This is a genomic window from Streptomyces sp. NPDC048353, from assembly GCF_055587165.1.
In genome coordinates this window covers 54,792-109,946 of sequence record NZ_JBVJGU010000004.1, presented here as the reverse complement: position 1 = coordinate 109,946, position 55,155 = coordinate 54,792, and the positions used below count along the sequence as shown (strand labels likewise).

Sequence of the window (55,155 nt, the reverse complement as noted above, 5' to 3'; positions counted from 1 at the left end):
GGCGCGGAAGTTCCCCCGCCGAGGACGCTGAGGGCGGATCCGCGCACGGCGAAAGACGCTGGGACGGCGGTCGTTCCCGCCGTAGCGTCGCCGCCATGACGACGAAGAACGCGTTGGTGGTCGGAGCGACGGGACAGGTGGGACGAGCGGCCGTGCGGGCGCTCGTCGCGGACGGCTGGGAGGTGACGGCGGCCTCGCGCGGCGGCGGCCGGGACGAGAGGTGGCCGGCGGAGGTCCGGTCGGTGGCGTTCGACCGGGACGAGGAGGGGGCGCTCGCCTCGGCGCTCGGCGACGGCGTGGACGTGCTGGTGGACGTCGTCGCCTACGACCGCGGCCACGGGCGGCAGTTGCGGGGGCTCGCCGGCCGGATCGGCTCGGCGGTGGTGATCTCCAGCGGCGCCGTCTACGAGGACGAGGAGGGGCGCAGTTTCGACACCCAGGACGAGCCGGGCGGTTTCCCCGTCTATCCGCTGCCGATTCCCGAGAGCTGTGCGACGGTCGCGCCGGCCGACCACTCGTACAGCTCGCGGAAGGTGGCGCTGGAGCGGGAGTTGCTCGCGGCGGGCGGGGAGCTGCCGACGACGCTGCTGCGGGCGGGCGCCGTCCACGGGATGTACTGCCCGGGGCCGCGGGAGCTGTGGTTCGTGAAGCGGGCGGCGGACGGGCGGCCGGTGCGGATCCTGTCGTACGACGGCTCCTCGCGGTTCCATCCGGTGCACGTGGACAATCTCGCCGAGCTGATCCGGCTGGCGGCGGCGCGGCCGGGCAGCCGGGTGCTCAACGCCGCGGATCCGCAGGCCCCGACGGTGGCGGAGATCGGTGCCGCGATCGATGCGGTGATGGGGGCCGAGAGCGAGACGGTGTGCTTCGACGGGCCGCCGGAGGGCACGGTCGGGCTCACGCCGTGGACCGGGGGCGGGCAGCCGATCGTGTTCGACATGACGGCGGCGGAGCGGGAGTTGGGGTACCGCCCGGTGGTGTCGTACGCGGATTCGCTGCCGGCGACGGTCGGGTGGCTGGCCGACCGGGTGGCGGGCCGGGACTGGCGGGAGACGTTCCCTGGTCTGGCGAAGTACCAGGTGGACTGGTTCGACTACGCGGCGGAGGACGCCTGGCTCGCCGCCCGGGCATGAGCGAGGGGCGGCCGCGCCGGCGGCCGCCCCTCCCCCGTCACGGAGCGGCCGAAGCCACTCCTCAGGGCTGGGGCGTGGCGTGCGGGGCGCAGGTCACGTCCGCCCGGTCCAGCGCTCCGGTCAGCAGATAGGCCTCGACCCGGGTGTTGAGGCAGGGGTTGACCAGGTTGGTGATGCCGTGGGAGCCGGCGTCCTTCTCGGTGATCAGCCGGGAGCCCTTGAACCGCTTGTGCAGCGAGACCGCCCCGGCGTACGGGGTGGCGGCGTCGCGCTCGGCCTGCGTGATGAGGACCGGCGGCAGACCCTTGCCGGTACGGACCTCGGTGGGGCGCTGGCGGGGGCCGGACCAGGTGGCGCAGGGCAGGTTCATCCAGGCGTTGGACCAGGTCATGAACGGGTACTTCGCGTGCAGGCGGGTGTTGTCGCGGTCCCAGGTCCGCCAGCTGGTCGGCCAGGGGGCGTCGGCGCACTCGACGGCGGTGTAGACGGCGTTGCCGTTCTCGGCGGCGATGTTGCCGGCCGTGTCGGTGAGGTCCGCGGCGGCCGCGTCGATCAGCGGCTGCGGGTCTCCGGCGGCGTAGGCGCTCCACGCCTCGGCGACCGGGGCCCACATGGAGTCGTAGTAGGGCGCGTTCTGGAAGAAGCCGATGAGTTCGGCCGGGCCGACCTTCCCGCCGAGGGGGTTCTTCTTGGCGGCGGCGCGCAGGGTGTTCCACTGCCCGCGGACCTCGGTATAGGTGTCCCCGAGGTGGTAGGTGGCGTCGTGGCGGGCGACCCAGGTCATCCAGTCGACGAGCCGGCCTTCGAAGGCGACGTCCTGGTCGAGGTTGACCTGGTACCAGATCTTCCGGGTGGAGGGGTCGACGACGCTGTCGAGGACCATGCGGCGGACGTGGGTCGGGAAGAGGGTGCCGTAGACCGCGCCCAGGTAAGTGCCGTAGGAGACGCCGACGAAGTTCAGCTTCCGCTCGCCGAGCGCGGCGCGGATGACGTCGAGGTCGCGGGCGGTGTTGCGGGTGTGGAGGTGGGGCAGCAGGTCGCCGCTCCTCTCCGCGCAGCCGGCGGCGTACTCCGCGGCGAGCTTGCGCTGTGCCCGCTTGTCGGCCTCGCTGTCCGGGACCGGGTCGGGCTTGGGTCCCTTGACGAACTCGGTCGGGTCGACGCAGGAGATGGGGGCGGAGCGGCCGACGCCACGGGGGTCGAAGCCGACGAAGTCGTACGCCTTGGCCGCGCCCGCCCAGATGGCGCTCTTGGTGGTGACGCGGCGCGGGAAGCGCAGACCGGAGCCGCCGGGGCCGCCGGGGTTGTAGAGGAGCGCGCCCTGGCGCTCGGCGGCGGTGCCGGTGGCGCCGATGCGGTCGACGGCGAGCTTGATCTGCTTGCCGTACGGCTTGGCGTAGTCGACCGGGACGGCGACCCAGCCGCAGGTGATGGGCTTCTCCAAGCCCCAGTCTGCGGGGCAGTCCTGCCAGTCGATGCCCCGTTTCGCGGCCCGGTCGGCGGCGACGGCGACGCCGTGGGCCTCCGGGGACGGCCGGTGCGCGGCGGGGCGGCCGGTGTCGGCGGCGGCCGCCGGGGCGGCGAGCGCGCCCGCCATGAGCGTGCCGGCTATGAGCGTGCCGGCGGAGACGAGCGCGGTGGCGCTTCTCACGTGGTCTCTCCCCCTGTGGGTGGTGGTCTGTCCGGAGATCCTTTCGTCAGGGGGGCGCGCGACGAAAGGGCGTACTGCGGATTCTTTGCCGAACGCATAACCGGTGGCCGGGTTCCGCCGGGCGGTGCCGGCGGGTCCCTGTCGGTCAGAGCGGGGCGAGGGCGCGGAGGACGTCGTCCAGGGTGCGGCGCAGCCGGAGCGCGTCGGGGGCGACGGCGGTGACCAGGGCGGCGGGGCCGGCGAGCGGGGCGAGGACCGCGTGGTCGGCGAGCAGGCGCGTACGGACCGGGTCGTCCGCGAACGCGGGGTCGACGACGAGGAGTTGTCCGGTGGCCCGGTGGCCGGCGAGGACCGCTCCCCCGTCCCATCCGCCGGGGGCGCCGGGGCCGTACGCCAGCTCCTGGTCCAGCAGGGGGCGCCCGGCGATCCGGACGGCGAGGCGGGTGGTGAGCGTGCCGGGCTCCTCTCCGTGGCGGCCGAGGATCTGCTCCTCGCGGAGCACCAGGCGTGCGGTGGCGGCGAGTTCGACGGTCGTGCGCATCGTCAGGTCGGAGCCGGCGGCGGAGATCAGCTGCTCGGGGAGCCAGTGCAGCACGGCCCCTTCCCCGACGCTGATCCGCACGTCGTACGAGGCGGGTTCGGCGGTCCGGCCGGGGAGCGCCACGGTCGCGGCGGCCGAGTCGACCAGGAGCCGGGCACCGTCGCGGACGTCGACCTCGATCGCCAGCCGGTCGCCGCCGAGCGGGGCGCTCATCGCGCCGACGACGGTGACCCTGGCGTGGGTGCCGGCGGCGCGGGTGCGGCGCAGGGCGAAGGGGCCGTGGCTCTCCAGGAGCGGCAGACGGCCCCCCGCCTCGGCGACGATCCGGGCGGTGGAGCGCAGGCTCATGCGGCCCGCGCTGTCCACGCGTCGAGCCGCTCGCGCACCCAGTCGGCCACCGGGGCGACGCCCTCGGGGCCGGTGAGCGAGGTGAAGGCGACGGGCAGGTCGCCACGCTGCTCCTTGGCGTCGCGGGCCATACGGGCCAGGTCGGAGCCGACGTAGGGGGCGAGGTCGGTCTTGTTGACGACGAGCAGGTCGGCGGTGGTGACACCGGGTCCGCCCTTGCGCGGGATGTCGTCGCCGCCCGCCACGTCGATCACGAAGATCTGGGCGTCGACGAGGCCCTTGGAGAAGGTGGCGGTGAGGTTGTCGCCGCCGGATTCGACGAGGATGAGGTCGAGGGGGCCGACGGTGTCCTCCAGCTCCTCGACGGCTTCGAGGTTGGCGGAGATGTCGTCGCGGATGGCGGTGTGCGGGCAGGCGCCGGTCTCGACGGCCTGGATGCGCTCCGGGGGCAGGACCGCGTGGCGCAGCAGGAACTCGGCGTCCTCGCGGGTGTAGATGTCGTTGGTGACGACGGCGATGGAGAGCCGGTCGCGCAGGGCGCGGCAGAGCGCGGCGACGGTGGCGGTCTTGCCGGAGCCGACGGGGCCGCCGAGTCCGACGCGCAGGGCGCGCCGGGTCCCGTCGGGGCGGCGGGCGTCGGCGGAGACGGCGGAGGGGCCGGCGTGCGAGTGGTCGAGGTGCATGGTTCTCCCGGTGTGAGGAAGCGGTCGTCAGGAGGCGAAGAGGCGGACGGGCCAGGCGGCGTGCTGTTCGGCGGTGATGTCGAGCAGCGGCGCGGAGGCGGCGGGCAGGGCGTCGGGGCCTTCGTGGGCGGCGGCCACGGCCCGCTCGGCGACCCGGTCCAGGTCGGGGGCGAGGCGGGCGAGGACGGCGGTGGCCTGGAAGGGGTCGAGGCCGAGGAGGCGTACGACGGCGGTGGCGGGGCCGCTGACCGTCTCGTACGCGACGCAGTGCGCGGCGTCCTCGGGGCCGAGGCCGGCGGCGCGGGCGGTGGTGCCGAGGACGACGGGCTGGTGGGCGCCGCGTGGGAACGCGGCGGCCAGCGCGTCGAGTTCGGCGCAGGGCCAGGTGGCGCGTGCCGCCCGCATCATCTGCCGGCCGAGCTTGCGGGCGGCGGCCCGGAGCGCGGGCGAGGGGGTGCGGGCGTCGGCGGCGGCGTCGAGGGCGTGCGGGTCGTGTCCGAGCGCGGCCGCGGCGGCGAGGGCCGCCGCGGTGAGGCCGGTGGTGTGCAGCCGGCCTCGGCAGAACGCGGCGAGGCCGGCGGCGTCGGTGATCCGGCCGGCCTTGACGGCGGCCTCGGCGCCGCCGGAGTGGGCGTGCCCGCCGGCGGGGAAGCGCCCGTCGGCGAGCACGAGGAGTGCGGAGCGGTTCATCGGTTCTCGTGACTCGTCAGAAGAGGAAGTAGCGCTGGGCCATGGGGAGTTCGGCGGTGGACGCGGGTTCGACCGGCTCTCCGTCGATGGTGACCGTGAAGGTGTCGGCGTCGACCTCGACGCGGGGCAGGGCGTCGTTCTCCCGCATGTCGGCCTTGGTGACCCGGCGGGTGCTGCCGATGGGGACGAACTCCTTGTGGACGCCGAGCCGTCGGGGCAGGTCGTCCTCGAGGGCGGCGGGTGCGGCGAAGTTGACCGATCCGGCGGCGGCCGCCTTGCCGAGCGCGCCGAACATCGGGCGGGGCAGGATCGGCTGGGGGGTGGGGATGGAGGCGTTGGCGTCGCCCATCTGCGCGTACGCGATCTGGCCGCCCTTGAGGACCGTCTGGGGCTTCACGCCGAAGAACGCGGGGTCCCAGAGGACGAGGTCGGCGAGTTTGCCGGTCTCGACCGAGCCGATGAGGTGGTCCATGCCCTGGGCGACGGCGGGATTGATCGTGTACTTGGCGACATAGCGACGGACCCGGTGGTTGTCGGCGCGGCCGTCGCCGGGCAGGGCGCCGCGACGCTTCTTCATCACGTGCGCGGTCTGCCAGGTGCGCAGGACGACCTCTCCGATGCGGCCCATGGCCTGGGAGTCGGAGGAGATGATCGAGATGGCGCCGAGGTCGTGCAGCACGTCCTCGGCGGCGATGGTGGAGGGCCGGATGCGGGACTCGGCGAAGGCGAGGTCCTCGGGGACGGCGGGGTTGAGGTGGTGGCAGACCATCAGCATGTCGAGGTGTTCCTCGACGGTGTTGAGGGTGTGGGGCCGGGTGGGGTTGGTGGAACTGGGCAGGACGTACGGCTCGGAGACGACGCTGATGATGTCGGGCGCGTGGCCGCCGCCCGCGCCCTCGGTGTGGTACGCGTGGATGGTGCGGCCCGCGATGGCGGCGAGCGTGTCGCCGACGAAGCCGGCTTCGTTCAGGGTGTCGGTGTGGATGGCGAGCTGGGCGCCGGTCTCGTCGCAGACGCTCAGACAGGCATCGATGACGGCCGGGGTCGCCCCCCAGTCCTCGTGGATCTTGAACCCGAGCGCTCCGCCGCGGAGTTGGGAGTGCATGGCCTCCCGCGACATGGTGTTGCCCTTGCCGAGCAGTCCGATGTTGACCGGGAAGGTGTCGAGCGCCTCGAACATCCGGGCGAGGTGCCAGGGGCCGGGGGTGATGGTGGTGGCCTTGGTCCCCTCGGCCGGGCCCGTGCCGCCGCCGACGAGGGTCGTGATGCCGGAGGAGAGCGCCTGGTCGACGAGGGTGGGCGAGATGAAGTGGACGTGGGCGTCGACGGCGCCGGCCGTGAGGATCTTCCCGTTGCCGGCGATGATCTCGGTCTCGGGGCCGATGACGAGATCGGGGTGGACCCCGTCCATGGTGTCGGGGTTGCCGGCCTTGCCGATGCCGGTGATCCGGCCGTCGCGGATGCCGATGTCGGCCTTGACCACGCCCCAGTGGTCGATGACGACCGCGCCGGTGATGACGGTGTCGGGCGCGCCTTCGGCGCGGGTGGTCCGGGCCTGCCCCATCGACTCGCGGATGACCTTGCCGCCGCCGAACACGGCTTCGTCGCCCGCGCGGCCCGGGCCTCCGGAGCGGTCCTCCTCGATCTCGACCAGCAGGTCGGTGTCGGCGAGCCGGATCCGGTCGCCGGTGGTGGGGCCGAACAGGTCGGCGTAGACGGCGCGGTGGAGCTCAGGCATGGTCGGCGCCCTTCGGGTCGAGCGGGCCGGCCGTCTCGCCGCGCAGCCCGGGGACGACCCGGCGGCCCGCGAGCGGGACGAGTTCGACCTCGACGGGGATGCCGGGCTCGAAGCGCACGGCGGTGCCGGCGGCGATGTGGAGCCGCTGTCCGCGCGCGGCGGCGCGGTCGAAGTCGAGGCCGGGGTTGGCCTCGGCGAAGTGGTAGTGGGAACCGACCTGGACGGGCCGGTCGGCGGCGTTGAGGACGGTGAGGCGGGTGACGGGGCGCCCTGCGTTGAGGACGACTGCCCCCTCCGCGTACAGGATCTCTCCGGGGGTCATCGGCGGCGCTCCCCGGTCACACGATCGGGTCGTGGACGGTGACGAGTTTGGTGCCGTCCGGGAAGGTGGCCTCGACCTGGACGTCGTGGATCATCTCCGGGATGCCGGCCATCACGTCGTCGCGGGTGAGCACCTTCCGTCCGGAAGCCATGAGTTCGGCGACCGTTCGGCCGTCGCGCGCGCCTTCAAGGAGGTGCGAGGTGATCAGGGCGACCGCTTCGGGGTGGTTGAGTCTCACTCCGCGCGCTCTGCGCTTCTCGGCCACGTCCGCCGCCACATGGATGAGCAGTCGTTCCTGTTCGTGCGGGGTCAGTTGCACGCTTCCACCTCACAGTCGTCCACCGGGCGGTTCCCTCCCGGACAGCAGCGGACCTTACCGATCTTCAACACTCTGTTGAGCTGCGGTGATGCGCTGCCGGGTCAGACATTGCACGTTAGGGCGGAAGTTTTTCCGACGCGTTAACTCGGGCTTTGCGTCTCCATGGACATCAGTCCGCGCAGCCCGTCCTCCAGGACCCCGACCTCCACGTCGCCGAAGAGTGCCTGCTGGGCGATGAAGCCCTGGGCGGTGGCGATGAGGGTGCGGGCCACGTGGTCGGCGGGGACGTCCGCCGCCATGAGGCCGTTGGCGCGGTAGGCCTCGACCAGCAGCGCCCAGGCCTGGCGCATGCCGTGGTAGCCCTCGGAAAGGGTCGCGTAGAGCCGTTCGTCGCGCAGCGTCTCGGACCAGACTTGGATGATCAGCCGCGCGAAGGCCTGGCGGTCCGCTCCCGCGACGCGCTCCTCCAGGAAGATCCGCAGGACCCGGCCGAGGAGGACGTCGGGGGTGGGCGGCGGCACGGTCAGCGACGCCTCCTCGAACGCGCCGCGGATGCCGTCGAACGCCTCCGACGCGATGGCGGCGATCAGCTCCTCCTTGCCGCGGAAGTAGCGGTAGACGGCACCGGCCGAGAGGCCCACCTCACTGAGGACGTCCTGCATGGAGGTGGCGTGGAAGCCGTTGCGGGCGAAGCAGCGCGCGGCGCCGTCGAGGATCTGACGGCGGCGGGCGTCGAGGTGTTCCTGAGAGACGCGGGCCATGGTCCGAATTTAAAACGAACATTCATTCTTGACAAGCGGCCACGCCGGAGGGACAGTGGGCTCAGAGCCTAAAACGAACGATCCTTCTCTTTGAACGGAAGTCGCCATGTCTGCCACCGGCACCCGCAAGACCGTCGCGGTGATGGTGCTGATCCCGGTCGTCGCGGCCCTGGCCCTGTGGGCCTTCGCCTGGCCGGCCGCGCGCCTCGCCCCGCGCGACCTGCCGCTCGGCGTCGCCGGCCCCGCCACCGCCACCGCCCCGCTGGAACAGCGCCTCGCCGAGCACGACGGCGCCTTCGAGGTCCACCGTTACGACTCCGAGGAGGCCGCCCGTAGGGCGATCGAGGACCGGGTCGTATACGGCGCGGTGGTCGTGACCCCGCAAGGGCCCCGGCTGCTGACCGCGTCCGCCGCGAGCCCGGTCGTCGCGGGGCTCCTGCGCGAGGCGGTCACCGCGCAGCTCCCCGCCGGCGCGCCCGTCCAGGTGACCGACGTCGTCCCCACCCCGGCCGACGACCCGCGCGGCAGCGCGTTCGGCTCGAGCCTGTTCCCCCTCATCCTGGCCGGAGCGGCCTCGGGCGTCGTCACCACGGTCCTGGGCCTGCGCCGCGGGCGGGCGGTCCTGGCCCTTGCCGGCGCGGCGGCACTCGCCGGGATCGTCGGGGCCACGCTCGCCCACAGCTGGCTGGGCGCGCTCACCGGGAGCTGGTGGGCCGAGGCGGGGGTCCTCGGACTGACGGTGCTCGCCATCGGCGCGACGCTCGCCGGACTCGCGTCCCTCTTCGGCAAGCCGGGCCTGGGCCTCGGGGCGCTGCTGATGGTGCTGCTCGGCAACCCGTTCTCCGGTGCGGCCAGCGCGCCCGAACTGCTGCCGGCGCCCGCCGGGGCGCTCGGTCAGCTGCTGCCGCCGGGCGCCGGCGGATCGGCGCTGCGGTCGGTCGCCTTCTTCGACGGCGCGGGCGCGGGCTCACCGCTCCTGGTGCTCGGCGTCTGGGCAGCGCTGGGCCTCGCCGCGGTCGCCCTGGGCGGCCGCCGCACCCGGCCGGCCACCGAGCCGGAGACCACTCCGGCGCCGCAGCCGGCCCCGGTGGGCTGACGCCCCCACGAAAACGGCCGCGTGCCCCCGCTGTAGCGGACGGGGGCACGCGGCTTTCGCGTGCGCGCAGGGGCGGGCACGCGGCTCGGTTCCAAGGGGCCGGCGCGAGGGGCATCTCGCTGCAGATCGGCTCCCCCTGCGGGCGAGAGCGAGGTGCACGCCGACCCGCCGGCCTGTGCGCTGCGCGTGCTGGACGGCGAGGGGCGGGCGGAACGGGTCACCGTTCGGACGGCGAGCGGCGGGCGGAACGGGTCACTCTTCCGAGGACTCCGGCGAGTTGACATTCCCGCGTGTCGTGTCGAGGTCCACTCGGCCCACGAGGTGCGCAGAATCCCTCCCCCGTTCGGCGTAGTCGACGAATCCACATATGACCGGGGCGGGTTGCACGGCAGGTGTACACATCTGGCTGAATCAGGCGTTCCACCCCTGGTGCGGGGCCCCTTGGGCAAACCTCTGAAGATCACGAAACCTTCTTGTCCACCCGAACGGGTCAGTCGTGAGGAGCCTCACATATCGCCGTTTCAACTCGGATTTCACCCCGGATGTGGGTCAAGATCCGTGACGACGACAAGCCCCCGCCACCACGGCGGGGCGGTCCGGGCGGACGCCGAGTCCTGCCGCTGTCCCGGACGTCTGGTCGACAGAGGTGGATCGGCAGGAGTGGAGGACCCGAGCAACACGGGACGACCGGGCACGTGGGCCGTTCCTCGGGGTGAAGCCGCAGCCGCGGCCGGGCATCTTCGCCTGCCCGAACCCGACAGGTCATCCTTCACAGGCGGCTGACGAAGGGTTGCGCATGACCGCGCAGATTCATGTCCCGTCCCTGCTGTCCCGGGCCGGAGCCGTCTCGGCTCTCACCCTCGCCGCCGTCGGCGGCACGCTGCTGGCACCAGGTGCCGCACCAGAGGCCCAGGCCGCGACCTCACACGCCAACAAGGCCCTGAGCGTCGCCGCCTCCAAGAAGGGAGCGCCCTACAAGTACGGCGCGTCCGGACCCAGCCGGTTCGACTGCTCGGGGCTCACGGTCTACTCGTACAAGAAGGCGGGCAAGTCACTGCCCCGTACGGCGCAGCAGCAGTACAACAAGACCAAGCACATCTCCGCCTCCAGCAGGAAGCACGGAGACCTGGTCTTCTTCCACTCCGGGGGAAGGGTCTACCACGTGGGCATCTACGCCGGTCAGAACAGGATCTGGCACTCCCCCAAGACCGGCTCCTGGGTCAAGCTCGACAAGATCTGGTCCTCGAAGATCTACTACGGCAGGGTCCGCTGACGGGTCGTCCGACCGCGCTGCCGGAGACCGGCTGAGGGCGCCCCGCCGGCCGCGGAGCCGGGGGCCGCGGCCCGACGCCCGGTCAGGTCCCCGCGAGCGGCGCCGAGACCGGGCGCCGGAGCGCCCAGGGCAGGTCGATCCAGACCGTCTTGCCGCCCTCGTCGGTCGGAGTGACCGAGAGCCGGCCACCCGCCTCCGCCGCGAGGAAACGGATGATCACCATCCCCCGGCCGTTGTCCTGCTGGACCGCGGCCGGGAGTCTTCGCGGCCAGCGCGGGTGGCTGTCGGTGACCCCGACGTACAACCGCTCCTCGCGCTCCAGCCGGACGTCGACGGTGAAGGTGGGCGACTGCCCGAAGGTGTGCTGGACGGCGTTGGTGGCCAGCTCCGAGACGATCAGCCGGACCGTGTCGCCGGTGTCGCTGTCGTCCTCGAGCCCCCACTCCCGGAGGACGTCGTCCACGTATCTGCGGGCGGCGGACACCGAGGCGGGATCGCTCGGCAGCGTGACGGATGCTTCCTGATGGTCTGCCATGGCGACGCTGTCCTTCCCACCGGGGGCACGCCCCGGACTGCACGTCGCGTCAGCGTGCCACCGATCGTGCCGCCATAGGGGCCGATCGCCCAAGATATGCAGATATCAGTCCCCCGAAGCGGTGAACTCGGGCGTGTCGCGGGGCCGCCGGGGACGGCCCGGGCACGGCCTACACCGCGCGCGGGGCCGTCCTGACGATGGTGTCCACCGCCTGGGCGATCCGGTCGTCACCCAGATCCGCGCGCGCCGTGAGCCGCAGCCGGGAGATGCCGTCCGGCACCGACGGCGGCCGGAAACAGCCCACCGCCAGGCCCTCCTCGCGGCAGTCCGCCGCCCATCGCAGCGCCGCCTCCGGTGACGGGGCCCGCACCGAGACCACGGCCGCGTCCGGGCGTGCGGCGGTCAGGCCGGCGTCGGTGAGCAGACGGTGCAAGGTCGTGGCGACCGTCCTCGCCCGCTCCGCGAGAGCGGGATCGCCCTGGATCAGGCGCAGGCTCGCGAGGGCGGCGCCCACGGCGGCCGGGGCGAGGCCCGTGTCGAAGATGAACGTCCGGGCCGCGTTGACCAGGTGCTCGATGACCCGGGCGGGCCCGAGGACGGCACCGCCCTGGCTGCCGAGGGACTTGGACAGGGTCAGGGTGGCGACCACGTCCGGGTCACCCGCCAGTCCGGCGGCGTGGAGCGCGCCGCGGCCTCCCGCACCGAGCACGCCCAGACCGTGGGCGTCGTCGACGACGAGCGCGGCGCCGTGGGCGCGGCAGGCGGCGGCGAGTTCGGGCAGCGGCGCCCGGTCACCGTCCACCGAGAAGACCGAGTCGGTCACCACGAGGGCCCGGCGGCCGTCATGGGCCTGGAGGGTCTTGCGCACGGAGTCGGGGTCGGCGTGCGGGACCACGGCCGTCTCGGCACGGGAGAGGCGGCAGCCGTCCACGATCGAGGCGTGGTTCGCGGCGTCGGAGACGATCAGCGAGTCCCGGGCGGTGAGCGCGGTCAGCGCGGCCAGGTTGGCGGCGTAGCCGGAGGAGAAGACGAGGGCCGCCTCGAAACCGCAGAAGTCGGCGAGTGCGCGTTCGAGCGTGGTGTGCAGCCGGGTGGTCCCGGTGACCAGGCGCGAGCCGGTCGCGCCCGCGCCCCAGCGCCGTGCGGCCTCGGCGGCGGCCTCGGTGATCTCGGGGCGCCGGGTCAGGCCGAGGTAGTCGTTGCCCGCCAGGTCGAGCGGCTCCGCCTCGGCGGCGCGCGGCCGCAGCGTCCGCACGAGACCGGCCTCCGCGCGGCGGCGCGCCTCCGTGTCCGTCCAGTCGAACGGAGTCCGGCGCGGGTCCTCGTCCGGCGTGTGCGCGTCCCGGTGCATGGGCCAGATCCTTTTGTAGGCAGCGCACAGACCCTAACCGCCCGTGGCCGAGGTCAGAGTGTGGCCATCCACACACCTCAATCCGGCGCTGTTGTTCGGTTCCTCCTTGGCCGGGGGGCGTGCCGTAGGCCAGGATCAGCCCTTATGGACCTGCTGAACACGCTGGTGGACAAGGGGCTGCGGCGCGAGCTGCCGACCCGTGAAGAAGCGCTCGCCGTGCTGGCGACCTCCGACGACGAACTGCTCGATGTGGTGGCCGCGGCCGGCAAGGTGCGCCGTCAGTGGTTCGGGCGCCGGGTGAAGCTCAACTATCTGGTCAATCTGAAGTCCGGCCTCTGCCCGGAGGACTGTTCGTACTGTTCCCAGCGGCTCGGCTCGACCGCCGGGATCCTGAAGTACACCTGGCTGAAGCCCGACGAGGCCTCCCAGGCCGCCGCCGCCGGTGTGGCCGGCGGCGCGAAGCGGGTCTGCCTGGTGGCGAGCGGCCGCGGCCCGACGGACCGGGACGTGGACCGGGTCGGCAAGACCATCGAGGCGATCAAGGAGCAGAACGAGGGCGTCGAGGTCTGCGCGTGCCTCGGTCTGCTCTCCGACGGCCAGGCGGAGCGGCTGCGGGCCGCGGGCGCCGACGCGTACAACCACAACCTGAACACGTCCGAGGGGACGTACGGCGAGATCACGACCACCCACACCTACCAGGACCGCGTCGACACCGTGCGGAAGGCGCACGACGCGGGTCTGTCGGCCTGCTCGGGGCTGATCGCGGGCATGGGCGAGAGCGACGAGGACCTGGTCGACGTCGTCTACGCGCTGCGTGAGCTGGACTCGGACTCGGTCCCGGTGAACTTCCTGATCCCGTTCGAGGGCACGCCGCTCGCGAAGGAGTGGAACCTCACCCCGCAGCGCTGTCTGCGGATCCTGGCGATGGTGCGGTTCGTCTGCCCGGACGTGGAGGTCCGGATCGCGGGCGGCCGCGAGGTGCACCTGCGCTCGATGCAGCCGCTCGCGCTGAACATCGCGAACTCGATCTTCCTGGGCGACTACCTGACGAGCGAGGGCCAGGCGGGCCAGGCCGACCTCGACATGATCGCGGACGCCGGCTTCGAGGTCGAGGGCGCGGGCACGACGACGCTGCCCCGGCACCGTGCCGACGCGCTCGCCGCAGCGGCGGGCGGCTGCGGCTCGCACGCCGAGGCCGGGACCGGCGGGGGCTGCGGCTCGCACGCCGGAGCCGGCGGCGGTGGGGGTTGCGGCTCGCACGCCGAGGCCGGGGCGGACGGCGGTTGCGGTCCGTGCGGCGGCGCTTCGGCGCCGGAGGCCGACGAGGTTCCCGCGGCCGGCGCCGAGGTCGGGGCCGGGGTCGGGGCCGGTGCCGCCGAGGCGTCGAACGCGCGTACCGACCTGGTGGCGGTCCGCCGCCGGGGTGCCGGAACGGACCTCGCGCCGAATGCGTGAGAGCGACCTGCTGGCCCTGGACCGGGCGCACGTCTGGCATCCGTACGGTCCCATGCCGGGCCGTACGGACCCGCTGGTCGTCGCGTCCGCCTCCGGGGTACGGCTGCGGCTCGCCGAACCCGCGTACGGCCGGGACGAGTTGATCGACGGCATGTCCTCGTGGTGGTCGGCGATCCACGGCTACAACCATCCGGTGCTCAACGACGCGGTGCGGGGCCAGCTGGACCGGATGAGCCACGTCATGTTCGGCGGCCTCACCCACGAGCCGGCCGTCCGGCTCGCGACCCGGCTCATCGAGATCACGCCGGAGCCCCTGCGGCACGTCTTCCTCAGCGACTCGGGCTCCGTGGCCGTCGAGGTCGCCGCCAAGATGTGCCTGCAGTACTGGCGCTCGGTGGGGCGGCCCGGCAAGCAGCGGCTCCTCACCTGGCGCGGCGGCTACCACGGCGACACCTGGACCCCGATGTCGGTCTGCGATCCCGAGGGCGGGATGCACGAGCTCTGGTCCGGCGTGCTGCAGCGCCAGGTCTTCGTCGGCCCGCCGCCGGCCGCGTACGAGGAGTCGTACGCGGAGCTGCTGCGCGAGGAGATCGGGCGCCACGCGGACGAGGTCGCCGCGGTGATCGTGGAGCCGGTCGTGCAGGGCGCCGGGGGCATGCGCTTCCACGACCCGGAGTACCTGCGGGTGCTGCGCGAGGCGTGCGACGCGCACGACGTCCTGCTGATCTTCGACGAGATCGCGACCGGGTTCGGCCGGACCGGCGCGCTGTTCGCGGCGGACCACGCGGGCGTCTCCCCCGACGTGATGTGCGTGGGCAAGGCGCTGACCGGCGGCTATCTGTCCATGGCGGCGACGCTGTGCACGGCGCGGGTGGCCGAGGGGATCTCGCGCGGCGAGGTGCCGGTGCTCGCGCACGGTCCGACGTTCATGGGCAATCCGCTGGCCGCCGCGGTGGCCCGGGCCTCGATCGACCTGCTGCTGTCGCAGGACTGGTCGGTGGAGGTCAAGCGGATCGAGGCGGGGCTGAGCGAGGGCCTGGCCGGGGCCGCCGCGCTGCCGGGCGTCCGGGACGTGCGGGTGCTCGGGGCGATCGGGGTCGTCCAGCTCGACCACGAGGTCGACATGGCGGCCGCCACAGAGGCCGCGGTGCGGGCGGGCGTGTGGATACGGCCGTTCCGTGACCTGATCTACGTGATGCCGCCGTTCGTGACCGGCGACGAGGATCTGACCCGTATCTGCGACGCGGTGCGCGCGGCCGCGGCGGCGGGCTGAACCGCCGGCCGTTCGCAGGGGTCGGCGGGGCACTCGCCCGCGGCCCCGGCGGCCCGCCCGGCCGGTACTTCTGAAAGGACACCACACACCATGACCGTCATCGTCGTCAGCGGTACGGGTACGGAGATCGGCAAGACGATCGTCACCGCCGCGCTGGCCGCCGTGGCCACCGGCCAGGGGCGTTCCGTGGCCGTGCTCAAGCCCGCGCAGACGGGCCTCGCTCCGGACGAGCGCGGGGACGCGGACGAGGTCGTCCGTCTCTCCGGGGCCGAGACCTCGACCGAACTGGCCCGGTTCCCCGAGCCGTTGGCGCCGGCCACCGCCGCCCGGCGGGCGGGCATGACGCCGGTGGGCCCGCGGGAGGTCGCCGACGCGGCGGCCAAGCTGGCCGCTTCGCACGACCTGGTGCTCGTGGAGGGGGCGGGCGGGCTCCTGGTCCGCTTCGACCAGGAGGGCGGCACCCTCGCCGACGCCGCCCGTCTTCTCGGCGCGCCGGTCCTGGTGGTGGCCCCGGCCGGTCTGGGCACCCTCAACGCCACCACCCTGACCGCCGAGGCCCTGCGGGCCCGCGGCCTCAGCCAGCTGGGCGTGGTCGTCGGCAGTTGGCCCGCCTCCCCTGACCTCGCCGCGCGCTGCAACCTGGCCGACCTGCCCGAGGCGGCCGGCGCGCCGCTGCTCGGAGCCGTACCGGAGGGCGCCGGGGCGCTGGACCCCGAGCGGTTCCGCGCGGAGGCGGTCGAGTGGCTGGCGCCGTCCCTGGGCGGTGTGTGGGACGCGGAGCGTTTCGCCTCGGCGCACCGGCCGTGATCTCCGTACGCTGAACGCATGCGTGCAACCGTTCAGGAAATCGTCTTCGACTGTGCCGATCCGGCCGGTCTGGTGCGCTTCTGGGCCGCGCTCCTCGGCGGCGACCCGGTCGACCGGAGCCCCGACTGGTCCTATGTCGACCCCCCGGACTTCATCCGGGTCGCCTTCCAACGGGTTCCCGAGGGGAAGGCCGCGAAGAACCGCCTCCATCTGGACCTGGAGGCGGTCGGCGCGGCCGGCGTCGACGCGGCGGCCGACGCCGCCGTCGCCCTGGGCGCGGAGCGGGTCGCCGAGATCGTCACCGACGACCACGGGGACTTCCAGGTGATGCGGGACCCGGAGGGCAACGAGTTCTGCTTCGTGTCGGGCTGAGTGGCGCCGGACGGGGAAGAATCCCCTCGTCCGGTCCCCGTCCACAGCCACTCCCCGTCCACGTATCCGTACACGTCCGCTCCGCCGAGCGTCGGAGGAGGTCCGCGATGTCCTCGCGTTCCACCCGGGTCCCCCGGGACGCCGTGCACCACCCGCTCTTCGCGCGCTTCTACGCCCGGTTCAGCGTCTCCGCCGACACGAAGGGCGGGATCGGCCCCCTGCGTACGGAGCTGCTGACCGGGCTCTCGGGCCGGGTCATCGAGATCGGCGCGGGGAACGGACTGAACTTCGCGCACTATCCGGGGACCGTGTCGGAGGTCGTCGCCATCGAACCGGAGCGCCATCTGCGGCGGTTGGCCGCCGAGGCCGCGCTGCGGGCCGAGGTGCCGGTGGACGTGGCCCCGGGCGCGGCGGAAGCGCTGCCGGTCAAGAGCGAGGGCTTCGACGCGGCGGTGGCCTCGCTCGTGCTCTGCACCGTACGGGACGTGCCGCGCACGCTCGCCGAGCTGTACCGGGTGGTGCGCCCCGGCGGCGAACTCCGCTTCTTCGAGCACGGCTTGGCCCCCGGACGCGGGATGGCCCGCGCGCAGCGCGCCCTCGACCGTACGGTCTGGCCGTTGCTCTTCGGCGGCTGCCACACCGGGCGCGACCCGCTGGCGGCGATCGAGGCGGCCGGGTTCGAGCTGATCACGTACCGCGCCTTCACCGTTCCGGAGGAGGGGCCGCGGCTGCCGTCCTCCTTCTGTGTGCTGGGCTCGGCGCGCCGTGTCTGACGCCCCGGACGACGACCCACGATGACCGACGAGGTGAGGGATCCGACCACAGGGCGTCCGTCCGGCGCTGACCTGCCCGGATGGCGAAACGTGCTCGACGGTACGGGGCCGCCGGTGGTGGGATCGAGTCATGAGTGATCTGCGCATCCGGCCCGCCTCCGCGGCCGACATCGACACCGTGCTCGCCTTCTGGCAGGTGGCCGCCGAGGGCACCAGCATCAGCGACGACCGCGACGGGGTCGCGCGGCTGGTCGCCCGGGACCCCGAGGCGCTGCTCCTCGCGGAGCGCGGTGGCGAGCTGGCCGGGACCGTCATCGCCGGGTTCGACGGCTGGCGGTGCCATCTCTACCGGCTCGCCGTCCACCCCGGCCACCGGCGTCAGGGTGTCGGGGGCGCGCTGCTCGCGGCGGCCGAGGAGCGGTTCGTGGCCCTCGGGGGCAGGCGGGCGGACGCGATGGTCCTCGACCGGAACGAGCTCGGCCGGCACGCCTGGCGGGCGGCCGACTACGGACCGCAGGAGCAGTGGACCCGGTGGGTCAAGCCGCTGCCGGCCGACGCCGCCGGCGCGACGGCGCCTACCCTCACCTCCGGAGCCGTCGGCTCCCCCGCACAGGAGGGGTGATCGCCCACCCCGCTTTGCCCGTCCTTTACCATGAGTATTTCCTTCCCCTCCGGCCGAAAGGTGTGAGCGTCCGCCCATGGGCGAGCCTCCCAGTAGCAGTCAGCGCGAGACCCGACATCGCGCGCTCCTCCCCTCCCTGTCTGATCATGGGACGGAGGTGAACCGATGATCGAAGTGCTTCTGCTCGTGGTGGCGCTGCTGCTCTCCCTCGCGTGCGGTCTCTTCGTCGCGGCGGAGTTCTCGCTGACCACGGTCGAGCGCGGCGAGCTGGAAGCGGCCGTCGAGCGGGGCGAGCGGGGGGCCGCGAGCACGCTCAAGGCCGTCAAGTCGCTCACCTTCCAGCTCTCCGGCGCGCAGCTCGGCATCACCGTCACCAACCTGGTCGTCGGCATGCTCTCCGAGCCGTCGATCGCCAAGCTGATCCGCGGCCCGCTCCAGGACATCGGTCTCTCGTCCGCGGTCGCCTCCTCGGTGGCCCTGGTCATCGGCACCGCCCTGTCGACCGTTGTCCTGATGGTCGTGGGCGAGCTGGTCCCGAAGAACTGGGCGATCTCCTCGCCGCTGGCGATCGCCAAGCGCGTGGCCACGTTCCAGCGGATCTTCACGGCCGCCTTCAAGCCGCTGATCAGCCACCTCAACAACACCGCCAACCGGATCCTGCGCCGGATCGGGATGGAGCCGGCCGAGGAGCTGGCCTCCGCCCGTTCGCCGCAGGAGCTGGTGGCCCTGGCACGCCACTCCGCCAAGGAGGGCGCGCTGGAGGCGGACACCGCCGAACTGTTCGTACGGACCCTGAACCTCGCCGAGCTGACGGCGGAGAACGTGATGACGCCGCGCGTCCAGGTCACCGCCCTGGAGGTGCAGGCCACCGCCGAGGACGTCGCCAACGCGACCCGCGCGACCGGCCTGTCCCGCTTCCCCGTCTACCGCGGCAACCTGGACTCGGTGGTCGGCATCGCCCACATCAAGGACGTCCTGGCCATACCGGCCGACGAACGACGGCTCCGCCGGATCGGGGACATGCTGCGCGAGCCGCTGCTCGTCCCGGAGACGCTCACCGTCGACCGGCTGCTCGACCGGCTCTCGGGCAAGCAGACGATGGCCGTCGTCATCGACGAGTACGGCGGTACGGCCGGGGTCGCGACCCTGGAGGACATCGTCGAGGAGGTCGTCGGCGAGGTGCGCGACGAGCACGATCCGCACGAGACGCCCGACCTGGCACGGGTGGGCGTGGACCCGGACGGACGCGAGCTGTGGTCCGCCGACGGCGCGGCCCGTACGGACCAGCTGGAGGCCATCGGCCTGCGGATCCCGGACGGACCCTACGAGACGCTGGCGGGCGTCCTCGCCACCGAGCTGGGACGGATCCCCGCGGTCGGTGACCGCGTCGAGCTGGCCCACTGGCGGCTGGACGTCGTGGACGCCTCCGGGCGCCGGGCGGCCCGCGTGCTGATGCACGCCCCGCCGAGCGACCTGTCCGAGGAGACCGGGGAGGCCGGCCGATGACCGCGATCCAACTGCTGATCGGCCTGGCGACCCTGGTCGTGAACGGCTTCTTCGTCGGCGCGGAGTTCGCCCTGATCTCCGTACGCCGCAGCCAGATCGAACCGGCGGCGGAAGCCGGCGACCGGCGCGCCCGGAGCGTGATCTGGGGTCTGGAACACGTCTCGGCGCTGCTCGCCGCGGCCCAGCTCGGCATCACGCTGTGCACCCTGGTGCTCGGCATCGTCGCCGAACCGGCCATCGCGCGCCTGCTGGAGCCGCTCTTCGACGCGGTCGGCGTGCCGCACGGGCTGGTGCACCCGATCTCCTTCGTGATCGCGCTGTCCGTGGCGACCTATCTGCACATGCTCCTCGGCGAGATGGTGCCCAAGAACATCGCGCTGGCGGAGCCGACCCGCTCGGCGCTCCTCCTGGGCCCGCCGCTGGTGGCGATCGCCCGGGCGCTGCGTCCGGTGATCTTCACGATCAACGCCTTCGCGAACGGCATCCTGAAGCTGCTCCGGGTGGAGACGAAGGACGAGGTCTCGGCGACGTTCTCGGACGACGAGCTGGCCCGGATGGTCACCGACGCCGGTGTCGCCGGTCTCCTGGACGACCGCGCGGCCGAGCGGCTGCACGACGCCCTGGAACTGGGGCGGCGCCCGGTGCGGGACGTCGTCATGCCGGTGGAGAAGGTCCTGTACGCGGCCGTGGGCACCACGCCCGAGGAGCTGGAGGCGCTCGCCGCGGAGTCGGGCTTCTCCCGGTTCCCGGTGGTCGACTCGAGCCGCGGGATCCTCGGCTACCTGCATGTGAAGGACGCCCTGGACGCGGCCCCGCGCGACCTGCCGTTCCCGGCCTCGGCGATGCGGCCGATCGCCCGGGTGAAGGCGGCCACCCCGATGGACGACGTCCTGACGGCGATGCGCCGCAGCCGCACGCACCTGGCGGCGGTCCTCGGCGACGACGGCAAGCTGGCAGGCCTCGTCACGATGGAGGACGTGCTGCGGGAGCTGGTGGGGCGGCCGGCGGCCTAGCTTTGGTACGCCTATGAGGGGCCCGGGACGGGGGCGCGGAGGCGCTCCCGGACCGGGCTCCGGACTGCGGGGGCGGGCCGGGGTGGCTGCCCGGGGCTCGGGCTCCGGGCTCACGGCAGGCCCATACCGCACGGTATGATCGCTCCGTCATGGAATCGAATGCCACCTACACCAGCCTGGTCGCCGTCGGCGACAGTTTCACCGAGGGCATGTCGGACCGGCTGCCCGACGGGACGTACCGCGGCTGGGCCGACATCCTCGCGACCCGGCTGGCCGCCCGGACGCCCGACTTCCGGTACGCCAATCTCGCCGTACGCGGGAAGCTCATCCGCCAGATACTCGACGAGCAGGTCGACGTGGCCGCCGCCATGAAGGCGGATGTGGTGACGCTGGTCGGCGGGCTGAACGACACTCTGCGGCCCGCGTGCGACATGGGGCGGGTCCGGGGGCTCCTCACTGAGGCGGTCGAGCGGCTGACGCCGTCCTGCGGGCAGCTCGTGCTGATGCGCAGCCCCGGCCGGCAAGGGCCCGTCATGCAGCGGTTCCGGCCGCGCATGGAGGAGCTCTTCCAGCACATCGACGACCTCGCGGCCCGGCACGGCGCCCTCGTCGTCGACCTCTACGGCGCCCCCGTCCTCGGCGACCAGCGGCTCTGGGACGTGGACCGTCTGCACCTGACCGGCGAGGGACACCGGCGGGTGGCCGAGGCGGTGTGGCAGGCGCTGGGCCTCGCCCCCGAGGACGACTGGCTCGCGCCGTTGCCCACCGCCGTCCGCCCGGGCTGGATGACCCGGCGCGCCGCCGACGCCCGCTTCGCGCGGGAGCACCTCGGCCCGTGGATCGGCCGTCGTCTGACCGGCCGCTCCTCCGGCGACGGCCTCCCGGCCAAGCGGCCGGACCTGTTGCCGTACGAGATCGTTCGCGACGCCTCGTACGAGAACGCTCGCGGGACGGCCACGCAGGAGCCCCCGAGCGCATAGCCGGGCAGTCGCGCCGGCGTCGGGCCTCCCGTACGGGGGAAGGCGCGGGAGGGCCGACGTGACGCGGGTCTCGTAGCAAGCGACGAAACCGGGCGTGGCGCTGGCCTGCAGAAACCGCCAGTAGAATCTGGTCACGTGACTGCTGCTGCGAAGCCCCGCATCCCCAATGTCCTGGCCGGCCGCTACGCCTCCGCGGAGCTCGCCGTCCTCTGGTCCCCCGAGCAGAAGGTGAAGCTGGAGCGTCAGCTGTGGCTCGCCGTGCTGCGTGCCCAGAAGGACCTCGGGATCGAGGTTCCGGAGGCGGCCCTGGCCGACTACGAACGCGTCCTCGACCAGGTCGACCTCGCCTCCATCGCCGAGCGCGAGAAGGTCACCCGGCACGACGTGAAGGCCCGGATCGAGGAGTTCAACGACCTCGCCGGACACGAGCAGGTCCACAAGGGCATGACCTCCCGTGATCTCACGGAGAACGTCGAGCAGCTCCAGATCCGGCTCTCGCTGGAGCTGATGCGCGACCGTACCGTCGCCGTCCTGGCGCGCCTGGGCAAGCTCTCCGGCGAGTACGCCGAGCTGGTCATGGCCGGCCGCTCCCACAACGTCGCCGCGCAGGCGACCACCCTCGGCAAGCGTTTCGCGACCGCCGCCGACGAACTGCTCGTCGCCTACGGCCGGCTGGAGGACCTCCTCGGCCGGTACCCGCTGCGCGGCATCAAGGGCCCGGTCGGCACCGCCCAGGACATGCTCGACCTGCTCGGCGGCGACGCCGCCAAGCTCGCGGTGCTGGAACAGCGCATCGCCCACCACCTGGGCTTCTCGCACGCCTTCACCTCGGTGGGCCAGGTCTACCCCCGCTCGCTCGACTACGACGTGGTCACCGCGCTCGTGCAGCTTGCCGGCGCGCCGTCCTCGGTCGCCAAGACGATCCGCCTGATGGCCGGCCACGAGCTGGTCACCGAAGGCTTCAAGCCCGGCCAGGTCGGCTCGTCCGCGATGCCGCACAAGATGAACACCCGCTCCTGCGAGCGCGTCAACGGCCTCATGGTCATCCTGCGCGGTTACGCCTCGATGACCGGCGAGCTGGCCGGTGACCAGTGGAACGAGGGAGACGTCTCCTGCTCGGTGGTCCGCCGGGTGGCGCTGCCGGACGCGTTCTTCGCCTTCGACGGTCTCCTGGAGACCTTCCTGACGGTGCTCGACGAGTTCGGTGCCTTCCCGGCCGTCGTCGCCCGCGAGCTGGACCGCTACCTCCCCTTCCTGGCCACCACCAAGGTCCTCATGGGCGCCGTGCGCGCCGGCGTGGGCCGCGAGGTCGCCCACGAGGCGATCAAGGAGAACGCCGTCGCCTCCGCCCTCGCCATGCGCGAGCAGGGCGCCGAGCGCAACGAACTCCTCGACAAGCTGGCCGCCGACGACCGGATCCCGCTGGACCGGGACCAGCTCGACTCGTTGATGGCGGACAAGCTGTCCTTCACCGGCGCCGCCGCCGACCAGGTCGGCGGTGTGGTCTCCCGCATCGAGGAGATCGTGAAGCAGCACCCGGAGGCCGCCGGGTACACCCCCGGGTCGATCCTCTGACCGGCTTCACCCCGCAGGAGCTGCAGGCCGCTCGCGACCGCGTCGTCCCCGACGTGGCCGCGGGCGGCCTCTCCGTCCTCTTCTGCGGCATCAACCCGGGTCTGATGTCGGCGGCGACGGGCCACCACTTCGCGCGGCCGGGCAACCGCTTCTGGCCCGTGCTCCACCTGTCCGGCTTCACCCCGCGCCTGCTGAAGCCGTCGGAGCAGGAGGAGTTGCCGACGTACGGCCTCGGCATCACGAACGTGGTGGCGCGGGCGAGCGCGCGAGCCGACGAGGTGAGCGACGAGGAGTTCCGGGAGGGCGGCCGGCTGCTGACCGAGCGGGTGGAGCGGTTGCGGCCGCGCTGGCTGGCGGTCGTCGGCATCACGGCCTACCGCACGGCCTTCGGCGAGCGGAAGGCCGCCATCGGGCCGCAGGAACGGACGATCGGCGACACCCGGATCTGGGCCCTGCCCAACCCGAGCGGCCTCAACGCGCACTGGACGGCCCAGACGATGGCGGAGGAATTCGCCCGACTGCGCGAGACGGCCGGGCTGCCCGACCGAGGCGCCTAGCGCCGCCGCAGCGCGGCGCGGTGATCAGGGCGGGTGATCAGCGCCGATGGCCGGGGCCCGGGGGGTCAGGGCGGGGGCGTCTCGGTGAGGCAGGTGAGCAGACGGAGGCCGGTGCCGGCAGCGCTTCCGGGGGCGAGGCCGAGGACGAGCCACCGGTCCTCCACCTGCCAGACGCGGACCTCCGGCACCGCGGTGCAGAGCAGGTCCCACGGGCCGGCTATCGCCTCCCCCTCGGCGTACCGGTCGAGGAGCGGGGACAGCGTGATGATGCGGGGTGGCCCCCAACGGCCGGCCAGAAGCAGTGCGAGCGCGTCCCGTTCGGCCACGGCCTGTTCCTCCCGCTCCTCCCACGACTCCTCGACGGAGGGCCCGTCGGCCGGCCCGCCGACGTCTAACTCCGCGAGGTGATAGCCCTCCTGGGGCAGGGCGCGGGCGCGCAGCAGGTCGAGGGCGGCGAGGTGCTGTGCGAGCGTCATGACTCCAGTAAAGCGCCGGGGTCTGACAACTGGCCCCCCGTCAGCAGCCGCACCCGGGCCTCCGGGTCCGGGCGCGGAGGCCGTTCGGGCGGGAAGGTCGCCCTCGCGTCGTGACCTCGTGACGGAGGTGGGCCCGGGCGGCGCTCGCTGCCCTCCGGTCCATTGAGTACCATCCGGCAGACATGCGTACGAGCTGGGAGGACACACGGTGGGGCGGCTGACCGGCGGAGATCCATCGCTGTTGCGGCGGATCAACTCCGCGGTGGTACTCCATGCCCTGCGGGGCGCCGACGCGCTCACGCTGACCGATCTGACCCGGATCACCGGCCTGTCGCGCCCGACGGTCGAGGGCGTGGTCGAAGGACTCATCGTGGCGGGGCTCGTCGTCGAGGCGGCGGCCGAGGAGGGCGAGGCGAGGCGGCAGGGCCGGCCTGCCCGGAGGTTCCGGTTCCGGGCCGAGGCGGGGCATCTGCTGGGCATCGAGATCGGGCCGCACCGGGTCGCCGCGCTGATCTCCGGTCTGGACGGCCGGATCATCGGCGCCGGGGCGCGGGACGTGTCGGAGTCGGCTCCGGAGGACGAGCGCCTGGAGCGGGTCCGTACGGTCGTCGCGGACGTGCTGCGCAAGGCCGGCGTGCCCCGGTCCAACCTGCGGGCCGTCGGCGTGGGTACGCCGGGGATCGTGGAGGCGGACGGCACCGTGCGGCTCGGCACGGCGCTGCCCGGCTGGACCGGCCTCGCGCTCGGCGAACGGCTGCGGCGCTCCTTCCGCTGCCCGGTGCTCGTGGAGAACGACGCCAACGCGGCCGCGGTCGCCGAGCACTGGAAGGGCGCGGCGACCGACTCCGACGACATCGTGTTCGTCCTGGCCGGACTGAGCCCGGGCGCCGGCTCGCTGATCGGCGGACGGCTGCACCGGGGGTACGGCGGGGCGGCCGGGGAGATCGGAGCGCTGCACCTGCTCGGCCGGGGGGTCACCCCCGAGCACCTGCTGTCCACCACGGACGAGCCGCTGCACCCGCTCGACGAGCAGGCCGTCGCCCAGGTCTTCACGCTCGCCCGACAGGGTGACGCCCGAGCCCAGGCGGCCGTGGAGCGCTTCACCCAGCGGCTGGTCCACGACGTGGCGGCGCTGGTCCTGGCCCTCGACCCGGAGCTGGTGGTGATCGGCGGCTGGGCGGCGGGCCTGGACGGGGTGCTGCAGCCGCTCCGCGACGAGCTGGCGCGGTTCTGCCTGCGCCCGCCGCGGGTGGCCCTTTCCCTCCTGGGCGACTCGGCGGTCGGCACCGGCGCCCTCCGGCTGGCCCTGGACCACGTGGAGGAACAGCTCTTCGCGGTGGAGGGCACGGCCACCGGCCGCCGCTGAGCGCCCGGGGGTGTACCGGGGGGCTGCCTACGGCGCGAGCCCGTGCGGACGCCGCCGGTGCGGCGCCCTCACGGGCTCGGGATCGGATCGGGTCCGGGCGGCGTCCTGTCAGGAGGCCATGACCAGGTCGACGGAGTCGCCGAAGGTGAGGCGGCAGGTGTCGGCGCGGTAGGTGGCGACGGAGACGGCGGCGGTACGGCCGCCGGAGAGATAGCGGGTCGTCACCAGGAGGACCGGGGCGCCCGGCAGGCGGTCCAGCTCCTTGGCGTCGTCGGCGCGCGCCGAGCCCAGCTCCACGGAGCGGTCCTGGCCGTCCAGGGCGAGGCGCTGCAGTTCGCGCAGTACGGCGCGGGCGCGGGCGGGTCCGGTCGGGTCGCCGGTCTCGCCCAGCTCGGGCACCGAGCCCGTCGGTACGTACAGCAGCTCGGCGGCGACAGGCTGCCCGTGGGTCACGCGCAGGCGGCGCACGATCTGCACCGGCGCCTCGGGCTCGATGTCCAGGAGCCGCGCGACGGCGGCGGGCGCGGCGGCGAGGGTGCAGTCCATCGACTGCCAGGTCTCCTCGGCGACGCCGGGCCAGGTGTGCTGGGTGGTGGAGACGTCCACGCCCACGCGGGGCGGGGCGACGGTGGTGCCGACGCCTCGGCGGCGCTGGAGGCGGCCTTCGAGCTCCAGCTGTTCGAGCGCCTGGCGGAGCGTCGCCCGGGCGACGCCGAAGCGTGCGGCCAGCTCCCGCTCGTTGGGCAGGATCTCCCCGACCGCGAAGTCGGAGTCGAGCGCTTCGCCGATCACGGTCTTGAGGTGCCAGTACTTAGGCTCCGGCACCGATTCCAGCTGCGTGGTCCCCACCCTGATCCTCCGCAATTCGCCGTGTCCCGCGGCGGTTTTTCCGCGCCCTTGTTTATTAAAGGTTCCTGCACTAACTCTGCGACCATAAAGCGGCCCACCCCCTTGGTCAAGACCAATGCTCCGCCCGATGCCCGGGAAAGGGGCCCTTTGACGTAGATCGTTCACAGGACGTTCGCGCCCGCGTGAGGTGCGCACGCCACGAGGGCGAGGCGGGGGGCTCGCGGCTCCGGGCCGCGCGAGGCGCGGGGCGGTGGCGCGAGGGCAGACGGCGGAGGGCCGGGAGCGCCGGGCGGAGGGCGGAGGCGCGGTCGGTCAGCCGGCCGTCAGGGCGCGCAGCTTCTCGGGGTTGCGGACGATGTAGACGCACTGGATACACCCGTCCCGTACCTCCACTTGGAGGAGGGCGTCGGGCGCGCCGTCGACGAGGGTGAGCAGCGCGGGAGCGCCGTTGGCCTCCAGGAAGCGGAGCTCGTAGACGGTCTCGGCGTCCCGGGCCACGGCGAGCAGGAAACGGCCGACCTTGTCGGCGCTCTCGACGATCCGCCGCGGCGCCTTGGACTTGCCCCCGCTGTCCCCGACCAGTCGCACGTCCGGGGCGAGGAGGGCGAGGAGCCCTTCGAGGTCGCCGCCGGCCGCGGCGGTGAGGAAGCGTTCGGTGAGGTCGCGGCGCTCGGCCGGGTCGACGTCGTAGCGCGGCCTGCCCTCGTCGACATGGCGGCGGGCCCGCCCGGCGAGCTGGCGGACGGCGGCCTCGGAGCGGTCGAGGGCGGCCGCGATCTCCGCGAAGGGGAAGCCGAAGGCCTCGCGGAGCACGAAGACCGCGCGCTCCAGGGGCGAGAGGGACTCCAGGACGACGAGGACCGCGAAGGAGACGGAGTCGGCGAGCAGGGCGCGTTCGGCGGTGTCGGGGACGGTCGGCCCGAAATCGGTGACGACGGGTTCGGGCAGCCAGGGCCCGACGTAGGACTCGCGGCGAGCCTGGATCTGGCGGAGCCGGTCGAGGGCGAGCCGGGTGGTGATCCGTACGAGATAGGCGCGCGGCTCCCGGACCTCGGAGCGGTCGGCGGCCGACCAGCGCAGCCAGGCCTCCTGGACCACGTCCTCGGCGTCGGCCGCGCGGCCGAGCATGCGGTAGGCGACGCCGGTGAGCATCGGCCGGTGCTCTTCGAACACGTCTGTCGGGGTCTCGGTCGCCACTCCCCCATCCCAGCCGACCGGGGCCGGGCGTGTCCAGTTCCGTCCGCGCCCTTGAACTCGTGGCTACCGACCGGTAATTCTTGCTGACAGGACGTCTAAGAGATGTCGACGACAGGGAGCAGGCGCATGACCGCACAGATCTCGTTCACGGCCGGGTCCCCCGGGGGGCCTCGCACGGTCTCCCTGACATACGAGCGGAGGGGCGCGGGCGAGCCGCTGCTCCTGCTGCACGGCATCGGCCACCACTGGCAGGCGTGGGAGCCGGTCCTCGACGTCCTCGCCACCGAGCGCGACGTGATCGCCGTCGACCTTCCGGGCTTCGGCACCTCCCCCGCCCTGCCGGAGGGGTACGCCTACGACCTGTCGACCGTCGTGCCCGTGCTCGGCGCCTTCTGCGCGGCCCTCGGGATCGACCGGCCGCACGTCGCGGGGAACTCCCTGGGCGGGCTCCTGGCCCTCGAACTCGGCCGGGAGAAACTGGTGCGCTCGGTGACGGCGCTCTCCCCTGCCGGGTTCTGGTCGGAGCGGGAGCGGCGGTACGCCTTCGGGACCCTGCGCGCCATGCGCGTCGCGGCACTGTCGATGCCGGTCCCCGTGATCGAGCGCCTCTCCCGGAGCGCGGCCGGTCGGACCGCGCTGACCAGCACCATCTACGCGCGGCCCGGGCGCCGTTCACCCGAGGCGGTGGTCGCCGAGACGCTCGCCCTGCGCGAGGCCACCGGCTTCCACCAGACCCTGGCGGCCGGCCGGAGCGTGCTGTTCGGCGACGACGTGCCCGGGGTCCCCGTCACCGTGGCCTGGGGCACCCGCGACCGGCTCCTGCTGCGCCGCCAGGGGGTGCGCGCCAAGCACACCGTCCCGGGCGCCCGGCTCGTCCGCCTGCCCGGCTGCGGCCATGTCCCGATGAACGACGACCCGGCCCTCGTCGCCCGCGTGCTCCTGGACGGCAGCCGCTGACCGGCACGCGCGCGTGAAGCGGCGAGCGCCGGCGGGGCGGCACGCGCGCGTGAAGCAGCGGGCGTCGGCGGGGCGGCACGCGCGGGGAGCGGCGGGGGCGGCTGAGCCGTCGGACCGGGGCGGGGGTGCCGGACGGCGTGCGAGCCGGTGCCGTGGGCGGGTGGGGCGGACTCCGCGTTGTTCACGCGTGGTTCGCGTACGCGCCGCTCCGGTCCCTTAGGCAGGGGGCGGCACTTCGCACCCCACCCGGCACAGGCCCTGGAGACCTCCATGTCGCACCGCACCCCCGGCCCGCCCGCCCACCCGCTCCCCGAACCGTCCCCGAGCCCGTCCTCCCCCGCCCGCCGCAGCGTGCTGCGCGGCACGCTCGCCGCCTCCGCGGCGCTCACGCTGGGCGGCGCCGTCCCGGCCCCCGCGCTGGCCCTGTCGGGACGGCCCCGGGCCGGCTGGGGCGTGCAGACCGGAGGTGTCACGGCCTCCTCCGGCCTCGTGTGGATCCGGTCGGACCGGCCCGCCCGGATGATCGTGGAGACCGCCGCCGACGCCTCGTTCCGCCGTCGCCAGCGCCATGTCGGGCCACTGCTCGGCCCGGGCAGCGACTTCACCGGGACGACCGCCCTGCGCGGGCTGCCGGCCGGTGAGCAGATCCACTACCGCGTCACCCTCGCGGACCCGGACGACCCGCGCCGTACCGGCGAGCCCGTCGTCGGCACCTTCCGCACGGCTCCGGCGCGGCGGCGCGACGGGGTCCGCTTCCTGTGGTCGGGGGACATCGCCGGGCAGGGCTGGGGCATCAACCCGGACATCGGCGGCTGCCGCGCGTACGAGGAGATGCGCCGGCTGGACCCGGACTTCTTCCTCTGCAGCGGTGACACGATCTACGCCGACGGGCCACTCCAGCCGACGGTGACGCTGCCCGACGGACGGATATGGCGGAACGTCATCACCCCGGAGAAGTCGAAGGTCGCCGAGACCCTGGACGAGTACCGCGGCAACTTCCGCTACAACCTGCTCGATCACCATGTACGGGCGTTCAACGCGCAGGTGCCGTCGATCGTGCAGTGGGACGACCACGAGGTCCGCAACAACTGGTACCCCGGCCAGATCCTGGACGACGCGCGGTACACCGAGAAGGACGTCGACGTGCTCGCGGCCCGTGCCTCGCGCGCGTTCGGCGAGTACTTCCCGCTGCCCGGTGCCACCACGCGCGGTGGCACCGGGCAGGGCGGCGCCGAGCGACGGATGCACCGGGTGGTGCGGTACGGGCCGCTGCTCGACGTGTTCGTCCTCGACATGCGCTCGTACCGCAACGCCAACTCGCCGGGACGGCAGGCGGACGACACCACCGGCATCCTGGGCGCGGAACAGCTCGCCTGGCTCAAGCGGGAGCTGAGCCGTTCGCGGGCCGTGTGGAAGGTCCTGGCCGCGGACATGCCCCTGGGCCTGGTCGTCCCGGACGGCGCCACCGACATCGAGGCGATCGCCCAGGGCGACCCGGGCGCTCCGCTGGGCCGGGAGCTTCAGATCGCCGAGCTGCTCCGGTTCGTCAAGCACCGGCGGATCACCGGCACGCTGTGGCTGACCGCCGACGTGCACTACACCTCGGCGCAGCACTACGCGCCGGAGCGGGCGGCCTTCCAGGACTTCGCGCCCTTCTGGGAGTTCGTCTCGGGCCCGCTGGCCGCCGGCGGCTTCCCCGCCAACCGGCTGGACTCGACGTTCGGCCCCGAGCGCGTCTTCGTCCGGGCGCCCGAGCGGGCGAACGTCTCGCCGATGGAGAGCCCGCAGTACTTCGGCGAGGTCGACATCGACGGGCACAGCGGCGAACTGACGGTGCGGCTGCGGGCGGAGGGCGGAACGGTGCTGTTCGCCAAGGTGCTCCAGCCGGGGCGCGTCGGGCAGTGAGCGCCACGGCCGATTGTCAGTGGTGGGTCCTAACGTCTTTCGCATGACGCGATCCGTACAGGCGCTCGCCTACGCACGCCCGTCCGCCCTCGAGACCCTGGGGGGCGGGCGGCAGCTCGGCCTGGAGACCTCCGGGGGGCTGACGCCCGCCGGGGCCGAGGCCCACCCCCGCTTCTTCGCCGGGTTCCTGACGTCCCCGCAGATCGCGGCGCGCGGCCTGCTCGCGGTCGCGGACGTGGCGGCCGCCCGCTATTACCAGCGGATACGACCGGGGTCGCTGGACCCGGTCGTGACGGGGAACGGGGACCGGCTGCGCTTCGAGTCGTTCTCCGGCTGCGGCGGGGTGTACGCCCGGCTGGACGTGCTGAGCGAGGGACTTGACGGAGCCGAGACCGGCCACGGCACGACCAATGTGGACGTCAACAATCCGCTGCGGGAGGCCCTGTCCCGGATGACGGGGGACGATCCGCTGCATCTTCGGGTCGGCCCGCAGGAGTTGGCGGTGACCACGCTCGGAGGCGCGGTCGTGGAGAAGAAGGTGCCGCTGCCGGACCGCTGGCTGCGCGGTTTCGCCGAGGCGCAGGTGGCGTCCGCCGGGTTCGATCTGCGGGCCGAGCTGACCGGCGCCGAGGCCGTCCGGTTCCTGCGGTCGCTGCCCCGCTCGCAGGCACGGGGGCGGGGGCCCCTGTGGGTGGTCCAGTCCGGCAGGACGCTGCGGCCGACCGCCCGGCCGGTCGCGGGCGCGGTCTGCCTGCCGGGGCCTGACCGGCTGGCGGCCCTGGAGCGGGTGCTGCGGCACGCGACGGCGCTGCGGGTGTACGGACCGGTGCCGGACGGGGTCGCGACGGCGAGCGCCTGGGAACTGACGCTGCCGGGTATGCGCCTGACGCTCACCCTCTCGCCGGACGCCTCGCGGGGCTTCTCGGGGGAGGGCGGGGTCCTGGAGGCGCTCGCCACCCCCGAGGCGGAGCGGGACGCCGAGCTGGTGTCGGTCCTGCTGGCCTGGGAGCCGCGCATCGACCCGGCCGAGCTGGCCGCCGAGGCGGGGGTCACGGTGGAGCGGGTGCGTGCGGCCCTGACCCGGCTCGGGACGGCGGGGCGGGTGGGGTACGACGTCGCCGACGCGGCCTACTTCCACCGGGAGCTGCCCTACGACGCGGACCGCGCCGAGCGGCACAATCCGCGTCTCGTGGCCGCTCGCGCGCTGGTCGCCGAAGGCGCGGTCGTCCTCGACGGCGTCCTCGCGACGGTCGCCTCGGGCGAACGGCGCTATCAGGTCCGGGAGTCGGGCGGGGCGCTGAGCTGCACCTGCCAGTGGTGGGCGGACTACCGCGGCCGGCGCGGTCCGTGCAAGCACGCCCTGGCGGTGCGGATGGTCAGGCGGGGCGAGACGGTCGCCGGAGGCACGCGATGACGGACACGACGGAGAAGACGGGGACGGCGGGGATGACGGGTACGGCAGGGGCGCCGGGTACGGACCCGGCCACGGGGGCGACGGGAGAAGCCGTGGCGGCGGGGGCGACGGGCGAGGCCGTGGCGGTCGAGCGGCTGCTGGAAGCGGTGCGCCAGGGCAGGGTCGCAGAGGTGCCGGGGCTGCTGAAGCCGCTGGACGCGGCCGCGCGCAAGACCGTGCTGGGGGAGCTGAAGCTGCTGCGCACGGAGGTGCGCGGGTGGGACTGGAGCCGCTGGTCCGAGGCGGCCGGGATCCGCCGCACCCTGCGGGTCGCGGGCGCCGGATGCCACACCGGGGCCGCCGCGGCCGCGGCCTGGATCGCGGGCCGTGACCTCATGGACTGGGGCTCCCGCGACGGCTCCCTCCTCCTCACCGTCCTCGCCGACCGGGATCCGGCATGGCTCGCGGACGTGACGCAGCGGCTGGCCGAGCGGCCCGCCGTGGTGGAGAACGGCTACGCACTCGTCCACGACCTGGTCGTCCTCTCCGGCTGTCCGGTGCCGGCGACGGACGCCTATGTCACGGGCTGGACCCGGGCGGTGGCCGGCGACGGCCTCCTGGACCGGCTGCGCAGGGATCCGCAGACGCCGGTGCTGGTGCCCCGCTTCTTCGAGCTCGGCGAGACGCCGGACCCCCTCACCTGGTGGAACGACTCCGACAACTCCGGCCACTGGCCGACGGCGCTCGCCGCGCTGGCCGCGGAGGGACTGCTCGACCGCGAGACGCTGCTGGAGGGCTGCGTCGCTCGCCTCCTGCGCGGCGGACGCCCGCGTGACCTGCGCTTCCCGCTCTCCCTGCTCCAACTCCTCGGCCCCACGGGCCGGGAGCGGAGCGGCCGGGTCGCGGAGTGGACCGGGATGGCGGCCGACGCCCCGTCGCCGGTCGCGGGCTACGCCCAGCAGATCCTCGCGGAGCTCGCGCTCGAGGGCGCGCTGTCCGTCCGGGAGCTGGCCGAGATGTCCGGCCCGGTGCTCTTCCGGACCGAGAAGAAGCTGGTGCGGGCGCAGCTGACCCTCCTGACCAAAGTGCTCAGGAAGGACCCGGCTGCGGCCGCCGAGCTCCTTCCGGTCGTGGCGGACGCCTTCGGCCACGAGGACAACGGCCTTCAAGAGCGGGCCCTGAAGCTGGTGGGCCGCCACCTCGGCGCGGTGGACGAGCAGGTGCGGCTGGAACTGGCCGGCGCGGCGGCGCGGCTGGACCCCGGGCACCGGGAGGCGGCCGAGGAACTGTTCGGCGGCCTTCCGGACGAGGACGCCGACGGCGCGTACGAGGAGATCCTGCCGCCCGTGCCCGTACCGCGTCCGGTGGCGCCGCCCGCGGAGTCGGTCGCCGAGCTGGTCGAGGACCTGGTGGCGCTCTCCAAGGGCCGCACCAGGACGGCGGAGGAGTTCGAGCGGGCGCTGGACGGGCTCGTCCGGCACGCACACCGGGACCGCGCGGCGCTCACGGAAGCGGTCGCGGCGGCCTTCGCCGGCAGCTTCTGGCTGGGGCACCACCAGGCCGGCCGCCGGTCGAACTACTTCGACCACTCCACCCATGGCATCGACGTCGTGCTCGCCGCCCTCCTGGGCGCCGTGGACCAGTCGGTCGTCCAGGCCGGCCGGGCCAGGCGTCACGGCACGACCTCCTGCACCCATCTCGCCTTCGGCGGGGTGATCGACGCCCGGCTCTGGGAAGTGGCCGAGCTGATCACCACCGGCCGGCTGCCGTTCCTGCTCGCCGCACCCACGTGGCACACCGGGGCCGTCGCGCCCCGGGAGCTGGCCGACCGGCTGCGGGCCTACCAGGAGGCGGGCGTCGAACCGGCGCCCGCGGACCTCGCGCAGGCCCTGCTGCGGCTCCGCAAGGCCGACCCGGGTGCGCGGGAGGCCGCGGCGCGCGGGGCGGCGCTCGGCAGCCGGGCCGGTGAGCGGCTCGCCGACTGGCTGGAGTCGGACGCGTCCCTGGCCCCGGGGGTGCGGTTCCTGACCCGGCGCCAGGAGACGGCGACGGGACGGTGGTGGCTGGCCGACCGTCTCGTCCTGCGGATCCGGGAGCGCCGAGCCGTACGCGAGGAGTTCCCGCCCGCGTTCCAGTGGCTGGGCGGGCGGCTCTCCGAGGGCGTCCGGCGCTGCGCCCACTGGACCGACGGGCAGGCGAACTGGGCGGCGGTGCTGCCGGACGACCGGGAGACCCTGGCCGCGTGGCTGCTTCCGTCCCTCGCCGGCGGCGCGGCGTGGGCCGAGCGCGGGGTGAACCGGGGGCTGACCGCGCTGGCCGAGTCGGACGGGCCGGTCGGACCCGCGGTGCGTCTCGCCCTGGCGATCGGTCTGGGTGCCCGGCACGCGGAGGACCGGCTGACGGCCGTGGACGCGCTGCTCGTGCTGGCCGCGCGGGGCGAGCTGGACGGGCCGGGTCTCGGGGCCGAACTGGCCCGTCTCGTGAGCGAGGGCGAGGTCAAGGCCAATCGGCTCGCGGAGGCGTGCCGGACGGCCGCCGCGACCGGCGCCTACGCCACGGTGTGGAGTGTCCTGGCGGGCGTGCTGCCCGGGCTGCTCGCGGCGGAGAAGCCGGCGCGCGCCCTCGGTGAGGTGCTGGCGGTGGCGGCGGAGTGCGCCGAGCGGTGCGGCGCCACCCAGGAGATACCGGGACTCGACACGGTGGCGGCGCGACGCGGCTCCTCGCAGCTGGTCGTACAGGCGAAGCGGCTGCACCGTGCCCTCGCCGGACGGGGGTGACGGCGGGGGCCGCTTCCGCAGGGTGCGAAACCGGGCGCCGTCCGGGTGCTGTCAGGATCCGCCGCGCGGCCGATCAGTCGAGAACGCAAGTGGTTGAAAACAGTCACTAATCCCGCAGAATGGCGCTTAACCCGTCAGTCACACATCGTTCGTGATCACGCAACACCGTTGGGTCACAGTGAGGTCATGACTGATGTGACGTCCGCGAAGAGTGCCCGTCGTCCCCACCACTGGCGGCAGGACCTCATCGAGCTGGCAGCCCTGTTCACGGCCGTGGTGGTGGCGGACACGATCGCCAAGACCGTCGTCCGGGGCGCCGAAGGCCCGTTCATGCTGGTGTTCTCGGCGATCGCGCTGGTCGCCACCGCCGCCTTCCACACATGGTGGGCACGGCGTCGCGGCCATGCGCCGCCCGCCGTCGATACCGGCGGCGGGGCGGCCCCGCCGCCGGCGCGGAGCGAGGACAACGCCCCGGCCCCCGAACCCGTCGCCACCGCCCTGTGGAGGATGCGGACCACGGTCCGCGACACCCCCGGCAGCCTCGCCGCGCTGTGCACGGCGCTGGCCCGCCACCAGGTGGACATCCTCACCCTCCAGACCCATCCGCTGGCCGACGGCACGGTGGACGAGTTCCTGCTGCGCGCGCCCGGCACCCTCGAAGCCGGCCACCTCGGCCGGGAGATCGCCGCAGCCGGCGGCAGCGGCACCTGGATCGAACGGGCGGACGCCCACGACCTGGTGGACACCCCGACCCGGCTGCTCGGCCTCGCCACCCGTACCGCCCTGGACGCCGCCGAACTCCCCCTCGCCCTGCGCCAGCTCCTCGGCCGCTGCACCATCCACTCGCTGCCGGCCGTCTCCCTGAGCGGGCGGCCCACCGGCGAGACCGCCCCCGTCGAGGGCGTCCTCGAAGAGACGGTGATGCGGCTGCGCGATCCGCACGGCGGGGCGATCACCATCGAGCGGCCCTATCTGCCGTTCACGCCGAGCGAGTTCGCCCGGGCCCGGGCGCTCGTCGAACTCGACGCCCGGCTCGGCCCGCGCATGCCCCGCGGCCAGGACGTGCTGACCCTGCCCGAAGGCAGCGAGATCACCGTCCGCCGCGCCGACCAGCGGGACGCCGTCGCCGCGCGGGCCATGCACGACCGCTGCTCCGAGCGCACGCTGGGCCTCCGCTACCACGGGCCGGTGGGCGATGCCGACCGCTATCTGCACCATCTCCTCAGCCCCCGCTTCGGCCGTACGCTCACCGCGCAGACCGCCTCGGGCCGCCTCGTCGCCCTCGGCCACCTGCTCTGGGACGGCGACGAGACGGAGGTCGCCCTGATGGTCGAGGACGACTGGCAGCGCCGGGGCATCGGCTCCGAACTCCTCGGCCGACTGGTCGCGATGGCCGTCGAGGCGGGCTGCGAGAGCGTCTACGCCGTGACGCAGTCCTCCAACACCGGCATGGTCGCGGCGATGCGTGCGCTGCGCCTGCCCCTCGACTACCAGATCGAGGAGGGCACCCTGGTCATCACCGCGCGGCTCGCGGCGGCTCGGCCGGGGAACCGTCCGCCGCACGGAGAAGTCCCGAACGGGACGTCTCGGCCGGCGAAGCGCTGAGGGCCTGGGTCAGGTCCCGCCACAGGTCCTCGACGTCCTCGAGACCGACCGACATCCGCAGCAGACGGTCGCTGACGCCCGCCGAGCGCCGGTCTCCCTCGGCCACGATCCGGTGGCTGATGGAGGCCGGGTGCTGGATCAGGGTGTCGACGCTGCCGAGACTGACCGCCGGCGTGATCAGGCGTACCCCGGAGATCACGTCGTGCGGGTCTCCGTACACCTCGAAGGAGACCATCGCGCCGCCCACCCGCGGGTAGTGCACCCGCGCGATGCGCGGATCGGTGGCGAGCCGCCGGACCAGCTCGGCGGCCGTCGCCGACGCCGCCCGTACCCGTACCGGCAGCGTGGAGAGACCGCGCAGCAGCAGATATCCGGCCAGCGGGTGCAGCACGCCGCCGGTCGCGAACCGCACCTGGCGCAGCGAGCGGGCGAACTCCTCGTCGCAGGCGACGACGCCGCCCATGACGTCACCGTGCCCGCCCAGGTACTTGGTGGCGCTGTGCAGCACGATCCGCGCGCCCTCCTCGACCGGCCGCTGGAGCACCGGGGTGGCGAAGGTGTTGTCCACCAGCAGCGGCACCGAACCGCAGGCGTGGGCGACCGCCCGGATGTCGACCTCCGCCAGCGTCGGATTGGCCGGCGTCTCCACCATGACCAGACCGGTGTCCGGACGGATCGCGTCCGCTATGCCGGCGGGGTCGGTCCAGGTGACCTCCGTGCCGAGCAGCCCCGCGTTCAGCAGATGGTCGCTGCAGCCGTACAACGGCCGGACGGCGACCACGTGCCGCAGACCGAGACTCGCCCGGACCAGCAGGACCGCGGTCAGCGCCGCCATGCCACTGGCGAAGGCCACGGCCGAGTCGGTGCCCTCCAGACGGGCGAGGGCCGACTCGAAGCGCGCGGTGGTGGGGTTGTCCAGGCGCGCGTAGACGGGCGGGCCGTCCAGCCGGGCCCCGGTGGTGGCGAACTCGTCGATCCGCGCGGCCTCGGCCCGCGTGTCGTACGACGGGTAGGTGGTCGACAGATCGAGCGGCGGGGCGTGCAGGCCGAGGCCGGCGAGGTCCTCGCGGCCGGCGTGCACGGCTTCGGTGGCCAGAGCCCTGGGGGTGGAGGCGTCGTAGTCCATGGGCGGCACTGTGAACGAATACCGGAGGGTAGTGCGGATTCGCCGTGCTACGTTCGCCGCATGGCCGATTCTGTCGTACTGGACCCGGTCGATCTGCACATTCTTCGCCTCCTGCAGAACGACGCACGGACCACCTACCGGGAGCTCGCCGCCGAGGTCGGCGTCGCGCCCTCCACCTGCCTCGACCGGGTCGCCAGACTGCGTCGCAGCGGGGTGATCCTCGGGCACCAGCTACGACTGGATCCGGCCAAACTCGGCCGTGGGCTGGAAGCGCTGCTTCTCGTCCAGGTACGCCCCCACCGGCGCGAACTGATCGGTCCGTTCGTGGAGCGGATCCGGGCGATCCCGGAGTCCCGTGCGCTCTTCCATCTGACGGGACCGGACGACTACCTGGTGCACGTGGCCGTCGCCGACCCGGCCGACCTGCAGCGACTCGTTCTGGACGAGTTCACCTCGCGGCGCGAGGTGGCCCGCGTCGAGACCCGGCTGATCTTCCAGCAGTGGGAGTGCGGCCCCCTCCTGCCGCCCGGCCAGAGCGCTCATTTGTCAGCCGACTGAGATCGATTGAGATGACGCGGGGCCGGTGGAGGCAGGAGGATGAGTCCCATGCCAGAGACTTCCAGCAGCGCGCTGCCCCGCCAGGTCGCCGACACCTACGTCGACGCACTCATCGCACTCGACCCGATCACCGGTACATACCTGGGAGTCAAGGAGAGCGCGGGCCTTCTTCCCGACTTCTCCCCCGCCGGCCAGGAGGCGGTGGCCGAACTGGCCCGCCGCACCCTGGCGTTGCTCGACGACGCCGAGCGGCAGCCGGGCGCCGACACGGATGCCGAGCGCCGGTGCGGCCGGCTGCTGCGGGAGCGCCTGACGGCCGAACTCGCCGTCCACGACGCGGACGAGGGCCTGTGTGCGGTCAGCAACATGCGCTCCCCCGCCCACAGCGTGCGCATGGTCTTCACCGTGATGCCGACGGAGACGCCTGAGGACTGGCAGGCCGTGGCCCGGCGGCTGAGGGCGGTCCCCGCGGCGCTGGAGGGCTACCGCGCCTCGCTCTCCCTGGGCCTGGAGCGCAAGCTGCTGGGCGGCCCGCGGCCGACGGCCACCTTCGTGGAGCAGTTGACCGAGTGGTCGGGCGCGGATGCCGAAGGCCCGGGCTGGTTCGAGGAGTTCGCGGCCGCGAGCCCCGATTCCCTCGACCCCGAGCTGCGTACGGAGCTGGCCGCCGCCGGCCGGGTCGCGAACGAGGCCGTGGCGTCCCTGCGGGACTGGATGCGCGATGTGTACGCCCCGGCGGTCGCCGGCGCGCCGGACACGGTGGGCCGTGAGCGCTACCAGCGCTGGTCGCGCTACTTCAACGGCACCGACCTGGATCTCGACCAGGCGTACGCGTACGGCTGGTCGGAGTACCACCGCCTCCTCGGCGAGATGCGCAGCGAGGCGGAGCGCATCCTGCCGGGGGCCGGGCCGTGGGAGGCGCTCGCCCATCTCGATGTCCACGGCACCCACATCGAGGGGGTCGAGGAGGTCCGTGTCTGGCTGCAGAACCTGATGGACGAGGCGATCGAGGCGCTCGACGGCACCCACTTCGAACTCGCCGAGCGGGTGCGGAAGGTGGAGTCGCGGATCGCCCCGCCGGGCGGCGCCGCCGCGCCGTACTACACCGGCCCGTCCGAGGACTTCTCCCGGCCCGGCCGCACCTGGCTGCCGGTCGACGGGGAGACCCGCTTCCCCGTCTACGACCTGGTGTCGACGTGGTACCACGAGGGCGTGCCCGGTCACCACCTGCAGATCGCCCAGTGGGTGCACGTCGCCGACCGGCTCTCCCGCTACCAGGCGACGATCGGCGGGGTGAGCGCCAACGCGGAGGGGTGGGCGCTCTACGCGGAGCGGCTGATGGACGAGCTGGGCTTCCTGCCCGACGCCGAGCGCAGGCTCGGCTACCTCGACGGGCAGATGATGCGCGCCTGCCGGGTGATCGTCGACATCGGCATGCACCTGCGTCTGGAGATCCCCGCCGACTCGCCGTTCCACCCGGGTGAGCGGTGGACGCCGGAGTTGGCGCAGGAGTTCTTCCAGCAGCACAGCAGCCGTCCGCCGTCGTTCGTCGAGAGCGAGATGACCCGCTATCTGTCGATGCCGGGCCAGGCCATCGGCTACAAGCTGGGCGAGCGGGCGTGGCTGCTGGGGCGGGCCAACGCCCGGGCGGCGCACGGTGACGCGTTCGACGCGAAGGCGTGGCACATGGCGGCCCTGTCGCAGGGGCCGCTGGGCCTCGACGACCTGGTGGACGAGATCTCCCGCCTCTGAGGCGGCCGCCGGATCGCCGGGGGCGGCGGCACGAGACGCCGCCCCCCGCAGACATGAACGCCGGGGTTCCCCCGGCGTCGGCGCATCCGGACCGTGAGAAGCGCACGGTATCCGCTTGATCAGCCGGGGATTCGGCTGCTATCTGTCGCTCATGAGCGGATATTCACCGGACGCCACCGACTGGCGCATCATCGAGGCGCTGCAGAGCCAGGGCCGTGCCAGCTTCGCCGAGCTGGCGAGGGCCGTCTCCATGTCCGCGTCGGCCGTGACCGAGCGGGTGCGGCGGCTGGAGGAGACCGGCGTGATCGCCGGCTACACCGCCGTGGTGGACCCGGAGCGGCTGGGCCTGCCGATCCTCGCCTTCGTCCGACTGCGCTATCCGCACGGCAACTACAAGCCGTTCCACGACCTGCTCGAGGCGACGCCCGAGGTCCTGGAGGCGCACCACGTGACCGGCGACGACTGCTTCGTCCTGAAGGTCGCCGCGCGCTCGATGCAGCACCTGGAGGAGATCTCCGGCAAGGTCATGACGCTCGGCTCGGTGACCACGAGCGTCGTGTACTCGTCCCCGCTCCCCCGGCGCGCGATCAGCCGCTGACACCGCCGCACGCTGCCGTAGGCCGCGTCATGCTCCGGTACGGAGCCGCACGGTCGAGCCGTGCCGCTCCTTGACCACTTCCAGTTGGGCCGGGATGCGGCGGCGCAGGTCCCCGACGTGGCTGACGATGCCGACGCTGCGGTCCCGCTCGCGCAGGGAGTCCAGGACGTCCAGGACCTCGTCCAGGGTCTGGTCGTCCAGGCTGCCGAAGCCCTCGTCGATGAAGAGGGTGTCGAGCCGGACGCCGCCCGCCTCGTCGGTGACCACGTCGGCGAGCCCCAGCGCGAGGGCCAGGGAGGCGAAGAAGGTCTCGCCTCCGGAGAGGGTGGCGGTGTCCCGTTCGTGGCCGGTCCAGGCGTCGACGACGTGGAGGCCGAGGCCCGCCCGCTTGCCGCCGGAGCGGGCGTCGGAGTGGACGAGGGTGTAGCGGCCCGAGGACATGCGCAGCAGGCGGGCGGTGGCGGCGGCGGCGACCTGTTCGAGCCGGGCGGCCAGGACGTACGACTCCAGCCGCATCCTGCGTTCGTTCTCGGCGGAGGTGCCGGCGGTGAGCCCGGCGAGGCGGGCGACGCGGTCGTACTCCTCGCGGAGCGGCCCGAGCCGCCGGACCTCGGTGTCGGCCTCGCGGGAGAGGCGGGCGAGTTCGGCGCACCGGTCGCGCTGGGCGGCGAGGTTCGAGGCGGCGTCGCGCAGGGCCCGTTCGGCCGCGGTGTGCGCGGTCTCGGCGGTCGCCGGGTCGGCGGGCGGGCGGGCGGCGGCCGCCTCCGTACCGGGTTCGGCGAGCCGGTCGGCGACGGCGGCGGCCTCGGCGTGCCAGGCGTCAAGCCGTCGCTGGAGGTCGCGGTGCCCGCCGTCGTCGAGGAGGGCGGCGCGGGCCGCGGCAGGGGTGTCGAAGCCGGCGCGGAAGGCGGCGTCGGCGAGCCGGTCGTCGGCCTCCTTCAGGCGCTCGGCGGTGAGCTCGACGGAGCGTACGGTCTCGGCGGCGTCGAGGAGGACGGCGATCCTGCGTTCCAGGCGCGAGGCGTGCTCGGCGACGGTGCCGGACTCGCCCCGGCCGCGGGCCACTTCGGCGTCCAGGCCGGTCTGTTCGCGGTCGAGCGCCTCCCGCTGCGAGGTCCGGGCGGCGACCCGCCGTTCGGCCTCGCGCTGTGCGGCGACCCTCTTCTCGTACTCCCGCTGGGCCCGCGCGAGGGCTTCGCGGGCGTCGTGCGTCTGTCCGGCGAGGTCGCGCGCCTCGGCGTACCGGCGGCTCAGCTCCTCGACCTCGCGGGCGAGTTCGGCGACCTCGGGGTCGGGGGCGCCGGTGGGGTCGTCGTGCGCCGGGGCGCCTTCCGGGGCGCGTTGCCCGGGCACGGTGTCACGGGCCGGACGGGAGCCGTCCGCCGTCCCGGCGGGAGGCCCCTCGCCCCCGCCGCTCGACGCGCCGGACGTGGACGAGTGCTCCGGCGTACGCGGGCCGGCCTGGGCCGTGGCCGGGTCCGCCGTCGCGGACCGGAGCGCCGCCCCCACGGTCGCGCGCGGGCCGTCCGGCTCCCCCGTGGGGCTCGTCAGCCCGGTCAGGACGTCGGCGCGGGCCGCCGCCCAGGCCTCACGGCTGACCGCCAGGTCGCGTTCCGCCTTCGCTCGGGCCTCGTCCGCCCGGGCGAAGGCGGCGTAGGCCGCGTCCTCGGTGGCGCGGTCGACGTGGTCGGCGCCGGTGCGGGCGGGGGCGGGGTGTTCGGCGGAGCCGCAGACCTGGCAGGGGTCGCCGGGGGTGAGCGCGGCGGCGAGTTCGGCGGCGATGCCCCGCAGCCGCCGGGACTTGACGTCGAGCCAGGCCTCGTGGGCGTCGTTGCGCTCCTCGCGGGCCCCCGTCAGGCGGCCTTCGGCGTCGGCGGTCCGCCGTGCCAGGTCGTCGCGGCGGCGGGCCGCGGCGAGACGGCGCCGTGCGGGTTCGAGCCGGCCGGCGAGATGCTCGGCGCGGGCGGCCGCCTCCTGGGTGGACTCGATGCGGGCGGCCAGCTCCGCGCGCCGGGGCTCCCAGCCCGCCAGCCAGCCGGCCGCCTCCTGCAGGATCTCCTCGTCCGCGCGGGCCTGGCGCTCCAGGGCCTCGCGCTCCCGGGTGAGCTCGGCGCCGCGCCGCTCGGCGCGCCGCGCGGACTCCAGCCCGCCCAACTCCTCGCGGAGCCGGCGCTCCAGGGCGGAGAGCTGCTCGGCGCCCGCGTCGGCGAGGTCGGCCGGGAGCTGTCCGCGCGACCGCTCCCGTGCGGTGCTCGCCGCGGTGTGGTCGCGCTCGGCGTCGGCGCGCAGGCTCAGCGCGGGGGCGACGGCCCCGGCCTTGCGGGAGCGGTCGAGGGCGGTCTCCCAGTGGTCCCGTTCGGGCCTGGTCGCCTCCAGCTGCCGCTGCCTGCGCAGGGCCTCGGCGTGCCGGGCCTGCCGGTCGGCCAGCTCCCGTTCGTCGTCGAGGGCGCGGCGGGCGGCGGCCTGCCGCTCCTCGGCGGCCGAGACCGCCACGCCCGCGATGTCGAGCGTCTCGCGGGCCTCGGAGCGGGCCACGGCGGCCCAGCTCTGGACGGCTCCGGCGAGTCCCGGCTCGCCCGGCCGCTCGGCGACGACGCTGCCGCCCGCCGCCTGCGCCATCCGGTGGGCGAGCGCGAGGAGCCGCTCGTCCCCTTCCCGTACCCGCTGCTCCGCCGTCCGGCGCAGCTCGGCCAGCCGCTCCTCCACGGCCGCGAACCGCCGGGTGTCGAAGAGCCGCCCGAGGAGCTTGCCGCGGGCCTCGGCGTCGGCGCGCAGGAAGCGCGCGAAGTCGCCCTGCGGCAGGAGGACGACCTGGCAGAACTGCTCGCGGCTCATGCCGACGAGCTGGGTGATCTCCTCGCCGATCTCCTGGTGGGAGCGGCTGAGGCCGTTCCATTCGCCGGTCGTTGCGTCGTACTCGCGCAGCCGGCTCTGGGCCTTCTCGGTGGTGAAGCCGCCGCCGCGCTTCTTGGGGCGCGGCTGGGCCGGGCTGCGGGTGATCTCCAGCCGCCGCTCGCCCACGGTCAGTTCGAGGGTGACCTCGGTGGACGTCCCGGCCGGCGCGTGGTCGCTGCGCAGCGAGGCGCCGGGGGTCTGCCGGGCGCCGGGCACGGCGCCGTACAGGGCGTAGCAGACGGCGTCGAGGACGGACGTCTTGCCGGCGCCGGTCGGTCCGTGGAGCAGGAAGAGCCCGGCGGAGGACAGGGCGTCGAAGTCGATCTCCTGGGTGGCGCCGAAGGGCCCGAACGCCGTGACGGAGAGGCGGTGGAGTCTCACGGGGCCACCTCGCGCCGCTCGGCGTCGACGCGTACGTCGTCGAAGGCGCCGTGGAGGACGGCTCGTTCGGATCCGTCCGGTCCCGCGCCGCCGCGGACATGGGCGACGAAGTCCTCCGCGATCTGCCGGTCGTCGCGGTCGCGCAGCCGCTGGGCGTAGGAGGCCTGCGGGTCGCCCTCGGCGCGCTCGGGGTCGAAGACGAGGTGGAGGGTGTGCGGGAAGCGTTCGGTGAGCCGGGCCATCGGTTCGGCGGGGCGTACGGGGTCGGTGAGCGTCGCCTCCACCCAGGCGTCCTCGTGGCGTACGAGAGCGGGGTCGGCGAGCAGGTCGTCGAGCCGGCCCCGGAGGCGGGCGAGGGCTCTCGGCACCGGGCAGTCGATCCGTTCGGCGGTGTCGACCGCGCCGTCGGCGCCGAGGTCGATGAGCCACGTCGTCTTGCGGTGGCCGGCCTCGGAGAAGGAGTACGCGAGGGGGGAGCCGGAGTAGCGCACGCGGGGGGTGACGGCCTGGCTGCCGTGGAGATGGCCGAGGGCGACGTAGTCGACGCCGTCGAAGACGCCTGCGGGGACGGCGGCGACCCCGCCGACGGTGATGTCGCGTTCGCTGTCGCTGGGCTCGCCGCCCGCGACGAAGGCGTGCGCGAGGACCACGGACCGGGTGCCGTCGGGCCGGGTGGCGAGGTCGGCGCGGACGCGTTCCATGGCGGCGGTGAGGACCGCCTCGTGTCCGGCCTTGGTGGCGCCGAGCCGCTCGCGGACGAGGGCGGGTTCGAGGTAGGGCAGGCCGTAGAGGGCCACGTCGCCGTGGGTGTCGGTGAGGACGACGGGGGTGCCGATCCCGGCGGGGTCGGTACGGAGGTGGATGCCGGCGCGTCCGATGAGTCCGGCGCCGACGCCGAGGCGGCGGGCCGAGTCGTGGTTGCCGGAGATCATCACGGTCGGGACCCCGGCCTCGGCGAGCCGGTGCAGGGCGGTGTCGAAGAGCTCGACGGCGGGCAGCGGCGGCACGGCCCGGTCGTAGACGTCGCCGGCGACGAGGACGGCGTCCACCTCGCGCTCGCGCACGGTCCGCACCAGGTGGTCGAGGAAGGCGGCCTGGGCGTCGAGCAGGCCGACCCGGTGGAAGGAGCGGCCCAGGTGCCAGTCCGAGGTGTGCAGAATCCTCAACGTCGTGCCCCGCCCCGCGTCGTCTTCACCGTGGTGCCCCCGCCCCGCATCCGTGCCGCTCCTCCGTCGTCGTTCCTCCGCCCCCGGCCGTGTCGGCGCTCTCCCGTCCCGGGTCGTGGCGCGCGGCGCCCGCGGAGGGGGACGCCGCTCGGCAGCGACCACGCTAGCGCGCCCGAGCCCCTCGTTTCGCACGGACCTCGCCGTACCACCCGGTCGGGGCCCCCGTCGTTCAGGCGTCGCCGTAGGCCTCGCCGCCGAGTGCGAGCGTCGCCGTGCCGGCCGTCACATCGGCGAGCCAGGCGCGGAAGTCCTCGACGTCGGCGTCCGGCAGGCCGATCTCGATGGCGACGGCCTCGCCGTACCGCACCTCGCGCACCGCCCGCCCGGTGGCCCGGAGGTCGTTCTCCAGCTTGCCCGCCCGTTGGTGGTCCACGGTGACGGTGGCGAGGCGGAAGCGCTGCCGGGTCAGGGTGCCGAGCGCGTCCAGGGCCTCGCCGACCACTCCGCCGTAGGCCCTGATGAGCCCGCCGGCGCCGAGCTTCACGCCGCCGTAGTAGCGGGTGACGACGGCTGCGACGTACCGCATGTCGCGCCGCATCAGCATCTGGAGCATCGGGACGCCCGCGGTGCCGCCGGGCTCGCCGTCGTCACTGGCCTTCTGGACGCCGGCGTCCGCGCCGATGACGTACGCGAAGCAGTTGTGCGAGGCGGTCGGGTGCTCCTTGCGGACGCGTGCGACGAAGGCCTGCGCCTCCTGTTCGGTCGCGACGGGCGCCAGGGCGCACAGGAAGCGCGAGCGGTTGATCTCGGTCTCGTGCACGCCCTCGCGGGCCACCGTGCGGTACTGCTCGTGCATCCCGCCACCCTATGCGCCCGTCGTGGCGGTCCCCGCCGGCCCCTTCCGGGGGGCCGCCGGGCAGCTCGCGGAGGACCGGGAATCATGCGGGGGCCGGGCTCGTTCTGCTGGGCGACGTGACGAGCCACGGGAGGCAGTGGATGAGCGGCGAGACGACGACCACAGAGTCGGACACGGTGCGGAGGATCCTGACCGACGCGGGCGACACCTGGGCGGTGGTGGGTCTGTCCTCGAACGAGGCGCGCGCGGCGTACGGCGTCGCGGCCGTCCTGCAGCGCTTCGGCAAGCGGGTCGTGCCCGTCCATCCGAAGGCCGAGACGGTGCACGGCGAGCCGGGTTACGCCACGCTCGCCGACATCCCGTTCCCGGTGGACGTGGTCGACGTGTTCGTCAACAGCGAGCACGCCGGGCAGGTCGCGGACGAGGCGGTGGCCGTCGGCGCGAAGGCGGTCTGGTTCCAGCTCGGTGTGATCGACGAAGCGGCGTACGCCAGGACCCGCGGGGCGGGGCTCGACATGGTCATGGACCGCTGCCCCGCGATCGAGATCCCGCGCCTCAGCTGACGGCGACGCCGAGGCCTTCCAGGACGACGGCGCCGGGCAGCTCGGCGAAGGCCTTGCCGGGCACGATCAGCTTCCCCCGGCGCCGGCCGCTGCCGATGAGGACCCAGTCGGTGTCGACGACGGTGGCGTCGACCAGGACGGGCCAGTCGCCCGGGAGGCCGAGGGGCGTGATGCCGCCGTACTCCATGCCGGTGTCCCCGGTCGCGGTGTCCATCGGCGCGAACCGCGCCTTGCGCGCGCCCAGGTGCTTGCGGACGACGCCGTTGACGTCGACGCGGGTCGCCGAGCGGACCACGCAGGCGGCCAGGGTCGTCACCTCGCCGCGCGTGCCGGCGACGATCACGCAGTTCGCGGACTGGTCGAGCAGCCGCCGGCCGTGGTGCTCCACGAAGACGGCCGTGTCGGCGATCGCCGGGTCCGTGTCCACGTACAGCAGCTGTTCGGCCGGTACGGCGCCCTGCCAGGCGCGGACGGCGGCGGCGACCGGCTCCGTCAGCAGGTCCAGGCACTCGGGGGCGGGGCGGGCGTCGTCGAAGTCACCGATGGGGGCGCGCATGGCTGCACGGTAACAAGGCGCGCGGCGGCCGGGTTCGGGCGTCTCAGCGTACGGGCGGGATGGAGACGGCCATGGTCATCTCCACCGGCTCGTCCCCTTCGTTGCGGTAGGCGTGCGGCACGTTGGCCTCGAAGACGGCGGAGGTGCCGGCCGGAAGGGAGTGCTCCGCCCCTTCGACGACGAGGGTCAGCACGCCCCGGGTGACGTGCAGCAGCTCGGTCGTCCCGTCGGGGTGCGGGTCGGAGGCGCTGCCGTCACCGGGCATGAGCGTCCAGGCCCAGAGCTCCAGCGGGCCGCGGGCCTCGGTGCCGGCGAGGAGGGTGGTGTGGCTGCCGGTGGAGGTGGACCACATCCGCACGGCCTGCCCGGGCGGGACGAGGCGGACCTGCGGCTCCTGGTCGTAGTCGAGGAGGGTGGTGATGGAGACCCCGAGGGCGTCGGCGAGCTTCACGGTGGTGCCGACGCTGGGGTTCGTACGGGCCTGCTCGATCTGGATGATCATGCCGCGGCTGACGCCCGCCCGCCCGGCCAGCGCGTCCAGGGTGAAGCCGCGCTCCTTGCGCCATCGCTTCAGGTTGCGGGCGAGCGACTGCGTGAGCTGATCGAGGTCCGACACATTCCGTCCAATATTTTGGATGACAGAGTTCAAAGGAGTGAACTACGGTGGGGTGTACCGCGGTGTACCCGCCTGTACACCGCACTGTACTGCGAGACCCCCACCCTGCGAGGATTCCATGACCGCCCTGTTCGCCCTGGCCACCGCTCTGCTCTGGGGCCTGGCCGACTTCGGCGGCGGACTGCTCACCCGGCGCATGCCGGCCCTGACCGTCGTCGTCGCCTCGCAGTCGATCGCGGTCGTCGTCCTCGGCGCGGTCGTGATCGCGACGGGCGGCTGGACGGAGATCGGCCCGGACCTCTGGTACGCCGTGGGGGCGGGCGTGGTCGGACCCGTCGCGATGCTCGCCTTCTACAAGGCGCTCGCCCTCGGCCCCATGGGTGTGGTCTCCCCGCTCGGCTCGCTCGGCGTCATCGTGCCGGTCTCGGTCGGGCTGCTGATCGGGGACCGGCCGGGGCTGCTCCAGTTCGCCGGGATCGGCGTCGCCGTCCTCGGCATCGTCCTCGCCGGGGGCCCGGAGCTGCGCGGCGCGCCCGTCCAGCGCCAGGCGGTCCTGCTCACGCTCGTCGCCGCCTTCGGGTTCGGTTCCGTGATGGCCCTCATCGCCGAGGCCTCCTCGACGCTGACCGGCCTCTTCCTGGCGCTGTTCGTCCAGCGCGTCACGAACGTCCTGGTGGGCGGCGGCGCGCTGGTCGTCTCGGTGAAGCGGGGCGGGCGGGCGCTGCCGGAGGACGGCGGGATGCGGGTCGTGTGGGCGGCCCTCCCGGCGCTCGCCTTCGTCGGCCTGGCCGACGTCGCCGCCAACGGCACGTACTCGATCGCCGCGCAGAACGGCCCGGTCACCATCGCCGCCGTCCTCGCCAACCTCTACCCGGTCGTGACGGCGCTCGCCGCGCGCGGAGTCCTGAAGGAACGGCTGCGGGCCGTCCAGGCGGCGGGCGCGGGTCTCGCCCTGGTGGGGACGGTCCTGCTCGCGACGGGCTGAGGGACGGCGGGGCGCGCCGGGGGAGGGCGGGAGCGGGGTCAGGCGTCCTTGAGGGCGTCCTTCAGTTCGCCCTCGACCGCCTCCGCCAGCTCCAGTTCGGCGAGCGCGGCGAGCTGTTCGGGCGTCACGCCCTCCGGGATCGGCACCGGCGCCGGCGTCCGGATCGGCGGCTGCCAGCCCTGCTCCGGGTCCCAGCGGCGCACCACGCGGGCCGGGGCCCCGGCCACCACCGCGTGGTCCGGCACCTCCCCCCGTACGACCGCACCCGCCGCGACGACGACGTTGCGGCCGATCCGCGCGCCCGGCAGGATCACCGCGCCCGTGCCCAGCCAGCAGCCGGGCCCGATCTCCACGGGTTCGGAGCGCGGCCACTGCCTGCCGATCGGCACGTGCGGATCGTCGTAACTATGGTTGGTGGACGTGATGTAGACGTACGGCCCGCAGTACGTCTCCGAGCCGATCGTCACCGTCGTGTCGGCGATGACGTGGCTGCCGCGGCCCAGGACCACACCGTCGCCGAGGGTCAGGATGGAGTCCGGGCCGAGGTCGAGGCCGGGCATCATGCCCGCGGTGAGGGTGACCTGTTCGGCGATGATGCAGTGCTCGCCGATCTCGATCCAGCGCTCGCCGAAGACGGTGCCCTGCGGGAACGCCAGCCGGGTTCCCGCGCCGATGCGGCGGAACCGCAGGCGCCCCGGCGATTCGGCGGTCACGGCGCCGGCTTCCTGCGCCCAGCGCCAGCCGGCCCGCACGACGCGGGCCACGAGGCGGCGCCGTCGGCCGGCGAGAGACGAGAACGTGTTTCTGTTCCTGGGCACCCGCACACGGTAGTCGCCCCCGCCGCGACCGATCGGCGACGCGCGTTGTGATGTCCGTTACGGGTGCGGGCGCGGGTCGCCCGCCCCGGCGCGTCCACCGGCCCATTGGCGGGCCGCGGGCGCGCGCACGCCATCTCGTAGGGTGCCCCAAGGCGCGACCGAACAGCGAGCGATCAGGAGCGGACGATGACCGAGCAGGCGTTGATCAAGGGTGTGGGCGGCAAGGAGCCGCGGATCGATCCCACCGCTTTCACGGCCCCGACCTCCGTCGTGCTGGGCGACGTCACGCTCGGCGCCCGCGCCGGCATCTGGTACCACGCCGTGCTGCGCGCCGACTGCGGGCCGATCGCGATCGGCGAGGACTCGAACGTCCAGGACAACTGCACCGTGCACGTCGACCCCGGCTTCCCCGTCTCGATCGGCGACCGGGTCACGGTCGGCCACAACGCCACGGTCCACGGCTGCACCGTCGAGGACGACGTCCTGGTGGGCATGGGGGCGACGATCCTCAACGGCGCCCGCATCGGCGCCGGCTCCCTCGTCGCCGCACAGGCGCTCGTGCCACAGGGGATGCAGGTGCCGCCCGGCTCGCTGGTCGCGGGCGTGCCGGCGAAGGTCCGGCGCGAGCTGACGCAGGAGGAGCGGGACGGCATCCGGCTCAACGCCGAGATGTACCTGCATCTGGCGAAGGCCCACGCCGAGATCTACGAGGACTGACGCGCGAGGGGCACGGCACCGTCACGGCGCCGCGCCCCTCGTCGTACCGCCGTGGTCGTGGCGGCCGCCGCTTCTACTCCGCGACCGGCACGGGCTCCTTCGTCGACGCCGCGGCGGCGGCCGTGGGGGCGGCCGGGGCCGACTCGGCCGCCACGGACGCGGCCCGCTCGGCCTCGACCCGGTCCGCCGCCTTCTTGGCGCGGTTCTTGAGGACGAGCATCGAGGTGAGGCCGACCACGACGGCGAGGACCAAGCCCAGCCACGAGAAGCGCTTCAGCCACGCCTCGGCGACCACACCGACCGAGTAGACGACGGCCGTCGTGCCGCCGGCCCAGAGGATGCCGCCGAAGACGTTGGCGATGAGGAACTTCCAGTACGGCATGCGCAGGACGCCCGCGAGCGGTCCGGCGAAGATCCGCAGCAGGGCGACGAAGCGGCCGAAGAAGACCGCCCACATGCCCCACTTCTCGAAGGACCGCTCCGCGAGCGCGATGTTGCCCTCGCTGAAGTGCTTGGGGAACTTCTTCCCCAGCCAGGCCAGCAGCGGCCGGCCGCCCCGGCGTCCGATGGCGTAGCCGATCGAGTCGCCGATGATCGCGCCGGCGGTGGCGCAGGCGCCGAGGACGTACGGGTTGATGTCGCCGTGCTGCGAGGCGAGCAGGGCCGAGCTGACGAGGACGATCTCACCGGGCAGCGGAATGCCCAGGCTCTCCAGCCCGATCACCACTCCCACCAGCGCGTAGATGGCGACCGCGGGGATCGTCTCCAGCCATTCCTGGACGTGCAACGCGAGTTCCTCCCGTATCGACCGTGAACTCCGGGCTCGCCTGTCGGCCCAAGGTCGTTGGCGTGCGCGGCGTCGCGCACGCCGGGGAAGCCTACCTGCTCACCGGGAACGGACGGTGACGTCGGCGGAGAGCCTGGGTGCCCGCGAGGAGGAGCCCACGCGGACCGTGCGCCGCCCGGTGCCGAGGACCCAGTCGTGCCGTGCCACGTCCCAGGAGGACAGGGTCCGGGCGCTGACGGCACGGTCACCCGCCGTCGCTCCCCGGGCTCGAGGTCGATCCGGAGATAGCCGGCGAGGCATTGACGGGGCTGGTCCACGCCCAGCGCCGCGAGGTCGGGCGAGGGGCCGAGATAGACCTGCGCGACCTCCGTGCCGGCCCGGTCGCCCGTGTTGCGGACGGTGAAGGAGACCGAGAGCCCGGCCTCGGCGGACGCGCCCCCCGCCGTGGCGGGCGAGGCGTTCGGAGACGTGTCCGGTACGGGTGGGGAGGCGGGCGCCGGTGTGACCACCAGGCGCCCGTAGACGAAGGTCGTGTACGAGAGGCCGTGCCCGAAGGGGAAGAGCGGCTCCACGCCCTCGGCGTCGTACCAGCGGTGTCCGACGTGGATGCCCTCGGAGTACTCCACGGCTCCGCCCTCCCCGGGATAGCGGCGCGGGTCGCCCGCCGTGGGGTGGCGGTCCTCGGCGGCCGGGAAGGTCTGGGTGAGGCGGCCGCCGGGCTCGGCGTCGCCGAACAGGACCGCGGTCGTGGCGGCCGCGCCCTCCTGCCCGGGGTAGTACATCTGCAGGACGGCGGCGGTCCGGTCGAGCCACGGCATGGTGACCGCCGACGAGGTGTTCAGGACGACGGTCGTCCGGGGGTTGGCGGCGGTCACGGCCTCGATGAGGGCCTCCTGCCGGCCCGGGAGCGCGAGGCGCGACCGGTCCCGGCCCTCGGTGGCCTCCTCGAAGGCGAAGAGCACCACGCTCTCGGCGGCCGAGGCCGCCCGCGCCGCCTCCGCCATGTCCGCCGCGCGTCCGGCCGTCGTCTTCGCGCGGAGCCGGAACGCCTGTCCCTGCGCGCCGCCCTGCGCCGTGACCGTGAGGCGGTGGGGGCCGGCGGTGAGCGTGCGGGCGGTGCGGCGGACGAGGAGGCCGTCGGGGGCGCGGCCCGCGATGCCGCCGGCGTAGACCTGCCCGGGGCCGGGCGCCGCGGGGAAGAGCTCGACTCCGTCGAGGGTCACGGACGGCCGTGCTCCGCCGTGGTGGACGAGGAAGGTCCACTCGTCGGGGTCCGTGACCGTGAGCGTGCCCTCGTAGGTCCAGGTCGCGCCGGGGGCGACCGTGACCCCGTCCAGGTCGGTCGCCGGTTCTAGGGCCGGCAGGGCCGTGCCGAACACGTCCTCGCCGAGGGTGTACGTGACCGTGGCGTCGTCGCCCGCCCGCTCCCGGAGGGCGTCGAGCGGGCTGCTGGCCGCGTCGGGGACGACGTGGGCGCTGCCGCCGCCGCTGACGAACGGGACGGCTCCGGTCGGACCGATGACGGCGATCGACCGGGCGGCGGCGCCGGTCAGCGGCAGGGCGCCCCGCTCGTTGCGGAGGAGGGTCGCCCCGGCCGTGGCGACCCGCAGCGCGAACGCGGAGCCCGCCGCGGCGTCCCGCCGGGGCCTCGCCCGCTCCGGCGCCGGGAGGGGGGAAGCGGCGACTCCGGCACCCGCGGCCCCGGCCGCGTCAGCGGCCCCGGCCGTACCCGTCGGCCCGTCTGGTGTCCCGGCCGTCGTCCCGTCCGTCGTCGCCCCGCCGAGCAGCCCGTACCGCTCCCGTACGGTCAGCTGCCGCCGTACCGCCCTGTCGACGTCGGCCTCGGCGACCCGGCCCTCGCGTACGGCGGTGCGCAGGGGCGTGCCGAAGTGGCGGCCGCCGGGCATCTCCATGTCGAGGCCCGCGGTGAGGGCGGGGCCCGTGGAGTGGACGGCGCCCCAGTCGCTCATCACCCAGCCGTCGAAGCCCCAGCGGTCGCGCAGGATGTCGGTGAGCAGCGTCCGGCTCTCGGTGGCGTGGAAGCCGTCGACCTTGTTGTACGCGGCCATCACGGCGCCGGCCCCGGCGGCGACGGCGGCCTCGAAGGCGCGCAGCTCGGTCTCGTGGAGGGTCTGCTCCCCGGCCCGGACGTCGACGGTCATCCGGTCCTTCTCCTGGTTGTTCAGGGCGAGATGCTTCACGGTGGCGACCATCCCCTCGGCCTGGATGCCCCGGATCTGCTCGGCGGCCAGGTCGGCGGTGAGGAGGGGATCCTCGGAGAAGGTCTCGAAGTTCCGCCCGGCGTACGGCGTGCGGATGAGGTTGACCATCGGGGAGAGCATCACGTCCTGGCCGAGGGCGCGGCCCTCGCGGCCGAGGACCCGGCCGTAGTCGCGGGCGAGGCCGGGGTCGAAGGCGGCGGCGAGCATGACGGGCGCGGGCAGCGCGGTGGCGGTGCGGCGGACCCGGACCCCGGCGGGGCCGTCGGCGAGCCGCAGCGCCGGGATGCCGAGGCGGGGGACGCCGGGGACGTAACCGGCCTGGCCGAGGTTCTCGGGGTCGCTCGCGCCGTGCAGCAGGGAGATCTTCTCGTCGAAGGTGAGCCGGGCGAGCAGGTCCGCGACGCGGTCGGGGACCGGCTCGGGGGCCGCGCCGTCGGTCGGGTCGCCGCCCGGACCGGAGGGCCGGCGCGCGGGGGCGGCCGCGGCGGCGGTCGCCCCGGTGACGGCCGCGAGGGCGGCGGCGCCGCCGAGCAGGAGCAGCAGCCCGCGCCGCGGCAGCGCCCGCTCCTGCGTCCGTGCCGCACCGGTCGCACGGGCCCCGTCCCCTGCCCGAGACGAGGCCGGAAGCGCAGACGGAGGGGAAGGCGAGGGGGAGGTCGCGGGAGCGGACGGCAGCGGACGGGGCGGGACGTCGGACAAGGTGGCTGCTCCTTCGCGGGCGCGGATGCCGTGTGGCTGTCCTGCGCACTATGCGTGACGGCCCGTCGGTTTCCGGGGCAGTGCCCCGAGACACGGCCGCCCCCGCACCCGAAGAGGTGCGGGGGCGTCCGTGACGACCCACGGGAGGCCGGGCGGAGCCGGACGCCGACGGCGGGACGGAGCCAGACGCCGACGGCGGGCGGGAAGCCGGGCGCCCGTGACGGGACGGAGACCGGACGCCGGTACGGCGCACGCGCGCGGCGCCCACGGACGCATGCTCGCGCAGGTCGGAGCCGACCCCGCCCGTGTTGCACGCTCGCGGCGCACGCGGACGCACGTCGCAAGCGCCGGTAGCCGCCCGAGCCCCCGTGCGGTGTCAGGAGTTCGGGCGCAGGGTCCAGACGACGGTCATCTCGCCGGTCACGGCGCCGTCCTCGCGGGTGATGGCGATCCGGACGGGGAACTCGGGGCGCTCGCCGGCGTCCAGCTCGGCGACGACCTCGGCGGCCGGGCGGCCCAAGGTCGCCGTGGCGGTGACGACGCCCATGGCGAGCTTCTTGTAGCCGATCTCCGCCTTGACGGCGAGCGGCACCGCGCGGCTCAGCTGGTCGCCGAAGGCGGCGAGGACGATGGCCCCGCTGGCGGACTCGGCCAGCGTGAACATCGCTCCGGCGTGCGGGCCGCCGACGTGGTTGTGGTAGTCGGCCTGGTCCGGCATGCGGACGACGGCGCGCTCGGAAGTGGTCTCCAGGAACTCGAGGTTGAGGGTCCTGGCCATGGGAACCGTGGCGGCGAGCATCTCGCCGACGGACATCTGGTCTGCGCTCATGCACGAATGTTACCCGCGAGTAGCCACGATGACCATCCCCGTCCCCGCAGGCCCGGGCGGAGAGCGGGCGCGGGTCAGGACGGGGGCGGGCGTAGCCGCGTCCCCGCCGCACCTCTATGGTTACTGGCCATGTGGCCAGGACAGCAGCCGCCCGGGGGCGAGCAGAACCCGCAGGACCAGAACCAGAACCCGTACCAGCAGCCGCCGACGCAGCCGCAGCCGGGTTACCCGCAGCAGCCGAACCCGTATCAGCAGCCCACGCAGCCGCAGCCGGGATACCCGCAGCAGCCGCCGACGCAGCCGCAGGGTCAGCCCGGGTACCCGCAGCAGCCGCCTCAGGGCTATCCCCAGCAGCCGGGGCAGCCCGGACACCCGCAGCCGAACCCGTACCAGCAGCCGACCGTGGCGCAGTACGGCATGCCGGGTCCCGTGCAGCCGGGCGGTGGTCCGGACGGCGGCAAGAAGAAGCAGACGACGCTGATCGCGATCGTGGCGGCGACCGCCGTGGTCGTGGCCGCGGGAGTCACCGGCTTCCTCGTCATCGGCGGGGACGACGACAAGAACTCCGTCGCGGACGACCCCAAGCCGTCCACGTCGGCCTCCCAGCCCCCCTCACCGTCCTCCTCCGCCCTCGACAACCCGCGGGACGACGCCGAACTCCAGCCGACGATCCCGGGCTGGAAGGTCGTCCACAACCCCAAGTACGGCACGCTGTTCGACGTGCCGCCCGAGTGGGAGCTGCTGAAGCCCGGCTCGGTCACGTTCTTCGAGGACGAGAAGAAGAACGACGGCAGCCCCGTCGTCACGATGTCGGCGCCCGCCCGGTACAAGAGCAAGTGGTGCACGTTCGACGAGGACAAGAACGGCACCGACGAGAGCTGGGGCCTGAGCAGCGTGGGCACCAAGGGCGGTCAGGGCGCCAAGAACACCGACGAGGCCGCGTTCAACGAGGCCGGCAACTGGGTGTGGGCCGGGTACGCGCAGCACATGCCCAAGGGCACCATCAAGATCACCAAGTCCGTGCCGTACACCACCAAGTCCGGCCTCAAGGGCAGCATGTCGACGGCGGTCGCGCCCGGGATCAAGAAGCGGAACAAGTGCGAGGCGGACGGGAAGTCCATCGCGTTCTCCT

At 74.0% G+C, this 55,155-nt stretch carries 51 protein-coding genes and 1 riboswitch (2 of these 52 running past the window's edge); of the genes, 28 read left to right on the top strand and 23 right to left on the bottom strand.

Annotated elements, in window-relative coordinates; genetic code table 11:
• Positions 1–31, top strand: partial view of a lysophospholipid acyltransferase family protein gene (locus ACZ6RC_RS15770; protein ID WP_391138249.1) — the 3' end only. Its footprint begins 692 nt before the window's first position; only the last 31 of its 723 coding nucleotides appear in the window; the start codon falls outside the window, past its left edge; it ends in the stop codon at positions 29–31.
• Positions 32–95: 64 nt separating this feature from the next.
• Positions 96–1,133, top strand: coding sequence for an NAD-dependent epimerase/dehydratase family protein (locus ACZ6RC_RS15765; RefSeq protein WP_469583104.1), 1,038 nt, complete (start codon positions 96–98; stop codon positions 1,131–1,133).
• Positions 1,134–1,194: 61 nt separating this feature from the next.
• On the opposite strand, the gene ACZ6RC_RS15760 is transcribed toward ACZ6RC_RS15765, so the two are convergent.
• The 8 genes from ACZ6RC_RS15760 to ACZ6RC_RS15725 form a co-directional block, all read right to left on the bottom strand.
• A complete protein-coding gene (locus tag ACZ6RC_RS15760) occupies positions 1,195–2,730 on the bottom strand; it encodes an alpha/beta hydrolase (RefSeq protein ID WP_469584301.1) in 1,536 nt (511 codons plus the stop codon).
• A 199-nt stretch (positions 2,731–2,929) separates the two neighbouring features.
• On the bottom strand, positions 2,930–3,673 hold the full coding sequence (locus tag ACZ6RC_RS15755) for an urease accessory protein UreD (protein WP_469583102.1): 744 nt from the start codon (positions 3,671–3,673) through the stop codon (positions 2,930–2,932).
• Complete coding sequence (gene ureG, locus ACZ6RC_RS15750; protein ID WP_469583099.1) at positions 3,670–4,356, bottom strand: urease accessory protein UreG; 687 nt, start codon at positions 4,354–4,356, stop codon at positions 3,670–3,672. Before ureG ends, ACZ6RC_RS15755 begins: the two co-directional genes overlap by 4 nt.
• 27 nt (positions 4,357–4,383) lie before the next feature.
• Positions 4,384–5,046, bottom strand: a complete 663-nt coding sequence (locus ACZ6RC_RS15745; RefSeq protein WP_469583096.1) for an urease accessory protein UreF — start codon at positions 5,044–5,046, stop codon at positions 4,384–4,386.
• A 16-nt stretch (positions 5,047–5,062) separates the two neighbouring features.
• Entirely contained in the window at positions 5,063–6,784 is a 1,722-nt protein-coding gene (locus ACZ6RC_RS15740) for an urease subunit alpha (RefSeq protein ID WP_469583093.1), read from the bottom strand.
• Positions 6,777–7,106 carry an urease subunit beta gene (locus ACZ6RC_RS15735; RefSeq protein ID WP_469583090.1) on the bottom strand — a complete coding sequence of 110 codons (330 nt, stop codon included), beginning with the start codon at positions 7,104–7,106 and terminating at the stop codon, positions 6,777–6,779. Before ACZ6RC_RS15735 ends, ACZ6RC_RS15740 begins: the two co-directional genes overlap by 8 nt.
• A 16-nt stretch (positions 7,107–7,122) precedes the next feature.
• Positions 7,123–7,425, bottom strand: coding sequence for an urease subunit gamma (locus tag ACZ6RC_RS15730; protein ID WP_391138270.1), 303 nt, complete (start codon positions 7,423–7,425; stop codon positions 7,123–7,125).
• A gap of 140 nt (positions 7,426–7,565) precedes the next feature.
• Positions 7,566–8,186, bottom strand: coding sequence for a TetR/AcrR family transcriptional regulator (locus ACZ6RC_RS15725; RefSeq protein ID WP_469583086.1), 621 nt, complete (start codon positions 8,184–8,186; stop codon positions 7,566–7,568).
• 106 nt (positions 8,187–8,292) lie between these two features.
• Here ACZ6RC_RS15725 and ACZ6RC_RS15720 point away from each other — a divergent pair, with 106 nt between their 5' ends.
• Together ACZ6RC_RS15720 and ACZ6RC_RS15715 are read left to right on the top strand one after the other, a co-directional pair.
• Positions 8,293–9,282: an ABC transporter permease gene (locus ACZ6RC_RS15720; protein WP_469583082.1), complete on the top strand. Its 990-nt coding sequence runs from the start codon at positions 8,293–8,295 to the stop codon at positions 9,280–9,282.
• 620 nt (positions 9,283–9,902) lie between these two features.
• Positions 9,903–10,075: riboswitch (cyclic di-AMP (ydaO/yuaA leader) on the top strand.
• Between the two features lie 3 nt (positions 10,076–10,078).
• Complete coding sequence (locus ACZ6RC_RS15715) at positions 10,079–10,555, top strand: C40 family peptidase (protein ID WP_391138280.1); 477 nt, start codon at positions 10,079–10,081, stop codon at positions 10,553–10,555.
• 82 nt (positions 10,556–10,637) lie between these two features.
• Here the strand turns inward: ACZ6RC_RS15715 and ACZ6RC_RS15710 are convergent, their stop codons facing one another.
• Both ACZ6RC_RS15710 and ACZ6RC_RS15705 read right to left on the bottom strand, forming a co-directional pair.
• Positions 10,638–11,090 carry an ATP-binding protein gene (locus ACZ6RC_RS15710; RefSeq protein ID WP_453619488.1) on the bottom strand — a complete coding sequence of 151 codons (453 nt, stop codon included), beginning with the start codon at positions 11,088–11,090 and terminating at the stop codon, positions 10,638–10,640.
• 169 nt (positions 11,091–11,259) lie between these two features.
• On the bottom strand, positions 11,260–12,441 hold the full coding sequence (locus ACZ6RC_RS15705; protein ID WP_469583078.1) for an 8-amino-7-oxononanoate synthase: 1,182 nt from the start codon (positions 12,439–12,441) through the stop codon (positions 11,260–11,262).
• 144 nt (positions 12,442–12,585) lie between these two features.
• On the opposite strand from ACZ6RC_RS15705, the gene bioB reads away from it, so the two are divergent.
• The 11 genes from bioB to mug all read left to right on the top strand — a co-directional run bounded on the left by bioB (position 12,586) and on the right by mug (position 23,374).
• Positions 12,586–13,896: a biotin synthase BioB gene (gene bioB, locus ACZ6RC_RS15700; RefSeq protein WP_469583075.1), complete on the top strand. Its 1,311-nt coding sequence runs from the start codon at positions 12,586–12,588 to the stop codon at positions 13,894–13,896.
• Positions 13,889–15,169: an adenosylmethionine--8-amino-7-oxononanoate transaminase gene (locus ACZ6RC_RS15695; RefSeq protein ID WP_469583072.1), complete on the top strand. Its 1,281-nt coding sequence runs from the start codon at positions 13,889–13,891 to the stop codon at positions 15,167–15,169. The genes bioB and ACZ6RC_RS15695 overlap by 8 nt, the downstream gene beginning before the upstream one ends.
• Positions 15,170–15,259: 90 nt before the next feature.
• Complete coding sequence (bioD, locus tag ACZ6RC_RS15690) at positions 15,260–15,976, top strand: dethiobiotin synthase (protein ID WP_469583070.1); 717 nt, start codon at positions 15,260–15,262, stop codon at positions 15,974–15,976.
• Positions 15,977–15,994: 18 nt separating this feature from the next.
• On the top strand, positions 15,995–16,348 hold the full coding sequence (locus ACZ6RC_RS15685) for a VOC family protein (RefSeq protein ID WP_469583067.1): 354 nt from the start codon (positions 15,995–15,997) through the stop codon (positions 16,346–16,348).
• 107 nt (positions 16,349–16,455) lie between these two features.
• A complete protein-coding gene (locus ACZ6RC_RS15680; protein ID WP_391138301.1) occupies positions 16,456–17,121 on the top strand; it encodes a class I SAM-dependent methyltransferase in 666 nt (221 codons plus the stop codon).
• Positions 17,122–17,251: 130 nt separating this feature from the next.
• On the top strand, positions 17,252–17,743 hold the full coding sequence (locus ACZ6RC_RS15675; protein ID WP_469583063.1) for a GNAT family N-acetyltransferase: 492 nt from the start codon (positions 17,252–17,254) through the stop codon (positions 17,741–17,743).
• 165 nt (positions 17,744–17,908) lie between these two features.
• Positions 17,909–19,249: a hemolysin family protein gene (locus ACZ6RC_RS15670; protein ID WP_391138307.1), complete on the top strand. Its 1,341-nt coding sequence runs from the start codon at positions 17,909–17,911 to the stop codon at positions 19,247–19,249.
• On the top strand, positions 19,246–20,262 hold the full coding sequence (locus tag ACZ6RC_RS15665; protein WP_469583059.1) for a hemolysin family protein: 1,017 nt from the start codon (positions 19,246–19,248) through the stop codon (positions 20,260–20,262). The genes ACZ6RC_RS15670 and ACZ6RC_RS15665 overlap by 4 nt, the downstream gene beginning before the upstream one ends.
• Before the next feature lie 149 nt (positions 20,263–20,411).
• On the top strand, positions 20,412–21,242 hold the full coding sequence (locus tag ACZ6RC_RS15660; RefSeq protein ID WP_469583056.1) for an SGNH/GDSL hydrolase family protein: 831 nt from the start codon (positions 20,412–20,414) through the stop codon (positions 21,240–21,242).
• Positions 21,243–21,377: 135 nt separating this feature from the next.
• Complete coding sequence (gene purB / locus ACZ6RC_RS15655) at positions 21,378–22,817, top strand: adenylosuccinate lyase (protein WP_469583053.1); 1,440 nt, start codon at positions 21,378–21,380, stop codon at positions 22,815–22,817.
• Complete coding sequence (gene mug, locus ACZ6RC_RS15650; RefSeq protein WP_469584298.1) at positions 22,814–23,374, top strand: G/U mismatch-specific DNA glycosylase; 561 nt, start codon at positions 22,814–22,816, stop codon at positions 23,372–23,374. Before purB ends, mug begins: the two co-directional genes overlap by 4 nt.
• Positions 23,375–23,439: 65 nt before the next feature.
• Here the strand turns inward: mug and ACZ6RC_RS15645 are convergent, their stop codons facing one another.
• Positions 23,440–23,850 (bottom strand): hypothetical protein, encoded by a 411-nt coding sequence (locus tag ACZ6RC_RS15645; protein WP_469583050.1) that lies wholly within the window; start codon positions 23,848–23,850, stop codon positions 23,440–23,442.
• A gap of 208 nt (positions 23,851–24,058) precedes the next feature.
• Here ACZ6RC_RS15645 and ACZ6RC_RS15640 point away from each other — a divergent pair, with 208 nt between their 5' ends.
• Complete coding sequence (locus ACZ6RC_RS15640) at positions 24,059–25,216, top strand: ROK family transcriptional regulator (RefSeq protein ID WP_469583047.1); 1,158 nt, start codon at positions 24,059–24,061, stop codon at positions 25,214–25,216.
• A 108-nt stretch (positions 25,217–25,324) separates the two neighbouring features.
• On the opposite strand, the gene ACZ6RC_RS15635 is transcribed toward ACZ6RC_RS15640, so the two are convergent.
• Positions 25,325–26,065 (bottom strand): GntR family transcriptional regulator, encoded by a 741-nt coding sequence (locus ACZ6RC_RS15635; RefSeq protein WP_391138323.1) that lies wholly within the window; start codon positions 26,063–26,065, stop codon positions 25,325–25,327.
• A 312-nt stretch (positions 26,066–26,377) separates the two neighbouring features.
• A complete protein-coding gene (locus ACZ6RC_RS15630; RefSeq protein WP_453619478.1) occupies positions 26,378–27,262 on the bottom strand; it encodes an RNA polymerase sigma-70 factor in 885 nt (294 codons plus the stop codon).
• Between the two features lie 126 nt (positions 27,263–27,388).
• On the opposite strand from ACZ6RC_RS15630, the gene ACZ6RC_RS15625 reads away from it, so the two are divergent.
• From ACZ6RC_RS15625 to ACZ6RC_RS15605, 5 genes are all read left to right on the top strand, one after another.
• Complete coding sequence (locus ACZ6RC_RS15625) at positions 27,389–28,219, top strand: alpha/beta fold hydrolase (protein WP_391138328.1); 831 nt, start codon at positions 27,389–27,391, stop codon at positions 28,217–28,219.
• Between the two features lie 270 nt (positions 28,220–28,489).
• Positions 28,490–30,124, top strand: coding sequence for an alkaline phosphatase D family protein (locus tag ACZ6RC_RS15620; protein WP_469583040.1), 1,635 nt, complete (start codon positions 28,490–28,492; stop codon positions 30,122–30,124).
• Between the two features lie 43 nt (positions 30,125–30,167).
• Positions 30,168–31,538 carry an SWIM zinc finger family protein gene (locus ACZ6RC_RS15615; protein WP_469583037.1) on the top strand — a complete coding sequence of 457 codons (1,371 nt, stop codon included), beginning with the start codon at positions 30,168–30,170 and terminating at the stop codon, positions 31,536–31,538.
• A complete protein-coding gene (locus ACZ6RC_RS15610) occupies positions 31,535–34,294 on the top strand; it encodes a DUF7824 domain-containing protein (protein ID WP_469583032.1) in 2,760 nt (919 codons plus the stop codon). Before ACZ6RC_RS15615 ends, ACZ6RC_RS15610 begins: the two co-directional genes overlap by 4 nt.
• A gap of 186 nt (positions 34,295–34,480) precedes the next feature.
• Positions 34,481–35,899, top strand: coding sequence for a GNAT family N-acetyltransferase (locus ACZ6RC_RS15605; RefSeq protein WP_469583029.1), 1,419 nt, complete (start codon positions 34,481–34,483; stop codon positions 35,897–35,899).
• On the opposite strand, the gene ACZ6RC_RS15600 is transcribed toward ACZ6RC_RS15605, so the two are convergent.
• Positions 35,811–37,025 carry a trans-sulfuration enzyme family protein gene (locus ACZ6RC_RS15600; RefSeq protein WP_391138338.1) on the bottom strand — a complete coding sequence of 405 codons (1,215 nt, stop codon included), beginning with the start codon at positions 37,023–37,025 and terminating at the stop codon, positions 35,811–35,813. The genes ACZ6RC_RS15605 and ACZ6RC_RS15600 overlap by 89 nt on opposite strands.
• 60 nt (positions 37,026–37,085) lie before the next feature.
• On the opposite strand from ACZ6RC_RS15600, the gene ACZ6RC_RS15595 reads away from it, so the two are divergent.
• The 3 genes from ACZ6RC_RS15595 (at position 37,086) to ACZ6RC_RS15585 (ending at position 39,933) form a co-directional block, all read left to right on the top strand.
• Positions 37,086–37,583 carry an Lrp/AsnC family transcriptional regulator gene (locus tag ACZ6RC_RS15595; RefSeq protein WP_391138340.1) on the top strand — a complete coding sequence of 166 codons (498 nt, stop codon included), beginning with the start codon at positions 37,086–37,088 and terminating at the stop codon, positions 37,581–37,583.
• A gap of 48 nt (positions 37,584–37,631) precedes the next feature.
• On the top strand, positions 37,632–39,335 hold the full coding sequence (locus tag ACZ6RC_RS15590) for a DUF885 domain-containing protein (protein WP_469583024.1): 1,704 nt from the start codon (positions 37,632–37,634) through the stop codon (positions 39,333–39,335).
• 151 nt (positions 39,336–39,486) lie between these two features.
• Entirely contained in the window at positions 39,487–39,933 is a 447-nt protein-coding gene (locus ACZ6RC_RS15585; RefSeq protein WP_391138345.1) for an Lrp/AsnC family transcriptional regulator, read from the top strand.
• 27 nt (positions 39,934–39,960) lie between these two features.
• On the opposite strand, the gene ACZ6RC_RS15580 is transcribed toward ACZ6RC_RS15585, so the two are convergent.
• The 3 genes from ACZ6RC_RS15580 to ACZ6RC_RS15570 form a co-directional block, all read right to left on the bottom strand.
• Positions 39,961–43,209, bottom strand: a complete 3,249-nt coding sequence (locus ACZ6RC_RS15580; RefSeq protein WP_469583021.1) for an AAA family ATPase — start codon at positions 43,207–43,209, stop codon at positions 39,961–39,963.
• On the bottom strand, positions 43,206–44,375 hold the full coding sequence (locus ACZ6RC_RS15575) for an exonuclease SbcCD subunit D (RefSeq protein ID WP_469583019.1): 1,170 nt from the start codon (positions 44,373–44,375) through the stop codon (positions 43,206–43,208). Before ACZ6RC_RS15575 ends, ACZ6RC_RS15580 begins: the two co-directional genes overlap by 4 nt.
• 229 nt (positions 44,376–44,604) lie before the next feature.
• The gene (locus ACZ6RC_RS15570; protein ID WP_453619466.1) at positions 44,605–45,231 is read right to left on the bottom strand and encodes a YigZ family protein; all 627 of its coding nucleotides are present in this window, start codon (positions 45,229–45,231) and stop codon (positions 44,605–44,607) included.
• 140 nt (positions 45,232–45,371) lie between these two features.
• Here ACZ6RC_RS15570 and ACZ6RC_RS15565 point away from each other — a divergent pair, with 140 nt between their 5' ends.
• Complete coding sequence (locus tag ACZ6RC_RS15565) at positions 45,372–45,794, top strand: CoA-binding protein (RefSeq protein WP_469583014.1); 423 nt, start codon at positions 45,372–45,374, stop codon at positions 45,792–45,794.
• Here the strand turns inward: ACZ6RC_RS15565 and ACZ6RC_RS15560 are convergent.
• Together ACZ6RC_RS15560 and ACZ6RC_RS15555 are read right to left on the bottom strand one after the other, a co-directional pair.
• Positions 45,787–46,350 carry a YbaK/EbsC family protein gene (locus ACZ6RC_RS15560; RefSeq protein WP_453619463.1) on the bottom strand — a complete coding sequence of 188 codons (564 nt, stop codon included), beginning with the start codon at positions 46,348–46,350 and terminating at the stop codon, positions 45,787–45,789. The two genes, ACZ6RC_RS15565 and ACZ6RC_RS15560, sit on opposite strands and share 8 nt — an antisense overlap.
• Positions 46,351–46,393: 43 nt before the next feature.
• Complete coding sequence (locus tag ACZ6RC_RS15555) at positions 46,394–46,966, bottom strand: helix-turn-helix domain-containing protein (protein ID WP_453619461.1); 573 nt, start codon at positions 46,964–46,966, stop codon at positions 46,394–46,396.
• A 118-nt stretch (positions 46,967–47,084) separates the two neighbouring features.
• Here ACZ6RC_RS15555 and ACZ6RC_RS15550 point away from each other — a divergent pair, with 118 nt between their 5' ends.
• Positions 47,085–47,951, top strand: coding sequence for an EamA family transporter (locus ACZ6RC_RS15550; RefSeq protein ID WP_453619460.1), 867 nt, complete (start codon positions 47,085–47,087; stop codon positions 47,949–47,951).
• A 38-nt stretch (positions 47,952–47,989) separates the two neighbouring features.
• On the opposite strand, the gene ACZ6RC_RS15545 is transcribed toward ACZ6RC_RS15550, so the two are convergent.
• A complete protein-coding gene (locus ACZ6RC_RS15545) occupies positions 47,990–48,769 on the bottom strand; it encodes an acyltransferase (RefSeq protein WP_391138361.1) in 780 nt (259 codons plus the stop codon).
• Positions 48,770–48,955: 186 nt separating this feature from the next.
• Here ACZ6RC_RS15545 and ACZ6RC_RS15540 point away from each other — a divergent pair, with 186 nt between their 5' ends.
• A complete protein-coding gene (locus ACZ6RC_RS15540; protein WP_469583009.1) occupies positions 48,956–49,486 on the top strand; it encodes a gamma carbonic anhydrase family protein in 531 nt (176 codons plus the stop codon).
• Between the two features lie 73 nt (positions 49,487–49,559).
• Here the strand turns inward: ACZ6RC_RS15540 and ACZ6RC_RS15535 are convergent, their stop codons facing one another.
• The 3 genes from ACZ6RC_RS15535 to ACZ6RC_RS15525 all read right to left on the bottom strand — a co-directional run bounded on the left by ACZ6RC_RS15535 (position 49,560) and on the right by ACZ6RC_RS15525 (position 54,008).
• Positions 49,560–50,273, bottom strand: coding sequence for a DedA family protein (locus tag ACZ6RC_RS15535; RefSeq protein ID WP_391138363.1), 714 nt, complete (start codon positions 50,271–50,273; stop codon positions 49,560–49,562).
• Complete coding sequence (locus ACZ6RC_RS15530) at positions 50,207–53,194, bottom strand: glycoside hydrolase family 3 C-terminal domain-containing protein (RefSeq protein WP_469583006.1); 2,988 nt, start codon at positions 53,192–53,194, stop codon at positions 50,207–50,209. Before ACZ6RC_RS15530 ends, ACZ6RC_RS15535 begins: the two co-directional genes overlap by 67 nt.
• Positions 53,195–53,570: 376 nt before the next feature.
• A complete protein-coding gene (locus ACZ6RC_RS15525; RefSeq protein WP_391138580.1) occupies positions 53,571–54,008 on the bottom strand; it encodes a DUF4442 domain-containing protein in 438 nt (145 codons plus the stop codon).
• 144 nt (positions 54,009–54,152) lie between these two features.
• Between ACZ6RC_RS15525 and ACZ6RC_RS15520 the strand changes: the two genes are divergently transcribed.
• Positions 54,153–55,155, top strand: the 5' portion of a protein-coding gene (locus ACZ6RC_RS15520; protein WP_391138365.1) for a DUF8017 domain-containing protein. 128 nt of this gene lie beyond the right edge of the window; the window shows 1,003 of its 1,131 coding nt (coding positions 1–1,003); its start codon is at positions 54,153–54,155; its stop codon lies off the right edge, out of view.

Excerpts from the sequence above, each read along its gene's own strand:
- ACZ6RC_RS15695 (WP_469583072.1), top strand. The coding sequence starts at position 13,889 with ATGCGTGAGAGCGACCTGCTGGCCCTGGACCGGGCGCACGTCTGGCAT.
- ACZ6RC_RS15685 (WP_469583067.1), top strand. The coding sequence starts at position 15,995 with ATGCGTGCAACCGTTCAGGAAATCGTCTTCGACTGTGCCGATCCGGCC.
- ACZ6RC_RS15625 (WP_391138328.1), top strand. The coding sequence starts at position 27,389 with ATGACCGCACAGATCTCGTTCACGGCCGGGTCCCCCGGGGGGCCTCGC.
- ureG (WP_469583099.1), bottom strand. The coding sequence starts at position 4,356 with ATGCACCTCGACCACTCGCACGCCGGCCCCTCCGCCGTCTCCGCCGAC.
- ACZ6RC_RS15595 (WP_391138340.1), top strand. The coding sequence starts at position 37,086 with ATGGCCGATTCTGTCGTACTGGACCCGGTCGATCTGCACATTCTTCGC.
- ACZ6RC_RS15745 (WP_469583096.1), bottom strand. The coding sequence starts at position 5,046 with ATGAACCGCTCCGCACTCCTCGTGCTCGCCGACGGGCGCTTCCCCGCC.
- ACZ6RC_RS15615 (WP_469583037.1), top strand. The coding sequence starts at position 30,168 with ATGACGCGATCCGTACAGGCGCTCGCCTACGCACGCCCGTCCGCCCTC.
- ACZ6RC_RS15755 (WP_469583102.1), bottom strand. The coding sequence starts at position 3,673 with ATGAGCCTGCGCTCCACCGCCCGGATCGTCGCCGAGGCGGGGGGCCGT.
- ACZ6RC_RS15720 (WP_469583082.1), top strand. The coding sequence starts at position 8,293 with ATGTCTGCCACCGGCACCCGCAAGACCGTCGCGGTGATGGTGCTGATC.
- ACZ6RC_RS15675 (WP_469583063.1), top strand. The coding sequence starts at position 17,252 with ATGAGTGATCTGCGCATCCGGCCCGCCTCCGCGGCCGACATCGACACC.
- ACZ6RC_RS15740 (WP_469583093.1), bottom strand. The coding sequence starts at position 6,784 with ATGCCTGAGCTCCACCGCGCCGTCTACGCCGACCTGTTCGGCCCCACC.
- ACZ6RC_RS15665 (WP_469583059.1), top strand. The coding sequence starts at position 19,246 with ATGACCGCGATCCAACTGCTGATCGGCCTGGCGACCCTGGTCGTGAAC.
- ACZ6RC_RS15550 (WP_453619460.1), top strand. The coding sequence starts at position 47,085 with ATGACCGCCCTGTTCGCCCTGGCCACCGCTCTGCTCTGGGGCCTGGCC.
- ACZ6RC_RS15765 (WP_469583104.1), top strand. The coding sequence starts at position 96 with ATGACGACGAAGAACGCGTTGGTGGTCGGAGCGACGGGACAGGTGGGA.
- ACZ6RC_RS15660 (WP_469583056.1), top strand. The coding sequence starts at position 20,412 with ATGGAATCGAATGCCACCTACACCAGCCTGGTCGCCGTCGGCGACAGT.
- ACZ6RC_RS15760 (WP_469584301.1), bottom strand. The coding sequence starts at position 2,730 with ATGGCGGGCGCGCTCGCCGCCCCGGCGGCCGCCGCCGACACCGGCCGC.
- ACZ6RC_RS15600 (WP_391138338.1), bottom strand. The coding sequence starts at position 37,025 with ATGGACTACGACGCCTCCACCCCCAGGGCTCTGGCCACCGAAGCCGTG.
- ACZ6RC_RS15710 (WP_453619488.1), bottom strand. The coding sequence starts at position 11,090 with ATGGCAGACCATCAGGAAGCATCCGTCACGCTGCCGAGCGATCCCGCC.
- ACZ6RC_RS15705 (WP_469583078.1), bottom strand. The coding sequence starts at position 12,441 with ATGCACCGGGACGCGCACACGCCGGACGAGGACCCGCGCCGGACTCCG.
- ACZ6RC_RS15560 (WP_453619463.1), bottom strand. The coding sequence starts at position 46,350 with ATGCGCGCCCCCATCGGTGACTTCGACGACGCCCGCCCCGCCCCCGAG.
- ACZ6RC_RS15610 (WP_469583032.1), top strand. The coding sequence starts at position 31,535 with ATGACGGACACGACGGAGAAGACGGGGACGGCGGGGATGACGGGTACG.
- ACZ6RC_RS15715 (WP_391138280.1), top strand. The coding sequence starts at position 10,079 with ATGACCGCGCAGATTCATGTCCCGTCCCTGCTGTCCCGGGCCGGAGCC.
- ACZ6RC_RS15565 (WP_469583014.1), top strand. The coding sequence starts at position 45,372 with ATGAGCGGCGAGACGACGACCACAGAGTCGGACACGGTGCGGAGGATC.
- ACZ6RC_RS15540 (WP_469583009.1), top strand. The coding sequence starts at position 48,956 with ATGACCGAGCAGGCGTTGATCAAGGGTGTGGGCGGCAAGGAGCCGCGG.
- ACZ6RC_RS15585 (WP_391138345.1), top strand. The coding sequence starts at position 39,487 with ATGAGCGGATATTCACCGGACGCCACCGACTGGCGCATCATCGAGGCG.
- ACZ6RC_RS15735 (WP_469583090.1), bottom strand. The coding sequence starts at position 7,106 with ATGACCCCCGGAGAGATCCTGTACGCGGAGGGGGCAGTCGTCCTCAAC.
- bioB (WP_469583075.1), top strand. The coding sequence starts at position 12,586 with ATGGACCTGCTGAACACGCTGGTGGACAAGGGGCTGCGGCGCGAGCTG.
- ACZ6RC_RS15605 (WP_469583029.1), top strand. The coding sequence starts at position 34,481 with ATGACTGATGTGACGTCCGCGAAGAGTGCCCGTCGTCCCCACCACTGG.
- ACZ6RC_RS15645 (WP_469583050.1), bottom strand. The coding sequence starts at position 23,850 with ATGACGCTCGCACAGCACCTCGCCGCCCTCGACCTGCTGCGCGCCCGC.
- ACZ6RC_RS15620 (WP_469583040.1), top strand. The coding sequence starts at position 28,490 with ATGTCGCACCGCACCCCCGGCCCGCCCGCCCACCCGCTCCCCGAACCG.
- ACZ6RC_RS15725 (WP_469583086.1), bottom strand. The coding sequence starts at position 8,186 with ATGGCCCGCGTCTCTCAGGAACACCTCGACGCCCGCCGCCGTCAGATC.
- ACZ6RC_RS15680 (WP_391138301.1), top strand. The coding sequence starts at position 16,456 with ATGTCCTCGCGTTCCACCCGGGTCCCCCGGGACGCCGTGCACCACCCG.
- ACZ6RC_RS15525 (WP_391138580.1), bottom strand. The coding sequence starts at position 54,008 with ATGTCCGTCGGCGAGATGCTCGCCGCCACGGTTCCCATGGCCAGGACC.
- bioD (WP_469583070.1), top strand. The coding sequence starts at position 15,260 with ATGACCGTCATCGTCGTCAGCGGTACGGGTACGGAGATCGGCAAGACG.
- ACZ6RC_RS15590 (WP_469583024.1), top strand. The coding sequence starts at position 37,632 with ATGCCAGAGACTTCCAGCAGCGCGCTGCCCCGCCAGGTCGCCGACACC.
- ACZ6RC_RS15570 (WP_453619466.1), bottom strand. The coding sequence starts at position 45,231 with ATGCACGAGCAGTACCGCACGGTGGCCCGCGAGGGCGTGCACGAGACC.
- ACZ6RC_RS15670 (WP_391138307.1), top strand. The coding sequence starts at position 17,909 with ATGATCGAAGTGCTTCTGCTCGTGGTGGCGCTGCTGCTCTCCCTCGCG.